Here is a 55,434-nt window from a genome sequence, read left to right on the forward strand (position 1 = left end):
CGGCATTGTGTGCGGCTTACTTTGTGAAGTTGTACTGCGACACGCGCAATATCCCCACGGAAAACATTCGCCTGTCGCAAAACAACATCGTCGACCCGGAAAACCGCTACAACCAGATCTTCAAGATCCAGGTCGAATTGCCCGCGGACATTTCCGACAAGGACCGCCAGGGCATCCTGCGTTCGATCGACCGTTGCACCGTAAAAAAAGTCGTGCAAACCGGCCCGGAATTCATCATCGAAGAAGTAGAGAACCTCGACGCCGATGCTCAGGCCTTGCTGATGCCACATTCGGGGTCTGACGCGGGCACCTACATCGCCGGTAAAGACCTGCCGCTGGAGCAGACCATTGCCAACATGTCGGGCATCCTCGCCGACCTCGGCATGAAGATCGAAATCGCTTCGTGGCGCAACATCGTGCCCAACGTCTGGTCGCTGCACATCCGCGATGCGCATTCGCCGATGTGCTTCACCAACGGCAAGGGCGCGACCAAGGAGGGCGCGCTGGCTTCGGCGCTGGGCGAGTTCATCGAACGGCTGAACTGCAACTTCTTCTACAACGACCAGTTCTGGGGCGAAGAGATCGCCAACGCCGAATTCGTCCATTACCCGGACGAACAATGGTTCAAGCCGGGCGCGAAAGACGAGTTGCCGAGCGAGATCCTCGACGACTACACCTTGAAGATCTACAACCGCGACGGCGAACTGCGCGGCTCGCACCTGTTCGATACCAACTCCGGCAACACCCAGCGCGGCATCTGCTCGCTGCCGTTCGTGCGTCAGTCGGACAACGAAGTGGTGTACTTCCCGTCCAACCTGATCGAAAACCTTTACCTGAGCAACGGCATGAGCGCTGGCAATACCCTGGCCGAAGCGCAGGTGCAGTGCCTGTCGGAGATTTTCGAGCGCGCGGTGAAACGCGAAATCCTAGAGGGCGAAATGGCCCTGCCGGATGTTCCACAGGAAGTGCTGGAAAAGTATCCGAGCATCCTCGCCGGTATCAGAGGCCTGGAAGAACAGGGCTTCCCGGTGTTGGTCAAGGATGCCTCGCTGGGCGGCGAATTCCCGGTCATGTGCGTGACCCTGATGAACCCGCGCACCGGCGGCGTGTTCGCCTCGTTTGGCGCGCACCCGAGCTTTGAGGTGGCGCTGGAACGCAGCCTGACCGAATTGCTCCAGGGCCGCAGTTTCGAAGGCCTCAACGACCTGCCGCAGCCGACGTTCTCCGGCCAGGCCGTGACCGAGCCGAACAACTTTGTCGAACACTTCATCGATTCCAGCGGTGTGGTGTCGTGGCGTTTCTTCAGTGCCAGACCCGACTTCGAGTTTGTCGAGTGGGATTTCTCCGGTCAGGGCGAAAACTCCAACGCCGAAGAAGCCGCGACGCTGTTCGGCATCCTTGAAGACATGGGCAAGGAAGTCTACATGGCGGTGTACGAGCACATCGGTGCCAAGGCCTGCCGCATCCTCGTGCCGGATTACTCGGAGATCTACCCGATCGAAGACCTGATCTGGGACAACACCAACAAAGCCCTGCAATTTCGCGCTGACATCCTCAACTTGCACAACCTGAGCAAAGTCGGCCTGCGCAACCTTGCCCAAGGTCTGGAAAACAGCGAACAGGACGATTACACCGACATCACTACGCTGATCGGCATCGAGTTCGACGACAACACGCCGTGGGGCAAACTGACGATCCTCGAACTGCGCCTGCTGATCTACCTCGCCCTGCAGAAGTACGAACAAGCCAAGGATCTGGTGGAAGCCTTCCTGCAATACAACGACAACACCGTCGAACGCGGCTTGTTCTATCAAGCAGTCAACGTCGTGCTGGAAATGGAACTGGACGAGGATCTGGAGCTGGAAGACTACGAAGCCAACTTCCGCCGCATGTTTGGCAATGAGCGCATGGACGCAGCGATTGGCTCGGTCAACGGCAGCGTACGCTTCTACGGACTGACCCCGACGAGCATGAAGCTGGAAGGGCTGGATCGCCATTTGCGTTTGATAGAGAGCTACAAGAAGTTGCATTCGGCGCGGGCCAGAATGGCAAATCTGTCGCAGTGAGACTGGTAGGCCTGGGTGTAGGCCCAGGCTTTCATCACTCGCGGAAAGAGATCAGGCCTAAAACAGGCTGTTTATAGCTCGATCTTTCGAAAGCGCTTGATGAAAAAGGCGCCGTCGACCAATACCGCTGTTGGCATGCTTTCTTCCTGATAGCAAAACGCCCAAGGGTTTGGCACGTCCTGGATGGTTAGGACGGCGTACTGCCTTGGGCGAGATGGGGGCAGATTAGATCTGGCAGACATTAGCGTCAACCCGATTTTTCCACTGCGATTTGTTGCTTGGCAGCGACATGCAAACGATAGAGCTTGGGCCAACGCCATACAAGCCGGCGCTTTCCGCGATGTTTGCAGGCAACGACGCAGGGCTGCGTAGTTTATGTATTGCCAAATGTCGCATCGGCTGGATTCGAAGTCTGAGTTCGGCTCGGTATTTCAATTCGGCCTATCTCTCGCATCCACCACGGTCAGTTCCCTCTCCCTCTGGGAGAGGGCTAGGGTGAGGGGCTTTTGATTTTAGGCCGATTTCAAACTTCACCCAGTAATCCAGAGTTGAGCGGTGAATACAGGGCGTCCGGCTGGTGAGTTGTGGTGGATTCGCCCCTCACCCCAGCCCTCTCCCAGAGGGAGAGGGAGCCGATTTATGCAGGATTCAGATAAACCACCCAAGCGGCAGCATCGAGTAGTCATGGCTTCAACGCCCATGCGCCGCATCCGCCAACTGCCCGGTATCCACTCTCACAAACACCGAATCGCCCACCGCCGTCAGCACTTCCCCGGCATACACTTCGCAAATCACTCGCGTCTTGCGCCCGACCTCGCCATCAACCCTGGCTCGCAAGATCAGCGGCACGCCCATCGGTGTCGGTTTGATGAACTTGATGCCGAGGTTGCCGGTGACACAGTCGATGCGCGGCAGGCTGCCGGCTTCGCGGTTTTCTGCGCGGTAGTGGTAGGCCATCGCTGTCCAGTTGGAGTGGCAGTCGACCAGCATGGCGATCAGGCCGCCGTAGACCAGATCCGGCCAGCCGCAATATTGGCTGTCCGGCAGGTGCTCGGCGATGACGTGGACGCCGTCGTCGTGCCAGCGGCTTTTGACGTGCAGGCCGTGTGGGTTGCGGCCGCCGCAGCCGTAGCAGACGCCTTCGGGGGCAGCGAGATCTTGCAGTGGCGTGTCGAGGCTGGACATGGTTTTTATTATCCTGGAGTGGTGAGCCCGGTCAGACGCAGGCGATTGCGCCCGCCGCGTTTGGATTCGTAGAGCGCCAGATCGCCTTGTTCAATAAGGGTGGCGAGACTCGCCGGAGCCGTGTCGAACGCGGTGGCGCCGATGCTCAGGGTAACCGCGGCGGGCGTGGCAAAGGTCTGTGAGGCCATGTTCAAAAACTGATCGCGCAGGCTGTCGCCGAGTTCGACGATGCGCTCACTGGAAGCGTTGTTCAACAGGATGACGAACTCGTCACCGCCGAGCCGCGCGGTCAGTGCATTGCGCGGCAGGGCCGCAAGAATCATTTCGCTCAGGGCGATCAGTAAGCGGTCGCCAGCGGTGTGGCCGTAGTGGTCGTTGACCAGTTTGAAGTTGTCGATGTCGATCAGCAGCAGGGCGCCTGGCTGTTGCGGCGACACCTGTTGCAGCAGGCGCGGTGCACGTTTTTCCAGCGCGCGGCGGTTGTACAGGGCGGTCAGCGGGTCGCGCTCGGCGAGGCGGGCGATCTGCTCTTCCCGTCGATAGCGTTCGGTGCCGGTCATCGACAACGCGATCAACATGATCGCCATCGCGCCTTCGACCAGGGAAATCTGAATGATCTCGCCGCGAAACGCCGCCAGATCGATCAACGTGCCGGGTATCACCACGGTCAGCGCTTTGGCCACGTAGAACAGGCCATGACCGAGCAGCACGTAACGCAGTTGCACCGCGCCGACACTCAGCGATTTGCCGTGCGGGCGCAGCAGTGAGCTGGCCTTGAGCGTCGGGATCGCCACCAATAACGAATTGGCCACCAGCATGGCTTTCGACCACAGCGGCCCGTCCGGTAACAGGAGCATCACCAGCCAGATCAGGAACACCAGATACCAGGCCGGCGACAGCCGCGTCTGGGTAAAGCGCGCCACGCCCAGCAGGAAAAAGAAGTGCGCGGTCACCAACAAGCCGTTGGCGAACCAGATGCCAAGCCACAGGAAGCCGCTGCTGCGCAACAGGGCGAGGGTAGAGCCCACGCTGATCGTGGCGAAACCGGCGCTCCAGAACAGCAGCGAAGATTCACGAATACTGCGCCATTCGACCGCCAGGTACAGCGCGGCAGCGGCTGCAAGTGCGATGGTGATGGTGAGCATCGTTGGCGGATCGAGCAGCATTTCCGGGCGGGCCTGTCTGATTGGGCGGTAAGACCGGCGATTGTAAGCGTTCGGGCGGATTTTCGCAGAGGGCGCGGTCGGCGTGCACCGCCGCGCCTTGGCGTTATTGGCTGGCGTCAAGCACCACGCGGTAGCGCGCCTTGCCACTGCGCAGGTGGTCGACCGCCTCGTTGACCTTGCTCATCGGGAACATCTCGACCTGCGGCAGGATCTGGTGCCGGACTCGCAGCCCCACGCCCAATGCGCACGCAAGCGATCGGCGAAGCCGCCGTTGCTGCCGCTGAAAGTTGTGGGTTCGCTGTTGCTCATGACGCACCTCCGGTTCGACTGACAGGACAACGACCGGCAAGTCTAGACGGTCATGACGCGGGCGCGAGCCAGGTGTCCACCACTCGGCGATCCAGCTCTTCCCAATAAGCCATACCCAGCACGCGCGTGGTGTTGAGCCCGCGCAGGTAACCGCGCAACTGGTTGGCAGTGTCTTTGATCAGTTGTGGATCGCGACGGTTTTTGTCCAGCAACACACTTTCGTACTGCACCAGATACTCGGCCACGCGCTCGCGATATTCGGGAAAAACGGCGTCACGGATCAGGTCAAACGTTCTCAAGGCAAACCTCACGGGTCTTTGTCGTTGTATTGGAGTGTCTCGCAGTCTGCGCGAGCGCAACTATTGCTAGAAGTAATAGTGACCATCAAGAAACGCAAGTTCTGCTTTGCCGGCAATCGGCGGAAAATCGCCTCCATCGACCACGCCGCTCAAGGAAATTGCGCGATGAACATCCTGCCCCGACTGGCTTTGCTCGCCCTGCTGACAGCGGGTGCGATGTTTACCGCACCGACCTACGCAGCCGACGCCGGGGCGTGCCACTTCCAGAGCCTGGGTGGCAGCAGCGCGACCTTGCAGCATTCGCAAACCGTCGGCGTGTTGCTCAGTGCGAACACCCTGGACAACCTGCAATACCTCGAGCGTTACCACGACATGGCGGCCAACGGCGCGAAAGATGCGCTGGACTCGCGGATTCGTGAAGCGTTTGTCGGCAGCTCCGATCCGGAACTGGCGATCGACTGGTTGGTGAGTTCGTTGCAACAGCAGTTTTTGTCGGTGACGGTCTACGACAACCTCGATGCGCTGGTGCAGGCGCATCCGGACGTGGTGGTCAAGCTCGACACCTTCAACCGCTTGTTGACCCAGCGTAACAGCCTGGTCGAGGCGCGCTTTACCGCACGTTTCTACGACGCCGACCTGCAATACATCGGCAAGGCTGAAGGGGCGGTGGAAAAACAGCTGCCTTCGGTGTGGGTCCATGACCAGGCCGCGCCGGCGATTGCGGCGCAGATCGACAAACAGCGCGACCTGCAATTCGATGCCTTGAAGCAATTCGATGTGTCGCTCAAGGCCCTGGTGGCGTCGAGCTGATCTCTCAAAACATAAATGGCAACGGCGGCTCCGTGAGGCTGGACCGTTGCCGGTTGAACCGAACCTTTATTTTCAGGATTACCCCTATGCGTCTTTTATTCGTCCCTGCCATGGCTGTCGCTTCCTTGTTGCTCGCCGGTTGTGCTTCGGCACCGAACAATCCGAGCCTGACCTTGCAGACCAGCAAGACTCCTGAGCAGTACGCCGAGTGTGTGGTGCCCAAGTTGCAGGGCAGTTCGTTGCACCCGACGGTTTCGCAGACCCAGCGCAGTTATCGGATCGTGGTGCCGAGCAAGATTTCGGCGGACAACGTGCTTGAGGCTTACAAGGCGGGGAATGGCGGCAAGGTGTTCATTTATGAGCGGCATTTGCTGGCGTCGAATTTGTTGCCGTCGAGTTTTGAGCGGGCGGCGCAGGATTGCATCTGATTTTTTGATTTGGCTGAGCTCCTTTGGTTGGCCGCAACCAACCAATTCCTTTGCCCCACGCCTTTTGGTTGTGGGGTTTTTTTTTTGTGTCTTGGCGGCCTTCGGGCCGACCATGCTCTGGTTGTTTTGGGTGAATATCCGTTTTTTGGGTGTTGCGACTGGCGGTTTCGCCCTTACGGCGAGTCCCTTTTTCAAACGCCAAAAAGGAACCGAAAGGCTTTGCTCCTACGTACGGCCCTCGCAGGCTCGGGTCCCTTCGCTCCGGGATCGATCCGGGCGCAGCGGCTACGGTTTGCTTCGCTGCACCTCCTTCCGCTGTGTCTGGCTGCGCCAGACGGTCGCTGCGCTCCCACGCCCGGATCAATCCCTCCACTCAGCCTTCCGATGTCGCTGGTTAGGCAAGATCAAGATCAAGAGCACTCGAGCTGGCGCTCATTGTTGAGTGGTTAGAAGCGGGGGGTTGGCTTTGGATTTGCGGTGTGGCTGCCCCTCACCCCAGCCCTCTTCCGAGGGAGAGGGAGCCGATCTTTGGGCCGTTCAAAATTTGCATTCGGCTCGGTATCTCCGGTGACGTACCTCGCCCAACCACCGCGGTCAGTCCATTCTCCCTCCGGGAGAGGGTTAGGGTGAGGGGCTTTTGATTTTGCTTTGAAGTCTGCATTCGATTCGGTATTTCACGTCGGTGTATCTCGTCCATACACCGCGGTCAGTTCCCTCTCCCTTTGGGCGGTCCGACGTTTCGGGAGGGCTAGGGTGAGGGATGGAGCCGGGCCGGGAATCTTGCGGTGAAGCAGGTTCCCGCTTCGGCGTCTGACGTCACGTGCAGCGTGCCGTTGTGCGCGGCTGCTATCTGCGCGGCGATGTACAGGCCCAGACCCAGACCTTCGCGGCTCTGCTCGGCTTCGGCGCGGGTGAACGGTTCGAACAGCCGCGGCAACAATTGCGCCGGAATCGGGGTGCCGTGGTTGGTCAGGGTGATGATGATTTCGGCGTTTTCTGCACAGGCCTTGAGCACGATCGGTGTGCTGTTCGAGCCATGGGTGGCGGCGTTGCTCAGCAGGTTGGAGAGCAATTGGCTGATGCGCAGCGCGTCGCAGTAAACCCCCATCGGCAGATCCAGATCATGAACAAACGTTGCCTGCGGATAGGCCGCCTGCGCTTCGGCGACGCTCAGTTGCAGGACCTGCTCCAGATCTTGTACGAACTTGCGCTGCACCGGGATGCCACTGCCCAAGCGACCGCGGGCGAAGTCGAGGATGTTTTCGATCAATACGCCCATGCGCACCGAGCTGTTGCGAATCGCCGCGATCAGGTTCAGCGAGCGCTTGTCCTCGGTTCTGCTGTGCAGCAGATCGGCGCTCATGCGCACGGCGCTCAGCGGGGTGCGCAGGTCGTGGCCCAGCACGGCGATGAATTGCTCGCGCAGGCGTCCGAGTTCGTTGGCGTTGCTCAGCTCGACGGTGGTCGCTTCCAGACGATTCTGGGTGTCGAGGCTCATGGCAATCAGTTGCGCGAACAGCGTGAGTGTCTTGGCGATGGCCGGTTCGTCGAGGTTTGCCGGCACCGAGTCGATCGCGCAAAGAGTGCCGAAGAAGTTGCCGTTGGCCTGGATGATCGGGATGGAAATATAGCTTTCCAGCCCGTAGGCCTTCGGCGTGTGGTGCACGGAGAAGATCGGGTGGGCACTGGCGTGGCCGAAGATCACCGGTTGCTGGTGTTGGCGGATTTCATGGCAAATGGTCGATTCGAGCACCAGTTCGCCGCCCGGCAACAGGCCGAAATCGATCGAGTCATCCACGGCGCAGGCAACCCAGTTGCGCTCGGTAACCCGGGCCACTGCGGCAAAACGCATGCCGGTGAGGTGTTTGACCATGCTCAGGATCACCGGCACCGCGTCAATGCGGTTGATGGCTTCGATGTCGGGGGCAAATGCCGGGTCGGTCATGGTGCGATGCTTCTTGAGGAATTCGCTGGGAGACTATCGCGGATTGCGGTTGATGACTAACAGTGGGTAGCGAAAACAGGGCGCCAAGGACAGTTCCGGGGCGCCCTACGGGTAACGAATTTTTCATATGGGGGGATGTGAGTGCATATCCGTTGCTGCGGTAACGGCGGCTTATGGTTTCGCCTGACGGCGACTCACTTTTTTTACAAACGCCTAAAAAAAGTAAGCAAAAAAACGCTTGCTCCTACGTTCGGCCCTCGCAAGCTCGGGTTCCTTCGCTCCGGGACTGATCCGGGCGCAGCGGCTACGGTTTGCTTCGCTGCACCTCCTTCCGCTGTGTACGACTTCGTCGTACGGTCGCTGCGCTCCCACGCCCGGATCAATCCCTGCGCTCAGCCTTCCGACGTCGCCGGTGGATCAAGATCAAAAGCAGGCGAGCTGACACTCGGCCTATTGAGTGGTGAGAAGCGGCGCACGGCTTTGGATTTGCAGTGGATTTGCCCCTCATCGGAACGCCGCCCGCCCAGCCCTCTCCCCTTGGAGAGGGGGCCGATTTGTGGGTTGTTCAAAATTTGAGTACGACTCGGTATTGCACGTCAGCGTATATCTCACATCCACCACGGTCAGTCCCCTCTCCCTCCGGGAGAGGGATAGGCGGGCGGCGTTCCGATGAGGGGCTTTTGATTTTCAGACTGATTTCAGCCTCAGCCTTCTACATCGCTGGTATCAAGATCAAAGGCAGGCGAGCTGGGCACTCGGCCTGCTGGCTGTACTCGGTCTCTGTGGGAGCTGGCTTGCCAGCGATGACGGTCTGACAGCCAATCAAAATCTGTCAGATTTACCTGGCCCAACTGTGTGAGCCAGCCTGCTGGCGATGGCTTTCTTTTCAGTCATGCGATGTTGAATGTTCAACCCCTATCGCTTGCAGGCAAGCTCCCACAGGTTGACCGCGTTCTTTCAGTCGGAACGCGGTCAGCTTGTGGAAGTTGCCCGGCGATGGCGATTTCAGTTCAGATCATCTGCACTGTGGCGCTCCGGCACTTGGCTGGCTTCATCGCCCCAGGTGCGATTGACCCGCTGGCCGCGCATCACTGCCGGGCGTTGGGCGATGGCTTCGGCCCAGCGCTGCACATGGGTATATTCGTGCGCGGCGAGGAATTCGGCGGCGGAGTAGACGTTGTTGCGCACCAGTTGCCCGTACCACGGCCACACCGCGATGTCGGCGATGCTGTACTCGTTGCCGGCAAGGTAGGCGTTCTCTGCAAGACGCTGATTGAGCACGTCCAGCTGCCGCTTGGCTTCCATGGTGAAGCGGTTGATCGGGTATTCCAGTTTTTCCGGGGCATACGCGTAGAAATGCCCGAAGCCGCCGCCAAGGTAAGGCGCCGAGCCCATCTGCCAGAACAGCCAGTTGAGTGTTTCGGTGCGTCCGGCGGGGTCTTTGGGCAGGAAGGCGCCGAATTTTTCCGCCAGATACAGCAGGATCGAGCCGGACTCGAACACACGGATCGCTGGTTCGACGCTACGGTCCAGCAGCGCCGGAATCTTCGAGTTCGGGTTGATCTCGACGAAACCGCTGGAGAACTGATCGCCCTCGCCGATGCGGATCAGCCACGCGTCGTATTCGGCGCCGGCATGCCCCAGCGCCAGCAGTTCCTCAAGCAGGATGGTCACTTTGACGCCGTTGGGCGTGGCCAGCGAATACAGCTGCAAGGGGTGTTTGCCGACCGGCAGGGTTTTGTCGTGAGTCGGCCCGGCGATCGGGCGGTTGATACTGGCGAAGTGGCCGCCGGACGGGGCTTCGTGTTTCCAGACTTTGGGCGGAACGTAAGGCGCATTGCTCATGAATCGGACCTCATCGTGGGCAGGCTGAAAATAGATGATCACCGTAAGGAAAATTTCCGGCGCATGCCAGAGTTAGTTGCTGGCAGCTGACTCGTGCTTCGGCCAGCGTGCGGCGAGTTGCTGTGTCAGGTACGCAAGGAATGTGCGGACTTTGGGCGTCATCGCGGCGCGTTCCTGTACGCAGGCGTAGATATCCATCGGCTCGGTCACTGCGCTGCGCGGGTTGTCGAGCAATGGCAACAATTGGCCGCTGGCCAGATATGGCGCGGCGACGAACTCGGCCAGGCGGGTGATGCCCGCGCCATGCAGGGCCATTTGCGTCAGCGCGTCGATATCGTCGCTGATCGCGCTGGCCTGGATGGGCGCGTCATAACGCTGCCCGTCGCGGACAAAACCCCAGCGCAGGAAGCGCCCGTCCAGCGGGTAACGAAAGGCCAGGCAGGCATGGTGTTGCAAGTCATCAGGCGATTGCGGCCAACCGGCGCGCGCAAGATAAGTCGGCGCGGCGCAAAGAATGAAGGGCAGCGAGACCAGTTTGCGCGCGACGATGCCGTCTTCGAGTTGCGGGCGGATGCGCAGGCTCAGATCGATGCCATCCTGAATATGGTTGATCTTGCCGTCGGTGGCCGACAGCTCGATCAACAGGCCTGGGTGTTGCGCGGCGAATCCGGCGATCAGGCCCGCGAGCACGTGCCGACCGAACGCGGCGGTGGAGGCGATGACCAGACGTCCTTTGAGTTCTTTCTGATCGCCGCAGATCGAACTCTGCGCGGATTCCAGATCCGCCGCAATCTGCCTGACCTTCTCGTAATACACCGCGCCGTTCTCAGTCAGCGCCATGCTCCGGGTGGTGCGTTGCAGCAGGCGCACGCCCAGATGCGCTTCGAGACGGTTGAGCGTCTGGCTCACGGCCGCCGCGCTGACCCCCAGCGATTTGGCGGCCCCGACAATCGAGCCGGATTCCACCACTTTGATAAAACTGGCAATCGCCGCGAGAAGATTCATTCAGGGGTCGTGCACCGCAGATTCGTAAGTTGTGCTTTATAAAGTACCTGCCGCTGGCCGTCTAGTTGCGTGCCTGCGGCGTTGCTAAGGTGCGGGCTCCCTGTCAACGCCAATGGATGAAAGCCCTATGAGTGAAGCCACCGAAACCGCCATCTCGAGCCGCCGTAAGCTCTCGCCGCGCGCCACGCCGTATGTGTTCGCGTTGTACATGGCGACGATCATGGCCTTTCTCATGTCGCTGGTGATCACCGCGGCGAACGCCGGCATTGATAACAATTACCTGAGCAATGCCTTGCACGCCTACAAACTGGCGATGCCGGTGGCCTTTCTGTGCATTCTGGTGGTTCGGCCAGTAGTGAGCAGACTCGTCGCGCTGACCGTGCACCCGCATCGCTGAGCGCTATCTGGTCCAGTGCTGTAACAGCGCGCCGTGCTCGCCCTGCACCGGGTCTTGCTGCGGATACTCCACGTTGGAGAGATGCTGACGTTGCTCGGCATTCGGCGCTTCAGTGCAGATATCACCTTGCTGCCCCGGTGGATACGCGCCGACCACAAGAAAGTCGGGGCTGGATTCAACGCTGCAATGGCCAGTGCCGACCGGCAGCAGCAACACATCACCGGCACTGACTTGCACCTCGCGCCCACCGGGCCCGCCGAGCATCAGCCGTGCATGACCCTGGGCGACGCCCAGCACCTCGTGGCCCTGGGTGTGGTAGTGATGGAAATCGTAAACGTGGTAGCGAAACTGCGGCGGCCAGCCGTTGGCGCGGAAGGTCTTTTCGAACAGCGCGGCCGGGTCGTCGCCTTCGAGGGCTAATGCGTTGGAATACACCAGCACCGGCAATTGCGGATTGTTCGGTACCCAGTCGTTACGCTCGAGCAAAAAGCTAGTTACGTCAGTCATCGTTCGTCCTCCGGCGGTCATTGTGCTGTCGACCGCAGGGGAGGGCAAACGCCTCAGAAAACTCGTCGAGTGGCTGACAAAAGGCTCACCGATGCGTCATCCAGTCTCGCTGGCGAATCGCTCGCCAGTGCAAATTCATCGAAACTTCGCCGTTCCGTCGATGGTCCAGACCCATACACCTGCCGGCGCGTGCCGCGTCGCAAATGCACCCTGTAAACGGTGAAAGGCGAGGATCAAGATGACGATGACAGTGGGGGATTTTCTGGTCGAACGGCTCAGCGAGTGGGGCGTGACGCGCATTTTTGGCTACCCGGGCGACGGCATCAACGGCGTGTTCGGTGCGCTGAGTCGGGCACAGGGCAAGATCGAATTCGTCCAGGCGCGGCATGAGGAAATGGCCGCGTTCATGGCCTCGGCCCATGCCAAGTTCACCGGTGAGCTGGGCGTGTGCATCGCCACGTCCGGCCCTGGCGCGTCGCACTTGATCACCGGTCTTTACGATGCACGGATGGACCATATGCCGGTGCTGGCCATCGTCGGTCAGCAGGCGCGCACCGCGCTGGGCAGTCACTACCAGCAGGAACTCGATCTGGTGTCGATGTTCAAGGACGTCGCCGGCGCGTTCGTGCAACAGGCCTCGGCACCAGCGCAGGTGCGCCATCTGCTTGATCGCGCGGTGCGTACGGCTGTCGGTGAGCGGCGAGTGACGGCGATTATCCTGCCCAATGATTTGCAGGACCTGCCCTACGAAGCACCGCCCAGAGCCCATGGCACGGCGCACTCAGGCGTCGGCTACAGCAAGCCGAAAGTGCTGCCTTACGAGGCGGATCTGCAGCGCGCCGCCGAGGTGCTGAATGCAGGCGAGAAAGTTGCCATTCTGGTCGGCGCCGGGGCGTTGCAGGCGACCGATGAGGTGATTGCCGTGGCGGAAAAACTCGGCGCCGGGGTGGCCAAGGCGTTGCTCGGCAAAGCCGTACTACCCGACGAGTTACCGTGGGTCACCGGCAGCATCGGCCTGCTCGGCACCGAGCCGAGCTACAAGCTGATGAGCGAGTGCGACACCTTGCTGATGATCGGTTCAGGTTTCCCGTATTCGGAATTCCTGCCCAAAGAGGGCCAGGCCCGTGGCGTGCAGATCGATTTGCAACCCGACATGCTCAGCCTGCGCTACCCGATGGAGGTCAACCTGGTCGGCGACGCGGCGGAAACCCTCGCCGCGCTGTTGCCGCTGCTGGAGAAAAAAGACGCGGGCAAATGGCGCAAGAAAATCGAAGGCTGGCGCGGCACCTGGGAGAAAACCCTGGAAAAACGCGCCATGGCCAAAGCCAATCCGATCAACCCGCAACGCGTGGTCTATGAGCTTTCACCACGTTTGCCCGAGCAGGCGATCATCACCAGCGATTCCGGCTCGTGCGCCAACTGGTACGCACGCGATCTGAAAACCCGCCGCGGCATGAAATGCTCGCTGTCCGGCGGCCTCGCCTCGATGGGCGCGGCGGTGCCCTACGCGATTGCTGCCAAGTTCGCCTATCCCGAGCGGTCGGTGATTGCGCTGGTTGGCGATGGCGCGATGCAGATGAACAACATGGCCGAGCTGATCACGGTCGCCAAATACTGGCGGCAGTGGGCGAGTCCGAAATGGATCTGCGCGGTGTTCAATAACGAAGACCTCAATCAGGTGACCTGGGAGCAGCGGGTGATGGAGGGCGATCCGAAGTTCGAGGCGTCGCAAAGCATTCCCGACGTGCCGTATCACCTGTTTGCCATTTCGATTGGTCTCAAGGGCATTTATGTCGAGCGCGAAGAGGACGTTGCCGGCGCGTGGGAGCAGGCGCTGGCCTCGGATGTGCCGGTGCTGATCGAATTCAAGACCGACCCGAACGTGCCGCCGCTGCCGCCGCACATCAAGCTGGAGCAAGCGAAAAAGTTCGCGACCACGCTGCTCAAAGGCGACCCGGATGAAGCCGGGGTGATTGTGCAAACCGCCAAGCAAGTCCTCGGTGCGGTGTTGCCAGGCAAGAAATGAGCAGCGAAGAGCGTGAAGCAAAGCTGTTGATGGGTTGTGCCGGCTGGAGCCTGGGCCGTGAGTACTGGCCGCAGTTTCCTTCGGTCGGCACGCATTTGCAGCGCTACGCGGCGCGGCTCAGTGCCGTGGAGATCAACAGCTCGTTCTACCGTCCGCATCGACGTCAGACCTATGAACGCTGGGCGGATTCGGTGGCGGACGGTTTTCGCTTTTCAGTGAAAATACCCAAACAGATCACCCATGAGCGGCGTTTGCTTGATTGTGAAGCGCTGCTTGATGAATTCCTTGCGCAGTGCGGTGGATTGGGCGATCGCTTGGGGTGTCTGCTGGTGCAGTTGCCGCCGTCGTTGACGTTTGATGCGGTTGGGGCAGACGGGTTTTTCCGTGCTTTGCGTGAGCGTTTCGATGGCGCTGTGGTGCTGGAGCCGCGTCATGAAACCTGGGTTTCGGCTGAGCCGATGTTGGTCAGCTATCGAATTGCTCAGGCAGCGGTGGATCCTTCGCGCATCAGCACGGACAGCGAACCGCGAGGTTGGGCGGGCGTGCGGTATTGGCGCTTGCATGGATCGCCGCGGATTTATTTCAGCGATTATTCGGCGGATTTCCTTGAGGAGCTGCAGCGCAGATTGTTGGCGGAGGTTGCGTCGGGTGTCGAGACCTGGTGCATTTTTGATAACACGGCGGGTGGGGCTGCCTTGGGGAATGCGTTGAGCCTGCAACAGCCCTCACCCTAGCCCTCTCCCAGAGGGAGAGGGGACTGACCGCGGTGTCTTCTGTCATACATCGACCTGAAGAACCGTGTCGATTATGGATTCACAGCGAATCGTTCAGGCTAGCGTAACGCTTGAATATCCCCCAATCAGTTCCCTCTCCCTCTGGGCGGTCCGACGTTTCGGGAGGGCTAGGGTGAGGGCAGACGGTCTCGAATCCGAAGAACATTCGACGCCGAGCAGACTCTCCCTCATCACCTCGGGGCAGAACGGGCTACAACTGACAAACCACCTCAGTTGCCATCCGCCACCTTGCGCTCGATCTCATCCACCTTGCGCTGCAGCTCTTCGGCATCTTGCTCTTTCACACGGGTCGACGACGGAGTAATGACCTTGTCCACGCCCTCGGTGCTTTCATCGCGATCTTCAAGCGCACGCTCCACCACATTCACCGGTTTACCGGAAGTGTCGGTAGGTGGGCCTTTCGGGGTTTTGTCGTTGTGGTTGCTGTTCATGGTGATGACCTCCATTGGTGTAACCATTGGAGGCATCACAAAGCGGCGGGTTCGATATTTTTCGGCCGGTTGATAGCCAATGGCGCCCGCTCGTTGCCAGCGGGCGCCGTGTCGCCGGTCAGTCCTTGAGAATGTCGCGGTCCTTGGTTTCCGGCAGGAAGAACGTGCCGAGCACCGCTGTCATCACGGCGATGACGATCGGGTACCACAGGCCGTAATAGATATCCCCGGTGGCCGCGACCATGGCGAAGGCCACCGTCGGCAGGAAGCCGCCGAACCAGCCGTTGCCGATGTGGTAGGGCAGCGACATCGAGGTGTAGCGGATGCGCGTCGGGAACAATTCGACCAGCCACGCCGCAATCGGCCCGTAGACCATGGTCACGTAGATCACCAGGATGGTCAGCAACAGCAGCACCATCGGGTAGTTGATCTTCGCCGGATCGGCTTTTTCCGGGTAGCCGGCTTCCTTCAGCGCGGCGGCGAGGCTGGCGGTGAAGGCGTCGTTGCGCGCCTTGAAGTCGGCGGCGGGCAGGGCGCTGCCTTCGAAGCTTTCGATGACTTTGTCGCCGATGCGCACTTGCGCGACGATGCCCGGTTCTGCCTCGACGTTTTCATAGGGAATCGCGCGTTTGGCCAACAAGGTCTTCGCCAGATCGCAGGAACTGGTGAAGCGAGCCTTGCCCACCGGGTCGAACTGGAACGAGCACTGGTCGGGATTGGCGATCACCTTGACCGGGTTTTTCTCCTGTGCAACGAACACATCGGGATTGCCGTACTGGGTCAGCGCGTTAAAGATCGGGAAGTAAGTCAGCGCCGCCAGAATGCAACCGACCATGATGATCGGCTTGCGCCCGATGCGGTCGGAGAGGCTGCCGAAGATGACGAAAAACGGCGTGCCGATGATCAACGAACCGGCGATCAGCAGGTTGGCAGTCTGCGCATCGATTTTCAGTGTCTGCAACAGGAAGAACAATGCGTAGAACTGCCCGGTGTACCAGACCACCGCTTGCCCGGCCGTGCCGCCGAGCAGCGACATGATCACCACTTTGAGGTTGTCCCAGCGGGCGAAGGATTCGGTCAGCGGCGCTTTCGACGCCTTGCCTTCGGCCTTCATTTTCTGGAACACCGGCGACTCGCTCAGTTGCAGGCGGATGTACACCGAGACGATCAGCAGCAGGATCGACAGCAGAAACGGAATCCGCCAGCCCCATGCTTCGAACGCTTCCGTGCCCAGCGCGGTGCGGCAGGCCAGAATCACCAGCAACGACAGAAACAGCCCGAGCGTGGCGGTGGTTTGAATCCACGAGGTGAAAAAGCCGCGCCGATTGCGCGGCGCGTGCTCGGCCACGTAAGTCGCGGCGCCGCCATATTCGCCGCCCAGCGCCAGACCCTGGAGCAAACGCAGGATGATCAGGATGATCGGTGCGGCGACGCCGATGGTCGCGTAACTGGGCAACAAGCCGACAATGGCGGTGGACACGCCCATGATCACGATGGTGATCAGAAAAGTGTGTTTGCGCCCGATCATGTCGCCGAGCCGGCCGAACACGATCGCGCCGAACGGCCGCACCGCAAAGCCCGCCGCAAAGGCGAGCAGGGCAAAGATGAATGCAGTGGTTTCGTTGACGCCGGCAAAGAAGTGCTTGGCGATGATCGCCGCCAGTGAGCCGTAGAGGTAAAAGTCGTACCACTCGAAAACCGTGCCCAGGGATGAGGCGAAGATAACCTTGCGCTCTTCCTTGGTGATGCCGCCGCTGCGCGGTGGACTGCCGGTGGATGCTGTGTCGATTGAGGCCATGGGTGTTCTCCGTTGTGCTTATTGTTGTAGGCCGGAGTCCCCCGTTACTGCTTGTTCACTCTGGCCTTGTGGCAAAAATCGCCCTTGCTGTCGCGTGTCGCGTGCACAGTCTGACCGCCTCGCCGGGCGGCGAGGTTTCCTCAAGCATAATCAGCTTTTGCCAGATATCCACTGAGCTGCCTGTAAACCTTAGGCCTTGACCCAACGCTGGCGGCTCCAGGCACTCAACCAGTCGACCAGAAACACCAGCACCAGCATCGCCAGAATCACCGTACTGGCCTGGGCTTCCTGAAACAGACTGAGGCTGACATAGAGCATCTGCCCCAGCCCGCCGGCGCCGACAAAGCCCAGCACGCTGGCCATGCGGATGTTGTTTTCCCAGCGATACAGCATGTACGCGAGCAGTTGCGGCGCAAGGTTCGGCAGGGTGCCGTAGCAGAACGCGAGCAGCGGATTGCCGCCCTGCAAACGGATCGCTTCGGCCGGTTGCGGCGGGGTGTTTTCCAGCGCTTCGGCGAACAGCCGACCGAGCACGCCGGTGGTGTGCAGGGCGAGGGCGAGGGTGCCGGCGTTGGGCCCAAGACCGGCGGCCAAAACCATCAGCGCCGCCCAGACCAGTTCCGGTATCGCCCGCAGACCGTTGAGCAACAGGCGCGAAAGGCTTTGCAGCGGCCAGCCGAAACGCCCGGCGGCGGGCAGCGCCACGACGATGCCGAACACGGCCGCGAGCAACGTGCCGAGCGCCGACATGGCCAGGGTTTCCAGCGAACCGTGGAGAATCGCTTTGAGGTAGTCCGCGCTCAGGTCCGGGCTGAGAAAGCGCTGCACATAAGCGCCCATCTGCTTGAGGCTGGCCGCGCTGCCCAATTCGCCGAGGTTGAGCCCCAGATAGCTGAACGAAGCAACCACCGCGACGCCGATCGCCGCGATCAGCAGCAGGTTGATCAGACGATTCATGCCAGCCTCCAGCGCAGCAAACGGCTGAACTGATCGGCCAGCAGCACCAGCAGCAGAAACATCAGCAACATGCTCGCCACTTCGCCGCCGGCGAACATGCGGATCGACAAGTCGATCTGCTGACCCAAACCTCCGGCGCCAACAAAGCCCATCACCACCGAAGCGCGGATCGCGCATTCCCAGCGGTAGACGCTGTAAGACAACAGTTCCGCCGCGACATTGGGCAGCGTGCCGTAGGCGAACGCCGCCAGTCGACCGCTGCCGGCCTGCATCAAGGCGTGGGCCGGGCGTTGGTCGGTGGACTCGAAAATCTCCGCGTACACCTTGCCGAGCATGCCGCTGTAAGTGATGGCAATCGCCAGCACACCCGCCGCCGGGCCGAGGCCGACCGCACGCACGAACAGCAGCGCCCAGACGATCTCTGGCACGCTGCGCAGGAAAATCAGCAAGCCGCGCACCGGCCAGCGCAGCAACCGTCCCAGGCGACTCGGGACGCCGCCCCGTGACGCCGCCGACAGTGACAACGCGCGGCTGGCGATCAGGCTGGCCGGCACCGCCAGCAGCAGCGCCAAGGCCATGCCGGCCGTGGCAATGGCCAGGGTTTGCAGGGTCGCGGTCAGCAGAATCTGCATGAACGCGGCGTCATGCGCCGGTGGCCAGAACTGCGCGACAAAGCGGCCCATCTCGTTCTGGCTGTCAGGCAGCAACACGCCCAGATTCAGTTCGCTCAAATGAATGCCCGGCCACAGCAGGGCAATCGCCAACAGCGTCAGAAGCAGTCTCGGCCAGGCGGCCGGGTCGCGTGAATCGGCCTTCAGCATCGTGGGATCTGCACAGTCAGCGGCGGCGCCGCCGCAGTCGGCGATTGCAGTTTTTCGTTGGCGTACAGCGCGTCGAGCATTTTCCGGCTGACTTGCCCGGACGGGCTGTCGAACAGGATCTGCCCGTCACGTAGACCAATGATGCGCGGGAAGTGCGACAGCGCCAGGTCCACCGCGTGCAGGCTCGCCACCAGGGTGACGTTATGCTCGCGGGCATGGCGCGACAGCACCGACAAGGTATGCCCGGCCATCACCGGGTCCATCGCCGACACGGGTTCGTCGGCCAGCAACACCTCCGGCGCCTGATACAGCACGCGGGCGATGCCGACGCGCTGCAACTGGCCGCCAGACAATTGCTGGCAATGCGCGAACAATTTGTCACCGAGATCCAGCCGCGCCAGCGCCGCCCGCGCACCGGCCACATCCAGCGGATGCAACAGATTCAACAGGCTTTTGCCCAGACTCCATTGGCCAAGCTTGCCGGCCAGTACCGCCGTGACTACACGCTGACGCGGCGGTAGCGGCGGCGCCTGATGCACCAGGCCAATCCGCGCACGCAGGCGTTGACGCTGGCGGGCGGGCAAGTGCCAGGCGCGTTCGCCGAGCACTTCGATGTCACCGCTGCTGGGCCGCAATGCGGTAGACAGCAGGTTGAGCAGGCTCGATTTGCCGGCGCCGGACGGGCCGATGATCGCGACCTGCTCGCCCGCGGCAATCTGTAGATCGACAGAACGAAGGGCATCGACGCCATTGGCGTGGCGCAAGCTGCCCTGGTTAAGGCTTAGGGTCATTTCAACAGTTCGGCGGCGCGGGCGGCTTCCTCGATGCCCTTGTAATTCTCGGGTTTGGTGTCGATGAAGCGGCTGGCGGCCTGCAGGTCGAGGATTTTCTTTTGCTCAGGCTTGGCCGGGTCGAGATCAAGGAACGCTTTCTTGATTTTCGCCGCGAGCGCCGGATCAAGGGTGCCGCGCACGGTCCAGTTGTAATCGAAGTAGGTCGGCGTGGTGGCAAAGACCTTGACCTTGTTGGTGTCGACCTTGCCGGCATCCACCAGTTTCTGCCAGACGCTGGCGTTCAGCACACCGGCATCGACCTTGCCGGCCTGCACCCAGGCAACGGTAGCGTCGTGGGCGCCGGAATAGGCGACACGGCTGAAATACGCTTCCGGCTTGATGCCGTCATTTTTCAGCATGAAATAACGCGGCATCAGGCTGCCGGAGGTCGACGACACCGAACCAAAGGCGAAGGTCTTGCCCTTGAGATCAGCGAGGCTTTTGACGTTCGGGTCGGCCGTGATGAATTTGCTGGTGAACTGCGCGTCCTGCTCACGCTGGACCAAGGGAATTACTGGCGTCGTCGCCTCGGTCTTCAAACGTGCCTGAACAAAAGTGAAACCACCGAGCCAGGCCATGTCGAGGCGATCGGTAGCCAGGGCTTCAACCACGGCCGGATAGTCGGCCACCGGCACGAACTGCACCTTCATGCCCAGTTGCTGTTCCAGATACGCGCCCAGCGGTTCGAACTTTCGCAGCAGTTCGGTCGGCGCTTCATCCGGAATCGCGCTGACGCGCAACACATCAGCGGCCTGCGTCATCAGCGCAGACACAGACAGGGCCAGGCCGGCGGTCAGTGCCAGGGTTCGTTTGAGCATGAAATTCTCCGTTTCGTAAGCGTCCAAAGGGCTGAAGTCGCGACGTGTGACGCACACTCAGGGTAGACGAGTCGGCGAGGTTATACGTATTCACACGCACAAAGGCCAGCGCCTTGGGTAGGCGCTGGCCTGGGTTTGAGGATGGCTATGCAACCAGACGCGGCTGGCCTTGGCAACCGCTCGGCTATGTCCGGATATTTTCAGCCGCCGGACCGTGTTGTAAATCGATCAGGCAGCCTCGGGCAACCGGGCGATTACCTTGATCTCGAAATCGAAGCCGTACAGCCAGGTCACGCCAACCGCCGTCACCGTCGGGTGCGGTGCATCGCCCCAGAATTCCGTCAGAACGACATTCCAGATCGTCTCGAATTTCGATTGCGGGTCGACGATGAAAATCGTCACGTCGACCACGTTCTCGAAGCTGGCACCGGCCTCGTCAAGGATCGCATTGAGGTTGTGGAACGCCTGGCGTACCTGATCTTTCAGATCCGGTTCTGGCGTGCCGTCCTCGGTACTGCCGACTTGCCCGGACACAAACAGAAAACCGTTCGAGCGAATCGCCGGAGAATAACGGTGGCGCTCGTAGAGCGTGCGGCGGGTGGGCGGGAAAACAACGTCGCGCTGAGTCATCGGGGTGTCTCCATCAGAGGGTGATGGCGCCACTTTAGGTATTTGCAGCAGGCCGATAAACGCGCAAGCTTGGCGTTCACTGTTTGCAAATTCCAAACAATCGAGGCGCGACCTTGGACCGTTTTGACGCAATGCAGGCCTTCGCCCGAGTGGTCGAGGCGGGGAGCTTCACCAAAGCGGCAGAAACCTTGCACATGAGCAAGACCACCGTGACCCAGTTGGTGCAACAGCTGGAGGCGCGCTTGCGGGTCAAACTGCTCAACCGCACCACGCGCAAGGTCAACGTCACCGCCGATGGCGCGGCTTATTACCAGCGAGTAGTCAAGCTGCTGGCCGAGCTGGACGACGCTGAAACCAGCCTGCCCGGTGTTGCGGCAGTGCCTTCGGGGCGACTGCGCGTCGATGTGCCGAGCCCCTTCGCGCGGCATATTCTGGTGCCGGCACTGCCAGAGTTCCATGCGCGGTATCCGGACATTCAGATCGACATGGGCGTCAGCGACCGCATCGTCGACATCATCGATGAGAACGTTGATTGCGTGGTGCGCGGGGGCGAACTGCTGGATCTGTCGTTGATGGCGCGCAAATTGGCCGATTTACAGCTGGGGATATTTGCCGCGCCGGATTATCTGGCCCGCGAAGGCACGCCTGTGCACCCTCGGGATCTGGAAGACTCGCACCACCGGGTGGTCGGGTTTCTTTGGGCGCGCACCGGTAAACCAGTGCCGTATGCCTTGCACAAAGGTGAACAGCATTTGCAGATCAAAGGCCGCCATGTGCTGGCGGTCGACGACGGCAATGCCTATCTGGCGGCGGGTCTGGCCGGGATGGGGGTGTTGTGGCTGCCGACTTACATGTCCGATGCGCACGTCGCGCGGGGCGAACTCGTGCCGTTGTTCGAAGGCTGGCGGCTGGAAAGCATGCCGCTTTACCTCGCGTATCCGCCGAACCGGCATGTCAGTTTAAAGTTGCGGGTGTTTATCGACTGGATTGTGACGTTGATGGCGTAACGGGTTTGGTGCGCTTATTGCTTCTCGCTTTCCCATATCGTCAAAAAAACAACGAACCCGGCGACCCGAGCGTGAGCAGTGATGAGATGCGCACGTTCGACTCAAGGAGCAATGCGCATAATGAATATGTACATCGATATCGTCGGCGCCTGCAATCTGAGCTGCCCGTCATGCCCGATGGGGAATTCGGAAAATCTGAATTTCAAAAAAGCCATGCAACTGGACATGTTCAGGCAAATTGTCGAGAAGGCCCGGTCCGAGGGAGTGCGGACGATCTTTCTCTATAACTGGACCGAGCCTCTGGTTCATCCGAAAATCGGTGAGTTTATCGAGATCATCAACGCCGCCGGCATGGCGAGCGGGATCAGCACTAACCTGAACCTGGCCAAGAACATGGAAAAGGCCTTGCTGGCCGAGCCGAGCTACTTCCGCATATCGCTGTCGGGTTTCTATCAGGAAACCTACAAAAAGGGCCATGTGGGCGGTGATATCGAAGTGGTCAAACAGAACATGATCGCCCTCCATGAGATCAAGCAACGTCTGGGCTTGAGCACCCGTGTCGATGTCTACTATCACCGTTACCTGGACAACATCGACGAAGAAGCCTTGATGCGCGAGTTCAGTGAGCGTCTCGGGTTTGTGTTTACCACTGGCTATTCGGTGATGATGCCTTTGGAAAAGACGCTGGCAATCGTCGAGCGCGACCCCTCTGTTACGGCTACCGATTACGAAACCCTGAAACGCCTTGCATTGCCGCCGTACGATGACCTGGTGAACGTCATGCAGCAATATCCCAAGCAGGCGTGCCAGCTCAAGGATAACTGGCTGGTGATCGACTGCAATGGCAATACCGTACTGTGCTGCACGATCTTCAATCAGACCGAATACCAGGTGGGAAAGTATCTCGACATGCCGCTCGCCGAACTGACGCAGCGTAAATCGACCCAGCAGAATTGCGTCGACATGTGCAACCGCTGCGCGAGAAAAGGCTTGCACATTTACTCGACGTTTCCCAACCAGGGCGCACTCGAACAACATGCCGTCAATCGCATCATTGATTTCGAACGGCTCGAAAACCTCGGGTTTCCAGTCGACAGCGAGCGGCTGGGCCGTGCCGGCGAAGTCAGTGCGGAAAACTTCGACGAGGCGCAGTACCTTCGTTTGAACGACGATGTGCGGCTGGCGGTTTCCAACGGTGCTTTCACCAGCGGTTATCAGCACTACGTGCTCTGTGGCCGACTCGAAGGTCGAGCAGGCGCGGGAATGTTCTCGTTCGTTTGAGGCGTGGCTCGATCATCCTTGCGTGCGCGCGATTGACTCTTTATCGGTTCCGGCCAACTATCGGCCCACAACAACATGACCGATGGACTGAAACTTGACCGAACGACGCCAATTCAGCGGAGGCATGAAGGGCAAAAACCTCCGCTATCTGAATGAGCACAGCGATAGCGCGCCGTTGACCCGCACCGGTTTTCTGCTGCTTGAACACTTTTCACTGCCGGCCTTTACGCAGACGCTGGATGCGGTCGTGACCACCAATCTGTTGCGCCCCGGACTGTTTTCTTCGCGCACGTTCGGGCTGGGCGAGGGCGAAGTCATCAGCGACCTGGGGCTGGTGATTCGCCCCGATGCGCGCTTCGACGCAGCCGCGCTCGAGGAGCTGGATCTGCTGGTGGTGTGCGGCGGTTATCGCACCGAACTGCGCGCCAGCGATGGGTTTGTGCATTTACTCAAACTGGCGGCGGAGCGGGGCGTGAGTCTGGCCGGGTTGTGGAACGGTTCGTGGTTCCTCGGCCGCGCCGGGCTGCTCGACGGCTATCGCTGCGCCATCCACCCGGAGCATCGTCCGGCGCTGACCGAAATCGCCAAGGCCACGCACGTTAGCAGCGAACCTTATGTGATCGACCGCGACCGGCTCACCGCGTCGAGCCCGTCGGGGGCTTTCCACATGGCGCTGGACTGGATCAAGAGCCTGCACGGCAAGGCGCTGGTCGAGGGTGTCGAGGACATTCTCGCGTTCGAGGAGTCGCGCTACCGGCGGATCAAGCCGGACGAAAACCTCTGCGTCAGCGCGCCGTTGCGTGAGGTGGTCAAGCTGATGGACGCCAATCTGGAAGAACCGCTGGAGCTGGAGCAACTGGCGGTGTACGCCGGACGTTCTCGCCGGCAACTGGAGCGCCTGTTCAAGGAACAACTCGGCACCACACCGCAGCGTTACTACCTGGAACTGCGCATCACCGAAGCACGCCGCCTGCTGCAACACACCGAGTTGTCACAAGTGGAAGTGCTGGTGGCCTGCGGATTTGTCTCGCCGAGCCATTTCAGCAAGTGTTACAGCGCCTATTTTGGCTACCGGCCTTCCAAAGAGAAACGCTTGGTCAAATAGCACCAACCGCTTTTACTTTGCCGAGTTCACCTCGGGACCACACGTCGGCGTGCCTCGCCCAAACAGAAGCAGCGCTCGGCTTGGGTTTTGCGGTGGATTTGCCCCTCTTCGGCACGCCGCCCGCCCAGCCCTCTCCCCCTGGAGAGGGAGCCGATTTGTGTTGGCTTTGAAGTTTGTGTTCGACTCGGTATTTCTTGTCGGCGCAGCAGGCGCTTTCACCACGGTCAGTTCCCTCTCCCTTTGGGAGAGGGCTAGGGTGAGGGTGGCTCTTAAACGTCACCGGGCACCAACGTTTAAAACACACCAACTGTTACGCCATAGCGGCTACAACTCCTTGCGCCGTTGCCTACGCGTACGCCAGAATCCGCCGGCTTGTGCGCTTTAGCCCCGGACTCTATCGTTGACCTGCCACTGCCCATCAGTGGTCGGGTTTAGTAGCCCGTTTGGTATTAGCGGCGCATAAGCCCATCAGTCAGGTACGTCCATACCTGCACTTGATGGCGGTTGTGCGCAGGGCGCTCTCGAGCGCGCCGGTTTTGCTAATTCCACCGGTCTACTAACCTGCGCACAGCTGCCACCCTTCTTTTAGTAGAGATCGGTCGCAGCCCTATTTTAGGAATTAGCTATGTTCAAAGTTACGCCCAACCCGCCAGACACCGATCCAATCCCCTACGACGCCGCACTCGAACCTCAAAACATCAAAGACGCTGCCGATCGCGCCATCAACTTCTACCTCAGTCCCGGGGCGCACAAGATTTCGATTCCCTCGCGCAACACCGGCAAGATCTACCTCATCGACCCTACCGTGGATAACGAAACGCTGCTCGTCGAAGCGACGGAAACCCTGTCCTCGGCCAGTGACATGGCCCGTGAACTCGCCGATTCGATTGACAGTTCCCAGCGCAAAAAAATGCTCATCCTGCGACAGATGATCATGCTCAGCGAGCTGACGGTAAACCGCGTGCTGGATAATCAGCGCTTGCCCAACCCGTCGCAGTGACGATCATCCGTTAACGAGCCTCGAGGGGTTCCTGTCTGGAGTTGCAGCTGATGTCCAAGCCACCCGAAGCACCGCTCACTGACCCGGCCTCGCCGTACGCGTCCCCCAACTCGCGAAAGCTCCACGAAGCGGCGGAGCGCGCGCTTGACCATTACCTGTTGCCCGCCGCGATCATGGCCACGCCCTATACGCCCAGCCCGCTGTTCATGGTCAACCCGCAATCGGACACCGAAACGTTGCTGACCAATGCCAGCGGTTCCCTGGCGTCCGCCACGGTCATGCTTGGCAATTTTGCGGGGGTATTGGAGGGCTCCAATCGCCAGACTTTGTTGGGCATTGCGCAGGTGGTCATGTTGGGTGAACTGGCGGTGAACAAGGCGTTGGATCTGGTTGTGCCAACCGAGTGATCGCGAACGTTAGGCGGGCTTGAGGGTGTCTGAACGGGCGTCATCGCGAGCAGGCTCACTCCTACCTTTGAAATGCGTTCCCCTGTAGGAGTGAGCCTGCTCGCGATAACGTCCGTTCAGGCAAAGAATCTGCAAGCTTTTACACTGAACCTGACCGTCCCTCGAGCCTCAAGCCCACCTTTAACCAATCAAGCAGTCAGCCGTTGCGGCTGACTGCTTTTGTGTTTCTACAGGTGATCAGCGTCGATGACAGCTTGGGCAAACGCCTTCGGATCTTCCTGCGGCAAGTTGTGCCCGATGCCGCCGCTGATCAAGCGGAACTGGTATTTACCGGTAAAGCGCTTGGCGTAATCCTCCGGTGCCGGGTGCGGTGCGCCGTTGGCGTCGCCTTCGAGGGTGATGGTCGGCACGCTGATCGACGGCGCGGTGGCGAGTTTCTGTTCCAGCGCCGCGTATTGCGCTTCACCCTGCACCAGGCCCAGGCGCCAGCGGTAATTGAACACGGTGATCTCGACGTGATCCGGGTTCTGCAAGGCCTTGGCGCTGCGATCGAAGGTCGCGTCGTCGAATTTCCACTGCGGCGAGGCGGTTTGCCAGATCAGTTTGGCGAAGTCATGGGTGTTCTTCGCATAACCGGCGCGACCGCGTTCGGTGGCGAAGTAGAACTGGTACCACCATTGCAATTCGGCTTTTGGCGGCAGCGGGTTCTGCCCGGCGGCCTGATTGCCGATCAGGTAACCGCTGACCGCCACCAGCGCCTTGACGCGCTCGGGCCACAGCGCCGCAACGATGTCCGCTGAACGCGCGCCCCAGTCGTAGCCGCCGAGCACGGCTTGCTTGATCTTCAGTGCGTCCATGAAGTCGATGACGTCACTGGCCAGCGCCGCCGGTTGGCCGTTGCGCAGGGTGTCTTTGGAAAGGAATTGCGTATCACCGTAACCGCGCGCATAGGGCATCAGCACCCGGTAGCCGTTGGCGGCCAGCAGCGGCGCGACTTCGTCGTAGCTGTGAATGTCGTAGGGCCAGCCGTGCAGCAGGATCACCACCGGGCCGCTGGCCGGGCCGGTTTCGGCATAAGCGACGTCGAGCACGCCGGCCTTCACATGTTTCAGCGGGCCGAAGGGCGAGGGCGCGGAATAGCTGATCGCAGCCGGTTCGGCGGTTTGCGCCTGAACGCTGGCGACAGTGCCGAACAGCGACAGCGCCAGGATCGACAAGCCGAGTGCGGTTTTACGGGTGTGCAGTGCCTTTTTCATGGGGACGTCTCCTGTGCATGCCTTGGTCAAGGGGCTGAATGAAACCTTGAAACCGTGAGTGCATTTGAGCGGATGGACGTATCCGGGCTGTGTCGAACAATAGCCGTGTTGCAAGGCGCCGTATCGTCGCTGCGCGGGTACACACTGTGATACACGACGGGCGGAACGGGGCGGGCGCGGGCGGTTTTACGGGGGTAAAAATTAAGTCGCTGTTTTAAAACAAAAAATATTTCACGCCGGGCTTCCCAAAGCCAAACAATGTTGGTAAATTGCGCCCCGTTCTTACAGCGAACCCAACGGGCCGCTGGAAAGAGCAGTAGGGGCGTCGCCAAGCGGTAAGGCAGCAGGTTTTGATCCTGCCATGCGTTGGTTCGAATCCAGCCGCCCCTGCCATATTCGAAAAAACGCCAACTTCGCAAGAAGTTGGCGTTTTTTTATGCCTGCGATTTGGCAAGGCACAGCAAACCAGCCTGCGCGGCGCCGAAGCACCGCGCAGACCAGGCACTCAGTGCGGTGCGCGCGGGATGGTTTTCATCAGGTCTTCGGGGCTGATGTGGCCGACCACGCTGCCCGGTTGCGGCAGGTTGAGAATGTGGCCTTTCATCTTGCCGATGATGTGCATCTCGCACGGCTTGCAATCGAACTTCAGCGTCAGCACTTCATCGCCGTGGATCAACTGCATCGGCGCGACTTTGGTGCGCACGCCGGTCACGCCTTTGGCTTGTTTCGGGCACAGGTTGAAGGAGAAGCGCAGGCAGTGCTTGGTGATCATCACCGGTACTTCGCCCGGCTCTTCGTGGGCTTCGTACGCCGCGTCGATCAGCTTGACGCCGTGACGGTGGTAGAAGTCGCGCGCCTTCTGGTTGTAGACGTTGGCGAGGAAGGTCAGGTGCGAATCCGGGTACACCGGCGGCGGGCTGGTTTCGGCCTTGCGGCTGCCCCGTGGATGCGCGGCAACGCGAGCAGCGGTCAGGGCTTCGATCACTTCACGGCGCAGGGCTTTGAGCTGCGAGTTGGGGATGAAGAATGCCTGCGGCGCATCGAGCTTGATGTCAGTGGCGTGGTACTGGGTGGTGCCGAGCTGGCCGAGCAGATCGCGCAACTGTTCCAGCGCTTGCTCAGGCTTGTTGGCCACGCCGAACGGCCCGTTGAGGGTGACGCTGGCGCTGATGCCTTCTTCGCTGGTGGCAGTGATTTCCAGCTGTTCCTCGCGCAGGCGCGCCAGCCAGCTCAGGGCCACGCGACGTTCCGACGAGGTCTTTTGCAGCGCCTGTTGCCAGTTGTGGTCGAGGTTGCGGTTCAGCGGATGATTCGGGCGCAGCTTGAACAGGCCTTCGGGCATTTCGTTCGGCTCGACGCGGTAGCGGTAGCGCTTCTCGCCATCTTCTTCGAACTCGCCCTTGGCTTCGGCGATGTTGGCGCGGAAACCGACCACTTCGCGTTTGACCAGCACGTTGAGGCCGTCACCGTTGGACAGCGGCTCATGAGTGACCACTTGCATGTCACGCTTGCCGACTTTCTCGACCGTACCGACTGGCAGGCCGGTGAAGGTCGGCGAGTCAAAGGCGCCGATGTCGATCTTGCGATCGGTGACGAAATAATCGGTGCTGCCACGGTGGAAGGTTTTTTCCGGATCGGGCAGGAAGAAATGCGCGGTGCGGCCGCTGGACGCGCGGGCGAGGTCCGGGCGATCTTCCAGCACGTCGTCGAGGCGCTGGCGGTAATAGGCAGTGATGTTTTTCACATAGCCCATGTCCTTGTAGCGGCCTTCGATCTTGAACGAGCGCACACCGGCTTCGACCAGTGCGCGGATGTTGGCGCTCTGGTTGTTGTCTTTCATCGACAGCAGGTGTTTTTCGTAGGCGATCACGCCACCCTTTTCATCTTTCAGGGTGTACGGCAGACGGCAGGCCTGCGAGCAGTCGCCACGGTTGGCGCTGCGCCCGGTCTGCGCGTGGGAAATGTTGCACTGGCCGGAGAAGGCCACGCATAACGCGCCGTGGATGAAGAACTCGACGGCAGCGTCGGTCTCGTCGGCGATGGCGCGGATTTCCTGCAGGTTCAGCTCACGCGCCAGTACCAGTTGCGAGAAACCGGCCTGATCGAGGAACTTCGCCCGCTCCAGGGTGCGGATATCGGTCTGGGTCGAGGCGTGCAGCTCGATCGGCGGAATGTCCAGCTCCATCACGCCCAGGTCCTGAACGATCAGCGCGTCGACACCGGCGTCGTACAACTGGTGGATCAGCTTGCGCGCCGGCTCCAGTTCGTTGTCGTGCAGGATGGTGTTGATGGTGGTGAAAATGCGCGCATGGTAGCGCCGGGCGAATTCCACCAGCTCGGCGATTTCGCTGACTTCGTTGCAGGCGTTGTGGCGCGCGCCGAAGCTCGGGCCGCCGATGTACACGGCGTCAGCGCCGTGCAGGATCGCTTCACGGGCGATGGCCACGTCGCGGGCAGGGCTGAGCAATTCCAGATGATGCTTGGGCAAGGACATAGTTTTTTTAGTCAGGCTGTCACGGTTAGGCGCGCATTCTACCCGCGAAACGCGCGGCCGGCACGCCCGCGCTGCCCGATGGCACAGAACTCAAGAATCACCCAACCCCCTGTAGGAGTGAGCCTGCTCGCGATAGCGCCGGTCCAGCCAGCATCGATGTTGAATGTCAGGCCGCCATCGCCAGCAGGCTGGCTCCCACAGTGGATTTGTGTATTGCCCCGGAGCTCGAATTCACCGCGAAACCTGTGGTAGCGAGCTTGCTCGCGATAGCGGTGGTTCAGCCAACTCGAATGTTGAATGCAAGGCCGCTACCGACAGCAGGCTGGCCCACAGGGTTGTAGGGTGTTGCAGACGTCAGGTCAGGCCTTGGCCGCCATCGCGGTGACTTCCACGCGCATCCCCTCAACCGCCAGCGCCGGTACGCCCACTGCCGCGCGTACCGGCCATGGCTTGGCGAAGAAGCGCTGGTAAACCTCGTTGAATGCGGCGCGATCGGCCATATCGGTGAGGTAAATGGTCAGGTGCATGACCCGATCCATCGAACTGCCGGCACGTTCCAGTGCAACTTTCAGCGCTTGCAGGGTGCATTCGCTCTGAGTGGTGATATCGCCCAGCTCCAGGCTGCCGTCGGCGTGGGTCGGGATCTGGGTGGAAACCATGATTCCGCCGAACGTCGCCACGTCGGAAGAAATCGAGTCGGCGTCCGGATCGGGGGTGAAGGTGATGTCTTGGTTGGCCATGGGAATCCCTTGTTTGAGCGAGTGAAGATCGCGGCAGTTTACAGCTTCCTCGCCCACCAGGCCCGTCTGGTTGATCGCCACTGCGGCAAAGTAGTTTGTATAAACGTGTATCAGATTGAGCGCAGTACACAGCTGAACACCAAACTCAGGTTCCACGACACATCCACCCTACACGCAACCTGCACAGTAGCCCTCACCACACCACTGATTGAGAGGGCTACATATGAGACGTTCACTGTTACTCGCCAGCGCCATTTTCGCTTCGATGATCGGCATCGCCCACGCGGCCGACGCCCCGGCCAAGAGCTGGCAGCAAGGCCTGAGCCGCACCGATCTGGTCAAGCAGGATCTCGGCGCCGCCGACCGCGAAGTGGTTCAGGCACGCGTTGATTTCGAACCGGGCGTGACCTCGCCGCGCCATGCACATCCCGGCGTTGAAGTCGCTTACGTGATTAGCGGCACGTTCGAATATCAACTGGAGGGCAGGGCGCCGGTGACGCTGAAGGCGGGGGAGTCGCTGTTCATTCCGGAAGGCGTGGCGCATGTGGCGAAAAACGTCGGCAAGGACAAGGCCTCGGAGCTGGCGACTTACATCCTCAAGAAGGGCGAACCGGTGCTGATCCTCAAGCCGTAAACCTATGCCTCAATGCAGAGTCGCCGCCCGGCGACTTTCGCCAATGCGGATGCGATCGAGCGCACGGTTCAACGCATCGAGCGCATCAAGCAGAGCCTTGGCCTCGGCGACACGATCTTCGCCCCAGAGGCGCTCGGCCAGCCGGTTGAGGGCCTGGATCGAGCGCTCGATGTCGGCGGCGCTGGCGGGCTCTTTAGGAGTGGGTGGATTTTTCGGCATTCAGGGTTCCTCGGCTGCTAGTAAACCACCATAGCGCTGTGACCGCGCCGCGACCACAAGCAAGTCAGCACTCACACGGTTACGCATAACCTGACCTCATCGTTTGCCTGGCAAAAAATCATTGTATCGATCCACTTTTGCTCTTTAGCCTGTACGGTCGATTCAGTTTTTCGTACCCGGAAAACGCGATGGCTGATTGTTCCAGGTTCTGCGCTGGCGATTTTGGCATCCTGTGGGTCGTCAGCGGTGAGGGGCTGTCATTGCCCGGGATTGTGTCCAATGTTCAATCCAATCCGTTGAGCTACAGCCTGGCGCTGGCGTGTGCGATCACCTTCGCTCTGTATCGCAATGTCACGCGCCGCTATGCGCGCGGGCTAAATCAGGTCGCGCTGTTTTTCCCGCTGACTGCGCTTGTGCTGTGGTTGAAGTGGTCGACAAGCGACGAACAGATCCCGGCGTTTACCTGGGCAAGTTCGCTGGAGCTCCGGGCCGCAGGAGTGGCCATGGCGGGTGGCTACGCTTTGTGGAACATCGGAATTCTGCGGGGAAAGCTGACCTTGCTGGCGACCGCTTCCTGCTCCGCGCAGGTACTGTCAACGGCGTTCGCCGCGTTGTGGCTGGGCGTGAGTTTGCAGGTACAGTTCTGGCAGGGCGCTGTGCTGGTGACCGCGGGCTCGTTACTGTGTTGGCATGCGGCCCGACAACGTGAGGCGTCCGGACCGATGGCGGATGCAATCAGCGGTAAGACAGTGGATTGAACGAGCAGAGAGTAGATTTCGAGTGGTGCGCGCGCAGGTTCCTGATCCGGGGAACCTGCGTCGCGGGCAATTTCAATCAGCCAACAGACTTCAGCGGGATCGGCCCCTTGAGTCGATCCATCATCGTCGCGCAGTACCAGTCGTCGAACTGACAAACGCCGGTCTCGGCGGTTTCCGAATAAGGGCCTGGCTCGTACGAGGGCGAGGTCACGCCACGTTGGGTGCCTTCGACCAGCGTCCGGTCCTGATCGTTGGTCGCAATCCAGACCTTGGTCAAGCGTTCGATATCGTAATCGACGCCTTCCACGGCCGTGTTATGCACCAGCCATTTGGTGGTGACCAGCGTTTCAGTCGCACTGATGGGCAGTACACGGAAACTCAGCGCATGGTCGCCGAGGAAGTGATTCCACGTGGAGGGGTAATGGAAGTACAACAGCGCGCCGATGTCTGCTTCGCCGGTTTTGTCCAGGCGACCGGCAACGGCTGGCTTGCCGTCCATGGTGTAGCTGACGGCACCGGATGACAGCGGAATGCGGGTCATGCGGAACTGGCCATTGATGTCCATGACCAGACGGCTTGGCAACCCGGCGTTTTCGCATTTTGACCAGTAGGCCGACAGTTCCGGGTCGTCTTCGCCGCTGATGCCGCCCACCGACAGGTTATCGACGAAAGAATGCAGCAGTTCCGGGTGGGAGCCATCGCAGTGGTAACACTCGCGATTGTTTTCAAAGACCAGCTTCCAGTTGCCTTTCTCGATGATGTTCGACTCGAACGCCACTTTGCAGTCTTCAAGAAAATGTGGCGCGACGAAAGGGCTGACCGCTTTACGGAAGCCTTCGAAATCGGGCGCTCTGGCGGCAACGCAAACGTAAATATAGGTATCGACGATCTCGCAGTGAACGCTTTTCAGACTGTACTGGGACTTGTCGAAATCCTGGCCCATGTTGCCAGCGAACAACAGGTTGCCGTCCAGCTCATAGGTCCATTTGTGATACGGGCAGACCATTTTTGCCACTTTGCCGTGATCAGCGTCGCAGATTTTCGCGCCACGGTGACGGCAGGCATTATGGAAGGCCCGAACCTCGCCATCCTTGCCGCGTACCACTGCGACGGGATAGTCGCCGATCTGCAGGGTGAAATACTGTCCCGGCTTGGTAATCTCGAACGTGTGGCCAGCAAAGATCCAGTCCTTGTGCCAAATCTGCTCAAGATCCTGACGGTAAACATCTTCACTGCTGTAAAGCGCACCCGGCAGCGAATGCCATGGCTTACGCTGGCTGATCAGGTCGAAAACGCTTTGTTTATTGTGCATTGTTATCCTCCCAGGACATCAATCTTGAGCGGTCACCGTTATTCGTGACTTATGAAAATAGAAGAATGATAGGTCTCAGCCTATAGCGCGCTGGACAAACGTCACAAACGACATTTGCTGCGGGCAATTAATGATTTGACGTTATCAATGGGAGATCAGGCGCCCGCCGGCACTGCTTGAAAGACACTCTCCAGCGCGGTGATCGCGCAGCCCGCCTGGGCAATGTTGTAGATCGCCTTTTTCACAGCGGTGCTGCGCTCATGGCCGAGGCGAACGGCGAACAGATCGAACTTCTGACTCAACTCTTCGGCACTCAAGGGTGTTTGCGGATCGCCGCGCGCGGCGGTGATAGGGCTCGTCAGCGTCTCGCCATTTTTCAGGATTATGGTCAACCGGGAGAGGATTTCGGCGGGAAATCTCGCGGAGATATCGGCGGCTTCAACGATTTCGATGCGGGCACTCAACGCCAGAATGTCCGGCGCAAAGATCGCCGCTCCGGTGACTTCATCGGGCCCGACTTCGCCCCTGATAATCAATGCTGCCAGCGGAAAGGCGAGGGCGTATTGCGCTTGGTCGGCATCATTCGGCGCATGCCCCTGCAAACACATCGACTCATAGAACGTTTCCACCCGAATGGTTTCAATCGAGTCGGCATCCAGCATTGGGTTTTGGCGCCGCAGTTCGAGCATCGCGGTCAGCGCCGGTTGCGCCCAGCGGCAGACCGGCCAGGGTTTGAAGTACTGACTGTCGATCTCCCAGCGTTTGCCGATATCGGTCCAGTATTCGGCAACCGTGGCGTCTTCCACCGTTTCGGCGGGCGCTCCGGTGATGCCTTCGATGGCCATCAACAACGCATTCAAACCAGCGAATGCCCCGGCGCCGTGAGCATCGCGCAGCATTGTCGGCGCTTGCACTACACGCATCATCGGGCAGCGTGCGCTGAAATACTCGGCGATGCCCAAGGCGTGGCGGAATGTCTGCTCGTCCAGGCTCAGCAAACGCGCGCCGGCACACACCACACCGATCGCTGAAAAACCGCCTGATGCGTGATACGTAGGCGAGGTCGCCATCAATGCGGTACCGGCACGCAGCGCCGTTTCGTAACCAATGCACAGCGCGCTCAGCAGTTCCTGGCCGCTGATCGACCTGCCGCGATAATGGAGCGCATCAGCGAGGGCGAGCACGGCAGGAACAACCGTGGCGCCGGCATGGCCCTTGGATCTGAAGTGACCCTCATGGGCGTCGAGGCTGTCTGCGCTGAACCCGCCGGCCCAGGCTACGCCGAGTACGTTGACCCGTTTTCCGCCAAAGATCAGGCGACTGGCGTAGGCTCCCTCGGGGTAATGCTGCTCGGCGAAACGCCGCATCGCGGCGCTCGTGTCGTTATTGGCTGCACCGGCCATGACGCCGACGATATCCAGCAGGCTGTCCTGCACGATCGCACGGGTCTTGAGCGGGGCATTGACGAAATCAAAGTGGCGGCAGAATTCGAAGAGTGACATTCAACAATCCCTTCCTGTGGTTGAGCCGAACCGATCGTGGCCGGCACCGCTCAACAGTGATTCAGGTGAAGGGTGGCGCTCCAGCAACATTTTCGTCGGGCTATTGATAACCAAATCAGCCGACGGCGGTGCCAATCAGTCAGCGGCGCGGAAACTTCGCCAGAATCCATTCGCGAAAGCGCCGCAGCTCGTCTTCGTTGTCCGAGTTTTCGCGGCAGCTCAGGTAGTGCCAGCTATTACGCAATTGCACCTGTTGCTCGATCGGTCGAACCAGCAAGCCCTGTTGCACCAGCGCCGTGACCAGATGATTCCAGCCCAGCGCGATGCCCTGATGGGTCAATACCATGCTGATGAGCAGGTTGTAGTCGTTGGCATTGAAGATTTGCGGGCTGTTTGCCGGGCGGTCGTCGATATCGATGGCCTGAAACGCCAGCCATACGCCCCAGTCGACATGCTCGGCCACTTGCGAGCGGCCGTAAGGGCTGAGGTTGAGTAGCGCCGAATCGCGCACGCCTTCGATGGTTGCAATCTCCGGGTGCTTCTCCAGATATTGCGGTGTGCACACTGGATAAATCACGTCGTGGCATAGCGGGTAGCTTCTATATCCCTCGCGGATGCGGGAAATCTTGGTGATGAAGATATCCGGCTGTACGCCGGGTTCCATGGTCAGGAAGTTCTGCGTGGTGATCAGGTTGAGTTCGATATCCGGGCATTGCGCGAAGAATTCCTGCAGATGATTCGACAGCCACAGCGCGGAAAAGGCTGGGGAGCAGCAGACGGTGAGCACTTTCTTGGTCGACTGGCTGCTGCGGATGCGTTCGGCGGCCTGGGCAATGTTGACGAACGACAATTGCGCGGCATCGAAAAACACCGCACCGGCGGCGGTCAACTCGACGGCTCGGCCCACTCGGGTAAACAGCTGCGCGCCGAGATAGCTTTCCAGCTCCCGAATCTGCCGACTGATCGCTGCCTGAGAGACGCATAGCGCCTCCGCTGCACGGGTGAAGCTTTCGTATTTGGCCGCCGCCACAAATGCCTTTACCGCCCTCAAGGACGGCATTTTCAGCAAGATCGTGTCAGGGTCGACATGCTTGGTCATTCGTACACTCTCCTAACGATACGGCTCCCCAACGAAGCGCGAGGAGGGTAACGGAACCGTGCGTGGGGGGCTACGCCAGCGTCGCTTTGGGAATAGATCCGGTCGTTCATGATTGCGAAGGCAGCAATCACTGAAAACCGTCGCGGCAACCGATAACCCGACGTTATCAAATAGTCCCTGTAAATGTAGTTGGATTAAGCGGGGTGAAGCTAATAAATTTGAAACATCCCTTTTTCCCAGGGCCAAAAATAATAAAAGGAAGCCCGTCGTGAAGACATATATTCATTACCGCTGCCGCTTAATAATAATTTCCCTCGAACGCAGTTCGCTTAATGCGAAAGATGCTCGAGGAGAAGGAGGCAAGGTATGACAAGCTCCGACGAAATCATCTGCGTAAAGAACGTTTTCAAAGTATTCGGCACGCAACCGGCACTTGCCATGAAAATGGTTGAAGAAGGTGCTTCCAAAGCTGAAGTGTTCAAAAAAACCGGTCAGGCGATTGGTGTTTTTGACGCCAACTTTTCCGTTCGTCGCGGTGAGATATTCGTGATCATGGGTTTGTCCGGCTCCGGCAAATCGACCATGGTCAGATTGTTCAACCGATTGATCGAACCGACCTGCGGCAAGATCTTCCTGAACGGCAAGGAAATCACTGGATTAGGCGATAAGGACTTGTTGCAAGTTCGCCGCAAAGACATGGGCATGGTCTTTCAGTCGTTTGCCCTGATGCCCCACATGAGCGTCATTGACAACGTCAGCTTTGGTCTGGAGATCAGCGGCGTCAGCGAAAAAGAACGCTACTGCCGAGCGATGGGTGCACTGGAGCAAGTCGGGCTTTGCGGGCACGAATTCAGCTTTCCCCACCAACTTTCCGGCGGCATGCAGCAGCGCGTCGGGCTGGCTCGCGCGCTGGCCAATGACCCCGCCATTCTGTTGATGGACGAAGCGTTCTCGGCACTTGATCCGATGATTCGCAGCGAAATGCAGGGCGAGCTGATCAAGCTTCAGGCCGAGCAGGATCGCACCATAATTTTCATCTCCCACGATATCGAAGAAGCGGTTCGCATCGGTCATCGCATTGCGATCATGGAAGGCGGGCGGGTGGTGCAGATCGGCACGCCGCGTGAGCTTCTGTGCAATCCGGTGAATAAATATGTTCGCGATTTTTTCAATGGTTTCGATACCAGTCGAATTTTGAAGGCAGGCGATATCGCGCAACAGGATTGCGATATTGCTTATGTGCCTGGCGGGCAAGTATCAATCAAGGCCGACGCATCGTTGCGAGAGATTCTTCATCTTGTCGCTGCCTCACCAACGCCGATGCCGGTTGTAGATGAAGTTGGGCTTTATAAAGGTTCGATTTCGCAAGGCCATCTGCTGAGCTGCCTAAGTAACAGCTGAACTCCGAATAATCAGAATTGATACGCAGTTTCTGAGGGCGAGGTAGCACCATGTCAGACTTCAACTTTTTAAATCCTTTCGAAAGTTTCAATATCCCCTTGGGTTCGTGGGTCGAAACCGCGCTCAAATATCTGGTCAGTAACTTTCGCGAAGTATTTCGTTCGATTCGCTGGCCGGTAGATCAGGTATTGGATGGCGTCCAATGGAGCTTGCTCTCCGTGCCTCCGACAGTTTTCATCATCATTGCCGGGCTGATCAGTTGGCAAATTGGCGGCAAGCGCATCGCTATATTCAGTATCGCGACGCTAACAGGCCTCGGACTGATCGGTGTCTGGAACGATGCCATGGTCACGCTGGCCCTGGTGCTGACATCGCTGTTGTTTTGCGCGGTCATCGGCATCCCTCTGGGCATCCTCTGCGCCCGCAGTGATCGCACGGAAATGATCATCCGCCCAGTCCTGGATGCCATGCAAACGCTACCGGCATTCGTCTATCTGGTGCCCGTCGTCATGCTTTTCGGCATCGGCAACGTCCCTGGCGTAATTGTCACGATCATCTTCTCGGTCGCGCCTTTGGTGCGGCTGACCAACCTCGGCATTCGCCAGGTGCCGGCCGACAAGGTCGAAGCGGCGCGGGCGTTCGGCTGCACCGCCACACAGATGCTCTTGAAAGTGCAGTTGCCGTTGGCGGCACCGACGATGATGGCCGGTCTCAATCAGACATTGATGTTGTCGCTATCGATGGTGGTCGTGGCTTCGATGATTTCGGTGGGGGGGCTGGGCCTGATGGTGTTGAGTGGCATCGGTCGCCTCGACATGGGCCTGGCCAGTGTCGGCGGTGCCGGACTGGTATTGCTCGCGGTATTCCTCGACCGACTGACCCAGGCAATGGGCGAGCGCAGCAGCGATCTGGCGAGCGGTCAGCGCTGGTATGAAAGCGGCCCCGTAGGGCTAGTCATGAAGTTCAAGAAAAAGAAGAACGTTGCACATCCGTTGACCAATTGAGTTTGCCTGCTCACCCATTAAAAAACTTCAAGCGTGGTGATACATGAAACTGACAAATTTCAATAAAGGCGTAGTCGCGAGCCTGGCGGCTTCAGTATTGAGCACCTTACTTTGCTCGGCGGTTTACGCGGCCGATGCCAATAAGCCCGGTGCGGGCGTTTCGATCACGCCGATCTTTCCGACGATCGTCGAAGAGCGTTTTCGCGGTGAGGTTGTCATCGCCGGTCTCAAGGACCTCGGCTATGACGTCAAACAACCGAAAGAAGTCGACTATCCGGCGATGTTCCTCGCGCTTTCTTACGGCGATGCAGATTTCACCGTGCACGAATGGGAACACCTGCACCAGGCGTTTTACGACAAGGCCGGTGGCGATGATGTAATGGTCAAGGTCGGCCAGATCATGAAAGGTGTGCTGCAAGGTTACATGATCGACAAGAAGACGGCCGAGGCCTATCAGATCAAGGATCTGTCGGATCTGAAGAAACCCGAGATCGCCAAGCTGTTCGACAGTAACGGCGATGGCAAAGCCGATCTGACCGGATGCAACCCGGGTTGGGGCTGCGAAATCATGGTTGAGCACCACATGAAAGCCTACGGCCTCGGGCCAACCGTCGTGGACAACCGCGGCTCCTACTTTGCGCTGATGGCAGACACCATCGCCCGCTATCAACAAGGCAAACCTGTGCTGTTCTTCACTTGGGTGCCGCAGTGGATAGCCAGTGTGCTGGTGGAAGGGCGTGACGTGGTCTGGTTGCCGGTACCCTTCACCTCACTGCCGGATGGCCAGGAAAGCAAGGACACCTTCCATGACGGCAAGAACCTGGGCTTCCCGGTAGACACGGTCAACGCCGTGATGAACAAAGAGTTCGCCGAGAAGAACCCGGTGGCGCGCAAGTTCCTCTCCGAAGTCAGCATTCCCACTGCCGCCGAGAGTGCTCAGAACCTGAGGATGCAGAAAGGTGAAAAGTCGCTCGCCGACATCAAGCGTCATGCCGCTGAATGGATCAAGGCCAACCAGCAAGCCTACGATGGTTGGTTGAGTGACGCACGGGCGGCAGCGAAGTAATCGGCGTGACCTCGGTTTAGTGGCGGGCTCTGCCTGTCGCTAACCGCAAGGTTGTCGTTTCAAGTGAAGGTGAGTGGGTGATGCAAGATGGATACATTTCAAAGTCCGTTGAAACAACAGAACATCGGGTTTCGACAATCCACGGTTTCGTCGGGTAGTGAGCATGTCGTGCGGGTGGCATTCATTCTGCTTGATCATTTCTCCTTGACGACACTTTCAACGGCGATGGATGCCCTGGCGACCGGCAACCTGATCAACGGCGAAACGATCTATCACGTATCGACTTACTCACTTCCGGGTGGAATGGTCGAAAGCGATATTGGTGTGCCGCTGTCGTCGCAGCCTTTGAGAGCCGAAGGCTTCAATCACGAGGCGGTGATCGTGGTTGGCGGCCAACGCGTGAGGCTCGCGGCGCAGCCATTGCTGCGTCGGGTGCTGAAAAAGTCGGCGACCAAAGGTGTCGTTGCTGGCTGCTGGAATGCCGCGTTTTATCTGGCAGACGCGGGTTTGCTCGACGCGCACGACTTCGCCTGTCACAGCGACAGCTGCGCGCTGATCGCTGAATATTTTCCGCAGCTGAATGCGTCAGGGCTCGACTTCACTTGCGCCGAGCGCCGGGCCACCTGCGCCAACGCTCACTCGGCGCTCGATATGACCCTGGCGATCATGCGGGAACTCGGGTCGCGCAATGATGCTGCACTGGTCGATGAAATAAAACGGGTTCATCAGCCTCGACAAGGCGTTGCGAGGCTATCAGCAAACGCGGCCGACATTCGTTGCTCCGCAATTCCAAAGCCTCTGAATATCGCGCTCGACTTGATGGAAAAGAATATTGAGGAGCCGATGGAAATTGATGAAATCGCCAGTCAGGTCGGCGTATCGCGCCGGCAACTGGAAAGACGCTTTGCCCGCTATCTGAACGCGGCACCGAACCGTTATTACCTGGAGCTGCGATTGACCCGGGCCCGGCAGCTTATTGTGCAGAGTGATCGCTCATTGACGGACGTGGCACTGGCCACCGGGTTTGTCAGTTATCCGCATTTCTATAAGCGTTTTAAAGACCTGTTCGGCTTACCGCCGATGACATTCAGGGATTACTACTACTCACGTGATTATGCCAGCACCGAACGTTATGCCGTGGCGGCCAACTATTGAGCAAAACGGGCAACCGTTGCTGTTTGCGTGAGTTCAAGTTTCGCAAGTTTTCCGGTTAACGCCATTGCGTGCGTTCGCTTCGTGCCGCGTGCGTTTTGCAACTTCAACGATTAACGGTTCAACACTATGAAAGTCAGTTCGTTACCTGCCGATGATGATAGTTGTGGCTGGTTTCATTTGAGCCCTCCACGCAATCCCGAGCCAGCGCACCGCGGGCACCGTTCAGCCCGCTGGGTCATCATTGGCGCCGGGTTCACCGGGCTCGCGTGCGCGCGGCAACTCGCGTTGAATTTTCCCAACGACGAAGTGGTACTTATCGAAGCGCAGGAAGTAGGGCTGGGGCCGTCGGGGCGCAATGCCGGTTTTGCCATTGACCTTCCTCATGACATTGGCGCCGACGATTACATCGGTGACATCGCCCTTGCGCGGACCAGTTTGAAACTCAATCTGGCGGGTCAATCGATACTTCGCGATCTGGTCGATCAATTCAGCATCGACTGCCAAATGAAAGCCTGCGGTAAATATCAGGCCGCAGTGGAGAACCGTGGCATCGCTGTACTCGATGCCTATCGACGCGGCTTGGAAAAACTCGATCAGCCTTTTCAGATGATCGATGCCGATGAGTTGCCTGAGCATCTGGGGACCCGCTTTTACCGTAAAGCGTTGTTCACCCCGGGCGCGGTGTTGCTGCAACCGTCCGCGCTGGTGAAAGGCCTGGCCGAGCATTTGCCATCGAACGTCACGCTGTATGAGCGCACCCCGATAGTTGAAGTGGAATATGGCCCCAGGACAGTGCTCAAACATGCCCACGGCAGCATCACCGCCGACAAACTGATTCTGGCTAACAACTCGTTTGGCATGCGTTTCGGATTTCTCCAGGGACGCATGTTGCCGATTTACACCTACGCCAGCATCACGCGGCCGCTGACCGAAGAAGAGCAGGCTCGACTGGGCGGCAAGCCTTTCTGGGGGGCCATCCCGGCGGACCCGTTTGGCACCACGGTCCGCCGTACCCCGGACAATCGTTTGCTGATCCGCAACAGCTTCACCTTCAACCCGGACGGGCGCAGCAACAGCAAATTCAACGAGCGTTTCGTTCGCCGCCACAAAGCTTCATTCGATCAGCGTTTTCCAATGCTGCCGGACGTGAGGTTCGACTACACGTGGGGCGGCGCGTTGGCAATGTCGCGAAATCACAACGGTTTCTTTGGTGAATTGGCGCCAAACGTCTATGGCGCGCTGGGATGCAACGGTCTCGGCGTGACCCGCGGAACGGTCACCGGCAAGTTGCTCGCCGACTGGCTGGCGGGGCAACGCGACGTACTGATTGATTTCCTGTTGCAGGCACCGGGTCCCAACAGCAACCCGCCAGAACCCTTCCTTTCGCTTGGGGTGAACATGAACCTCAAGTGGGGGCAGTACCGCGCCGGGAGAGAAAGCTGAATTTCCTGTGCCTGAACTCGCAAAGACAAGGACAAACAATGAACAACGCTGGTGTTTCAATCGAAGACGTGCCGCTCAATGGTTTTCATCGCTTGCTGACGATCCGTTCGGCAGGCGGTTCCTTTGTTGATGGATATGTTCTGAGCATTGTCGGTGTCGCGCTCATTCACATGTCGAAATCGTTGGCACTGGATGATTTTTGGGAAGGCATGATTGCTGCCTCGGCACTGATCGGAATTTTCTTTGGCGGTTTCCTTGGCGGATGGCTGACCGATGTCATGGGTCGCAAGCGTCTACTGTTTGCCGGTCCGACGTTATTCGTATTGGCATCATTGGGTCAGCTGTGGGCCGACTCGGCCATCGTCCTGTTCATGCTGAGATTGCTGTTGGGCATTGCGGTGGGCATCGAATATCCCGTGGCGACTTCTTTACTGGTGGAATTCCTGCCAAAAAAGTACCGCGGACCACGCCTGGCGATGCTGACGATCATGTGGTTCGCCGGCGCGGCCATGGCCTATATCGTCGGTGAATTGATGTTCAATGCGTGGGGCTCGGATGCCTGGCGTTGGGTGCTTGCCAGCGCTGCAATCATCGGTGCGCTGTTGTTCCTGATCCGCATCGGCACGCCTGAATCTCCGCGCTGGTTGTTGAGCAAGGACCGGCCGACGGAAGCCGAGGCCATCATCAAAAAGGTCTATGGCAATGACTTTTCTCTGGCCAATCTGCCGGAGCAGCAAACCGGCGAGAAGCTGACAGTTTTCAATCTGGTTCACTCCGGCTATGGCAAGCGCATGCTGTTTGTCGTGGTTTTCTGGACGTGCTCGGTTGTGCCGTTGTTTGCCGTTTATGCGTTCGCCCCAAAAGTCCTGGCCGCTTTGAACCTGCAAGGCGAATGGGCTTCGCTGGGTTCGGTTGCGATCACCTTGTTTTTCGTCATCGGTTGCGTGATCTCGACGCGCATCATCAATCGGATCGGGCGGCGCAATCTGCTGATCTACAGCTTTCTGTGCTCAGGCCTGGCGTTGTTGGGATTGGCCATCGGACATGCGGGGCCGAGTGTGCTGGTGCTGTTCTTTTTCGCGGTCTATGCGCTGTTCATCGGCGGTGCGCAGGTGCTCACGCTGGTCTATCCCAACGAATTGTTTCCCACGGAAATCCGCGCCTTCGCGGTCGGCGTCGGCACTTCACTGTCACGCATTGGCGCGGCGGCAGGCACTTATCTGGTGCCTATCTCATTAAGCAAGCTAGGCATCGCCGAAACCATGTACGTCGCCGCAGCGGTCACGCTGGTCGGTCTTCTCCTGTCGTGGATTCTTGCGCCGGAGACGCGCTCCCTCAATCTGCAACAAGCCGCCTCACTCAATTAACCAAGGTATGCCCGGCCAGCGGTCGGGCGCACGGATTGAACATTGAACCACTGGAGAAAACGCAATGAATTTTGACGGAATTTTCACCCCTGCCATAACCCCGCTGTCCGCTGATGGCCAGATCGATTTCTCGGCGTTCTCTGAGGTGCTCGAATATCTGATCGAGTCCAAGGTTCACGGCATCGTCATTGGCGGCTCGACGGGCGAGTACTACGCGCATACCGCAGCAGAGCGAGTGGCGGTGGCCGAGCGTGCGAAGGATGTAATCCGGGGCCGCTTGCCACTGGTGATCGGCACTGGTGGCATCCGCACCGAAGACTCGGTGTACTTCGCCGAGAAGGCCAAGGCACTTGAAGCGGATGCCATCCTCGTGGGCTCGCCACCCTACGCTTTGCCTACACAAAAGGAGATCGCCGCCCATGTGCTCGCCGTGGATAAAGCCGCCGGGCTGCCGATCATGCTTTACAACTACCCGTCGCGAATGGGCGTAGCGATGGGTGATGAGTTTTTCGAAGCTATCGCTGGCTGCAAGAACATCGCCGCGATCAAGGAAAGTTCGGGCGAGATGAGCCGCCTGCACCGTTTGGCGCATGCGCATCCGTCAATCCAGTTGTCCTGTGGCTGGGATGATCAGGCGTTGGAGTTTTTCGCTTGGGGCGCGCGCAGTTGGGTGTGCGCCGGTTCCAACTTCATTCCGCGTGAACACATCGCGCTCTACGAAGCTTGTGTGCTTGAGAAAAACTTCGATAAAGGCCGGCGGATCATGTCGGCCATGCTGCCATTGATGGATTTCCTCGAGAGCGGCAAGTTCGTGCAGTCGATCAAACATGGCAGCGAACTCAGCGGCCTGCGTGCCGGCGGTGTCCGAGCGCCGTTGCAACCGCTGGAACCTGGCGAGATGCAAGTGCTGGAAGGCGTGATCAAATCGCTGCAAAGCAATGTCGCACGTATTGTCGAGGAGGCTTGAAATGGCAGACCTGTTGAGTCAACAGCAATATCAGGAACTGGCGTCAAAGCTTAAGTTTCGCAATCAGGCCTTCATCGATGGCAAGTTCTGCGCTTCCAGATCGGGCCAGACCTTCACCACCAGCAACCCGGCAACGGACCAGGTGTTAACCGAGATAACCGCGTGCAATGCCGATGATGTGAATGCCGCCGTTGCGGCGGCCAAGCAAGCGTTCGACGACGCCCGCTGGCATGCACTGGCGCCTTCGGCACGCAAATCGATATTGCTGCGCTTTGCCCAATTGCTGGAGGACAACGCGCATGAATTGGCGGTCCTTGAAAGCCTGGACAGCGGCAAGCCCATACGCGAATGCCAGAACATCGACGTACCGGAGACGATTCACACCTTGCGCTGGCACGCCGAGCTGATCGACAAAATCTATGATTCAACGGCCCCCGTCGGCTCCGGGGCGGTCACTATGGTGGTGCGCGAACCGATTGGTGTGGTCGGTCTGGTGTTGCCGTGGAATTTCCCCCTGCTGATGCTCGCTTGGAAAATCGGCCCGTCGCTGGCCGCAGGCTGTTCGATCGTGGTCAAACCGGCCAAGGAAACTACGCTGAGCACATTGCGCGTAGCCGAACTGGCGTATCAGGCAGGCATTCCGGCGGGGGTGTTCAACGTCGTGCCTGGCGGCGGGAAGGAGGCGGGCGAGCCACTGGGACGGCACCCGGATGTGGCGATGGTCAGCTTCACTGGCTCGACCGACACCGGGCGGCTCTTTCTCAAGTATTCCAGCGAATCCAACCTGAAACGCATCGTACTGGAATGCGGAGGCAAGAACCCGGCGGTGGTCATGAACGATGTCGAGGACATCGATCTTGTCGCCCAGCATGTGGTCAATGGCGCGTTCTGGAACATGGGCGAAAACTGCTCGGCGTCATCGCGATTGATCGTTCACACCGATATCAAGGACGAACTGTTGCAGCGTATGCAGGATCATCTGGCTGACTGGAAAATGGGCGATCCGCTGGACCCCGACAATCGTTTGGGTTCGATGATCAGCAAGGCGCATTTCGAAAAGGTACGTTCGTATCTGGATGTAGCTCGGGAAGAAAATCTGAACGTGCTGGTGGGGGGCGCCACCCATAAAGATATTTTTGTCGAGCCCACCATTGTCGAGGGCGTCAGTCGCGACAGTCGTCTGTTCCAGGAAGAAATCTTCGGCCCGGTGCTAAGCGTCACCACCTTTCGGACGGTTGATGAAGCCATCGCTCTGGCCAATGACACGGCGTACGGTCTGGCAGCGTCGGCGTACACCGGCAATCTGCGTCACGCACTGAAACTGTCACGGGGCATTCGCGCCGGGATCGTCACGGTGAACTGCTTCGGGGAGGGGGATGCTTCGACGCCGTTCGGCGGCTACAAGGAGTCGGGATTCGGTGGGCGCGACAAGTCTATCTGGGCGCATGATCAGTACACCGAGCTGAAAACCATCTGGATTGACGCATCCTGATCAGACACTGCAAAAACACAAGCCCCGCCAACTGATTCAGTTCGCGGGGCTTTTGTTTACCTCGGCAAATGCCTTGAAATTACCGATCAGCCGTTGCGCTTGGGCAGTTTCCAGTTCGGCCGAATGAAGTGGCAGGTGTAGCCATTGGGAATCCGTTCCAGGTAATCCTGATGTTCAGGTTCCGCTTCCCAGAAAGCTCCGGCCGGTTCGATTTCAGTCACCACCCGGCCTGGCCACAAACCTGAGGCGTCGACGTCGGCGACGGTGTCTTTGGCAACGGCGTGTTGCTCGTCGTTGAGGTAATAGATCGCCGAACGATAGCTCAGGCCAAGGTCATTCCCCTGACGGTGGAGCGTGCTCGGATCGTGAATCTGGAAGAAGAATTCGAGAATGTGGCGGTAGCTGATCACCGCAGGATCGAAGGTGATCTCGATCGCTTCGGCGTGGGTGCCGTGGTTGCGATAGGTCGCGTTCGGCACGTCGCCGCCGCTGTATCCGACGCGGGTTTGCAGTACGCCTGGGTAACGTCGCAGCAGGTCCTGCATGCCCCAGAAGCAGCCGCCGGCAAGAATCGCAGTTTCGGTTAGATCGGTCATGGCGCGGGTTCCTCTGACAACGTTGGGGGTTGTCATGGTTATGAGGGCGAGTTGGCCAATTCCAAGGTGCGGCGATGAAGAAAGCGGCGGGGGATTGCGAGGGAAGTTGTCTTGCGTTGGATAAACGGCAGGGGAGCAATGCTCCCCTGCAAATGGCGCATTAGCTGTTGCGCCCACCACCATGACTGTTTTCGCCACCCTTGCGCCCGGCTTCGGAGGCTTTTTCGCGGTCGTTGGCAAAGTTGCCACCGCTGTTCTGGCCGCCTTTGCTGCCGGCCTCGGACGCGCGTTGCGGGTCGTTCTTGAAGTTGCCGCCGCTGTTCTGGCCACCTTTGCTACCGGCCTCGGCTGCACGCTCCGGATCATTCTTGAAGTTGCCTCCACTGTTTTGGCCGCCTTTGCTGCCAATTTCCTGGTAGAACTCTTTATCATGCGAAGCCGATGTTGCTTCCCCACCTTTTTTACCTGCTTCGCTTACGGACATGCTGCCTTGTTTATCTTGAGCCATTTTAAAACACCTCTTGCATATATAAGCATCGATACGAATTCAGGCTGCGCTTAGTTTCGCACTGAAGTTGTTCGGACAAATGCCGTGGATACTGCCTGATGTTGTTTGTTGCAATGCTCGTTACTTGCCGGTTGGCTTGGGTTCGACTGTCAATCAGTTGGAACGCTCATCAGACATGAATAACTGTCTTTCACGCTGATGACCGTTCCAGCTGTTTGATTTCGAAGGGCAGCAAGGCTGCCCTTATGCCGCCGGTCAAGACGACTTACGGCCGCCACCGTGGCTGTTCTGGCCGCCTTTACGGCCTGCTTCGGAAGCTTTTTCGCGATCATTGGCGAAGTTGCCGCCGGAAGCCTGGCCGCCTTTTTTACCCGCCTCGGATGCCTTCTCACGATCGTTGGCGAAGTTGCCCGGGTTTTTATTACCTGTAGTCATGATAGCTCTCCAATATCAATGAAGGATTTCTTTAGTTGCCCATTTATGCAACGGACACTTACTCGGATAACGCGCCGGGGAAAAACGTTTGAAGAAATTTTTCGGTGCCCGATGAACGGTATCGTTTGCGATGAAACTTATACAGAGCGCTGTTTGAAGCGCCGCTTCGTATAAGTTTGATGATATTGAAATGATTGTCGCTGTGCATGTTAGAGCTTCGCTTCGTTGCGTTTAATTGCCTTTCGTCAGTAGGGCGAGTGCATGGGTGGCAAGCGCAAAGTTCGGTTGATAGGGTGCAAGGGCGGCATACGGAACAGACAGTCAGTAACTGATCGCGAGGACATTGCCATGACCAGCAAACATCAAAGCGGACATTCATTCGCCGATGATCCACAGAAAATCAAGGAAGCCGGGAAGAAGGGCGGCACGGCGGTCGACGTCAAACTCGACCGCGCCGAAAAGGCACGCACGGGCGGGCAGAACAGCCATGGCGGCACCCGCACCGGCAAGGGTGATTGAGACGGTGCGTTTGAGGTCGGTCAGCTGCGCGAGGTCTCCTCCAGCAGGTGATCGACCACTTGCCCCAGTGCTGAACTCGAACTGTGTTGTTGCTGCAGGGCTTGATTGAACACTGCCAGTTGCCGGTCGGCGCTGGTGCCCTCGTTGATGACTCTGGTGGCGCGTTCAAACAAGGTCGGCATGCGTAGGTCGTCGGCGATCTCGGCGTAGCGTTCCTTAGCCAGCGCTAGCCATTGGCTGATCGAACAAGGGCTGTCCTGGCCTGCGACAATGAACTGTCCATCAAGTCCCCAGCGCTTGGCGCGCCAGCGGTTTTCCTCAAGTACCCAGCGTGCTGAGGCGTCATAGGTCGAGCCCGGGTGCGGCTGCCTGCACGCATGTGTAACCAGCACGCGAAAGAATGCGGCGAGGGTCAGCGCGTCTTCTACGCGAGGGCAGGCGTCGGTCATGCGCAGTTCCAGGGTCGGGTAGCGCACGGCCGGGCGAATGCCCCACCAGCATTGGCTGGGCTGGCTGATCACGCCGGCGCGGGTCAGAAAACCAACGTGATCGTCATAGGCCTGTTGATCGGCAAACAACGGCGGCACGCCCATGCGCGGCCACTCGTCGCACGCTGCCTGGCGATAACTTTTGTAGCCGCTGTCGGCACCGTCCCACAGCGGCGATGAGCAACTCAGGGCCAGCAGCAACGGCGTCCATGGCAGCACTTCATTCATGATTTTGATGCGGTCGTGTTGTTCAGGCACTTCGACATGCACATGCAGGCCCGACAGTACGCTGCGCCGGGCGACGTGGCCGTAGGTGTCGAACAGTTGGTGAAAGTGCGGTTCGTCGGTGGGGATTTGTTCGCGCCAGTCGGCCAGTGGGTGACTGCCGGCGCTGAGCAGGCCGAGGCCGAAAGGTTTGAGGGTGCTGTTCAGGGCCTGACGTGCGCCGGTCAGATAATCGCTGGCTTCGACGAAGTCGGTGAATACGGGGGACGCGATTTCGAACTGGCCCTGGAACATCTCGCTGGCGAATGATGCGCCGATGGCTTGCTGGCAGGCCTGACGGGCCTCGGGCGCAGGGGCTCCGACCATTTTGCGGGTGTGCAGGTCGGTGACGAAATATTCTTCTTCGATGCCAAAGCGCGGTTCGGTCATGGCTGGGCTCGCTCGGCGTTATTGGGGCCGTGGTAGTCGTGGCCGGCGATGGCGTGCACGTAGGCCTGGTCGGCTTCGCGGCGCAGTTCTTGCCATTCTTGCCAGGTGATGATGCCTAGGCGGTCCATTTCGTCGCATTGGCGCAGGAGTTCTTCGTGGTAGCGATCGGGGCAGTCCATGCGCAGGCTGCGGTCTTGCAGTGTTCGATGCCAGGTATCGAGGGCTTGCAGGCGGGTTTGTTGTTCGGCTGTCAGCAGGTTTTTATAGGCGTTCATGGGGGGCTGGCTCGCGGGTGGTTTTCTTTGTGAGCGCTTGGGGGTCATGGAGGTTCAAGGGAAGTGATGGGGCGGGGGCCTTGGCGGCCTCTGGGCCGACCAGGCTTTGGTTGTTTTGGGTGTATATCCGTTTCTGCGGGTGTGCCGTCTGGCGGTTTCGCTTTTACAGCGAGTCCCTTTGGCAAACGCCCCAAAGGAACCAAAGGTCTGGGCCCCTGCGTTCGGCCCTCGCAGGCTCGGGTTCCTTCGCTCCGGGACCGATCCGGGCGCAGCGGCTACGGTTTGCTTCGCTGCACCTACGTCCGCTGTGTCTGGCTGCGCCAGACGGTCGCTACGCTCCCTCGCCCGGATCGATCCCTCCACTCAGCCTGCCGATGGGGCCGGCATGGCAAGATCAAGGGCACTCGAGCTTGCGCTCATTGTAAGGAGTGGTTAGAAGCGGGGCGTTTGGCTGGGGACTTGCGGTGGGGCTGCCCCTCATCGGAACGCCGCCCGCCCAGCCCTCTCCCGAGGGAGAGGGAGCCGATTTTGGTTGGATCTGAAATCTGTATTCGACTTGGTATTTCAGCTTGGCGCGGCTCTCGCGTCCACCTCGGTCAGTTCCCTCTCCCTCCGGGAGAGGGATAGGCGGGCGGCGTTCCGATGAGGGGCTCTTGATTTTGCTGTGTCTTTTAACCGAATTGCACTGGTAAAACCTCTGCTTTCGCTGAAGCAAATTGCGCAAACAAGCGAACCCGCACCTCCCGTTTCGCTTGTTCCCGCGACATAACCATTTGTCCTGAACCCGAATATTTTTTGAAATTTTCTTCGCAGCCAATGCTTCACAAAGGAGTGGGCAGTGACTTAACCGTTGAGACCGCCACACTCATTCAGACTGAGGAGATTTGTCATGTTTCTACATAACAAGCGACTTCAATACACCGTTCGTGTTGCGCAACCCAATCCCGGGCTTGCGAATTTGCTGCTGGAGCAGTTCGGGGGGGCGCAGGGTGAGTTGGCGGCGGCTACGCGCTATTTCACTCAGGCACTGGCTGAGGATGATCCGGGGCGCAAGGATTTGCTGCTGGACATTGCCACCGAGGAGCTGAGCCATCTGGAGGTGATCGGTTCGATCATTGTCATGCTCAACAAGGGCGCCAAAGGCAAGATGGCCGAGGGCGTTGAGGAAGAGGGTGAGCTGTATCGTTCGTTGAACGGTGCCGGTAACGATTCGCACATCACCAGCCTGTTGTATGGCGCGGGTTCGCCGTTGACCAATTCGGCGGGCGTGCCCTGGACCGCGGCGTACGTGGACACCATTGGTGAGCCGACCGCCGATATGCGTTCCAACATCGCGGCTGAGGCGCGGGCGAAGATTGTTTATGAGCGGTTGATGAACGTGACGGACGATCCCGGCGTGAAGGAAGCGTTGGGCTTCTTGATGACCCGGGAGATCGCGCACCAGTTGTCTTTTGAAAAAGCCCTGCATGCGATTCAGCCAAACTTCCCGCAAGGCAAGAAACCCGGCATGCCGGAGTTCACCAACGTCTACTTCAACATGTCCCATGGCACCGAGAGCATGCGCGGGCCATGGAATCAGGGTGACGATTGGGAGTTTGTCGAAAGCCCAACACCGGCGGTGGATGGCGGCGATGGTCTGGCGACCGTCGAGCTGGACACTGCCGACGAAGCGCTGCTGGAGAAAATGAAAACCCGCACCATGTCCGATCCCAACAGCGAGCCGGTCACCGGTGCGGATCTGGGCGCCGGTACGCAGGTTCCGCCGTCGCTGTGACAGCGCAACACTGCCCGCCGAACTCCGCTCAAATGCGCCACGTCATTTCGTGGCGCGCTTGAGCGGGACCACTGTGAAACCATCTAGAAGAGGATTCAACCATGGCCACTCCACAGGAAAATCTGCTCGACTGGTTGCGTGACGCCCATGCCATGGAGCAACAGGCCGAGCAAATGCTCAAGGCGCAATCCAAGCGTCTTGAACACTACCCGCAACTGAAAGCGCGGATCGACCAGCACGTTGAAGAAACCCTCGGTCAGCAGAAACTCATCGACGAATGCCTGCAACGACTGGGCGGCGACTCGTCGACGATCAAGGACCTGGGCGGCAAGTTGATGGCCTTCGGTCAGGCCGTGGGTGGCTCGTTGATGAGCGATGAGGTGATCAAGGGCGCAATGGCCGGCTACGTGTTCGAGAACATGGAAATCGCCAGCTACACCGTGCTGATTGCTGCCGCCGAAGCGGCTGGTGATACGCAGACGAAAAAGGCCTGTGAGTCGATTCTGCCGCAGGAAGTGGCCATGGCCGATTGGCTGCTCAAGCATCTGCCGCAGCTGACCGAGGCGTTTCTGGCTCGCTCGGCTGACCCTGACAAGGAAGCCAAGAAGTAACCCCACCGTGGAACCGGAACGTCCGTTCGCCAGGCGAGCGGACGTTTTTTATTGTTCATTTATCGTGCGAGCGGGGCACAGGGTTTCGCATCACCGGCTGCAACTGACCCTGCTGATCGAAGTGATAGCGCTGCAGGTCGCGCGCCAGAATCAAGTGCCCGTTGTACAGCGCTGCTGCCTCGCTGCGCACGTCTTCGATCGACGGATGTTGCGCCGGGTTGGCCTGGTAGCGCGCGCTGAAGTGCGTCAGCACCAGATTGCGCACACCCACGGCTTCGGCAAAACCGGCCACCGCCGCCGCGCTGCTGTGGCCATAACTGGCGCGGGTCTTGTCGATGGCCGCTTGAATGAACGTTGCTTCGTGCACCAGTACATCCGCTGAAGCGGCAACCTCCGCCAGCAGCTCCGGTCGGTCGTTATCGCCACAGACGATGATGCGCTGCGGCGGTCGCGCCCGGAGCAGATAGTCCTGCGCGCGCAGCCAGCGCCCGTCGTGCAGCACATCCTGGCCGTGTGCAAGTTCGCCCCACAGCGGACCGCGTTCGATGCCTTCAGCGTCGAGCCGTTGCACATCCAGACGCGGCGCCGGATCGGCTTCGGTGAAGACATAACCGTGGCACGGCACGCGGTGCGACAACTCGACCGGGCCGACTTCAACGTTGCCGTTGCGCCAGTGACCCAGCGTCTCGACGGCGTGCAGATGGATTTCGAACGGCAAGTGGGAATGAGTCACCGCGAGACTCAATGTCAGCCACGGATGCAATGCCGCCGGGAGGATGATATCCAGCGGCCGCGATCGTCCAGACATGCCGGTACTTGCCAGTAAACCGGGCAGGCCCAGGCAATGGTCAGCGTGCACATGGGTGATGAAAATTCCCCGCAATTCGCTCAGCGACAACGGCGTGCGCAGCACTTGGTGCTGCGTGCCTTCACCACAGTCGATCAGATACCAGCCTCTGCCCGACGCCTCGATCAATGCCGTGGCGCTGACATTGCGCTCACGGGTTGGCACGCCGGCAGAGGTGCCCAGAAACAACAAGTCCACGATAGTGTTCTCTCGCAATCATCAGGTGAAACGGAAATGAGCAAATTGCCACGGATCGTCGTCATCGACCGCCGCCTGCCAGCCTGAGTTCCGACCTTGCAACGGCGTCCAGTCGCTGTAAATACCTTGCACCTGGCCGAGGTAGGGCCGGCACAGTTCGAGGATTTCACGGTGCGGCATTTCATCGGGCTCGAGAATGCCCCGGTTGGGATGCCGCATCGTCCAGACCACACCGGCCATGACTGCCGCGGTGACTTGCAGCGACGTCGCGCTGTTGTGCGGGCAGAGTGCGCGGGCCTCATCGATGCTCAATCGCGAACCGTACCAGTAAGCGCTTTTGCCATGGCCCAGCAACAGTACGCCGAGTTCGTCGCGCCCGCTGACGATGTCATCGTCGAGCAAGCGTTGCTGCGGTTGCGCTTGCCACTGCCGTGCGGCGAGTTCGTGCAACGACAGCAGCGCATCGTCGCAAGGTCGGTAGGCGTAATGCACGGTGGGGCGGTAATCCGGGTGCGCGCCATCGCCAAGCGTCAGGTATTCGGCAATGGAAATCGCCTCGCTGTGGGTGACCAGATAGCCAAGGGTCGGGCCGGCGCTCGGCGTCCAGGTGTGCACTTGGGTCGCCGCGCCCGGCCGTTGCAGATAGATCGCCGCCTGACTGCCATAAGGATGACGCCGTGCATCGGCAGGCAGCGCTCGTTCATGACTGCCCCAACCGAGTTCCGCCGGCTGACAGGCTTCGGCAATGAAACCTTCGACTGACCAGGTGTTGACGAACTCGCCCAACTGCTTGTGTTGCGCGCTGTACTGCGAGTCGTATTCGGCGATGTGAATGACCTTGACCTGCAAGCCCTGAGCGAGCCGTGCCCAGTCCTCGCGCGTGGTGCAAGCGGGGCCGTGATAGCCGCTGTCGGCTGCCAGGTTTTCCAGCGCCTGTTTGAGCAGGTGCGATACCAGGCCTGGGTTGGCGCCGTGGGTCAGCACTGCCGTGGTTGTGTCATTGGCACCGCGCAGCGCCAGAATGCCGTGGCGCAACGCGTAATTGGTGCAGGCTTGCGGTTGCTGTTGCTGACTGTCGTAACCGCCGGCCCACGGCTCGGTGCAGGTGTCCAGATAAAGCACTTCGCGGGCCTGGCAAAACGCGAGCAGCGCCTGGCTGGACACCTCTACCGACAGATTCAGCAGGAAATCCCCGGCGCGTAATTTCGTCGCCAGGCACTGGTGAAAATTGGCTTCGGTCAGGGCCAGTTTTTCTACCTGCACGCCATATTCTTCCACCGCTTGGCCGGCGCTGTCGGCAGGGCAGATTACGGTTATTTGCTCTGGGTCGATCTCGATATGGCGCAACAACAGCGGTAACACTCCACGGCCGATGCAGCCATAACCGATCATCAGCAAGCGCCCGGCGAACGGTTGTCGTTGAATTGAAGGCATGGTCGTCTCCCTGAAGGTGCGAGGCGTGGGCTGTTTTAATTGCGACCATGGGCAGGCTTGGCGGTGCGAAAAATTAGTCGGCTGAGAATCAGTCGCTCTAGCGCGAAAATCAAAAGCCCCTCACCCTAGCCCTCTCCCAAGGGGAGAGGGGACTGACCGAGGTGAATTGGCGAGGTTTGCCAAGTTGCGATATCGAGTCGAACTCCAATTCTGAACTGCCTACAAATCGGCTCCCCCTCCTGAGGGAGAGGGCTGGGCGGGCGGCGTTCCGATGAGGGGAAGCCTCACTGCCGCCACCAAAGCCGTACACCTCTACCCGCAACAACGAATCAACAATCAACCCAAAAAAATCGAACGCTCACCCAACCAGAACGTCCATCGCCATAACCCCCCAAAAAACCGGAGATCACCCAATGACCCGCTACCCAATGGACGAAACCGATTCAGACCACCGCAACCGCCAGTTCGGCCAGGCCTTGGGGCTGGACGCCGACGAGGTCGAGCTGTGGGTCAGCGCCATCGAGGAAGACGGCAGCGGCATGGGCTATGTCGTGCATTTTTCCAGCGAAACCCCGGTCGACGTCCTCGCCAAAGTCCAGGGACTGGGCGAAGACATGACCATCAACGTTGGGCCTATCGACTGAGAGCGCCGCCGCTCAAGGCTTGGTCGGGGCAATCAGTTTCCCGGCCGAAGGCTTGAGCTTTTCCTGAAGCGCCTTGGCCGCTTGCGCCTGCTTTTCGATCCCTGGCAGCGCTGATTGAGCGAAGGTCTTGAGCTGCGGGTTTTCCGAAGACATCGCCTCTTTCTTGAACAGCATGACCTTCTGTTCAAGGGTCTCGGCCTGACTGTCGACGTAGGTGCGGTCAAAGGATTCATCGCGTGATTCGAGGCGTAATTGCTTGGCTTTCCCGGCTGCCGACGGTTCGGCGGGAACGTCCATGCGCAGCGTCTGCCCCAGCTGTTGCAGCTTCGGATAAAACCGATCGTGTTCAGTGATCTGGTTCTTGGCGAACTCGCGTACTTCGGGCAGGGCGCTGTTTTCCAGAGCGATGCGTGAGGCGTTGTTCTGGAACAGGCTCTGTTGCGCCGCTTCTTCGACAAAAGCGTTGAGCGTGACGGCGTAACACAAGGCGATGGTCTGCAGGCTCAGGACCAGCGTGGCGAAGGCTTTTACTGCGAGCTTGTTCATGTTCGGCCAACCTCCGGTTCACGTTCTTTATCAGCCGGGCCTGGGGTTACGCGGGCGCCTTGTTGCTGGTCGTTGTTTTCGCGGCGTACGCGTTGATCGTCGGTCAGGCCGTCTGCTTCGGTGCTC

Annotated in this window: 55 protein-coding genes, 1 tRNA gene and 1 pseudogene (2 of these 57 cut by a window edge); 26 read left to right on the forward strand and 31 right to left on the reverse strand. The window is 59.4% G+C overall.

What is annotated here, in order from left to right; all coding sequences use genetic code 11:
- Positions 1–2,066, forward strand: the 3' portion of a protein-coding gene (locus J3P93_RS12215; protein WP_434597701.1) for an OsmC domain/YcaO domain-containing protein. Its footprint begins 139 nt before the window's first position; only the last 2,066 of its 2,205 coding nucleotides appear in the window; the start codon falls outside the window, past its left edge; its stop codon occupies positions 2,064–2,066.
- A gap of 690 nt (positions 2,067–2,756) precedes the next feature.
- Here J3P93_RS12215 and J3P93_RS12220 read toward each other — a convergent pair.
- The 4 genes and pseudogenes from J3P93_RS12220 to J3P93_RS12235 all read right to left on the reverse strand — a co-directional run bounded on the left by J3P93_RS12220 (position 2,757) and on the right by J3P93_RS12235 (position 5,025).
- A complete protein-coding gene (locus tag J3P93_RS12220) occupies positions 2,757–3,251 on the reverse strand; it encodes a PaaI family thioesterase (protein WP_434597703.1) in 495 nt (164 codons plus the stop codon).
- 8 nt (positions 3,252–3,259) lie between these two features.
- Positions 3,260–4,417: a GGDEF domain-containing protein gene (locus J3P93_RS12225; RefSeq protein WP_434597705.1), complete on the reverse strand. Its 1,158-nt coding sequence runs from the start codon at positions 4,415–4,417 to the stop codon at positions 3,260–3,262.
- A 103-nt stretch (positions 4,418–4,520) separates the two neighbouring features.
- Positions 4,521–4,637: pseudogene (locus J3P93_RS12230) on the reverse strand (alcohol dehydrogenase); the annotation flags it as partial.
- A gap of 139 nt (positions 4,638–4,776) precedes the next feature.
- Positions 4,777–5,025, reverse strand: a complete 249-nt coding sequence (locus J3P93_RS12235; RefSeq protein WP_434597707.1) for a hypothetical protein — start codon at positions 5,023–5,025, stop codon at positions 4,777–4,779.
- Between the two features lie 165 nt (positions 5,026–5,190).
- On the opposite strand from J3P93_RS12235, the gene J3P93_RS12240 reads away from it, so the two are divergent.
- Together J3P93_RS12240 and J3P93_RS12245 are read left to right on the forward strand one after the other, a co-directional pair.
- A complete protein-coding gene (locus J3P93_RS12240; protein ID WP_203418297.1) occupies positions 5,191–5,835 on the forward strand; it encodes an ATPase in 645 nt (214 codons plus the stop codon).
- 86 nt (positions 5,836–5,921) lie between these two features.
- Positions 5,922–6,263: a hypothetical protein gene (locus tag J3P93_RS12245; RefSeq protein ID WP_434597709.1), complete on the forward strand. Its 342-nt coding sequence runs from the start codon at positions 5,922–5,924 to the stop codon at positions 6,261–6,263.
- A 748-nt stretch (positions 6,264–7,011) separates the two neighbouring features.
- Here J3P93_RS12245 and J3P93_RS12250 read toward each other — a convergent pair.
- The 3 genes from J3P93_RS12250 to J3P93_RS12260 form a co-directional block, all read right to left on the reverse strand.
- The gene (locus J3P93_RS12250; protein ID WP_434597711.1) at positions 7,012–8,208 is read right to left on the reverse strand and encodes a GAF domain-containing sensor histidine kinase; all 1,197 of its coding nucleotides are present in this window, start codon (positions 8,206–8,208) and stop codon (positions 7,012–7,014) included.
- 1,005 nt (positions 8,209–9,213) lie between these two features.
- A complete protein-coding gene (gene yghU, locus J3P93_RS12255; protein ID WP_434597714.1) occupies positions 9,214–10,053 on the reverse strand; it encodes a glutathione-dependent disulfide-bond oxidoreductase in 840 nt (279 codons plus the stop codon).
- A 72-nt stretch (positions 10,054–10,125) separates the two neighbouring features.
- Positions 10,126–11,058, reverse strand: coding sequence for a LysR family transcriptional regulator (locus tag J3P93_RS12260; protein WP_434597716.1), 933 nt, complete (start codon positions 11,056–11,058; stop codon positions 10,126–10,128).
- 127 nt (positions 11,059–11,185) lie between these two features.
- Here J3P93_RS12260 and J3P93_RS12265 point away from each other — a divergent pair, with 127 nt between their 5' ends.
- Positions 11,186–11,455, forward strand: coding sequence for a DUF2798 domain-containing protein (locus J3P93_RS12265; protein ID WP_434597718.1), 270 nt, complete (start codon positions 11,186–11,188; stop codon positions 11,453–11,455).
- A gap of 3 nt (positions 11,456–11,458) precedes the next feature.
- Here J3P93_RS12265 and J3P93_RS12270 read toward each other — a convergent pair whose 3' ends face one another.
- Positions 11,459–11,962 carry a cupin gene (locus J3P93_RS12270; RefSeq protein ID WP_434597720.1) on the reverse strand — a complete coding sequence of 168 codons (504 nt, stop codon included), beginning with the start codon at positions 11,960–11,962 and terminating at the stop codon, positions 11,459–11,461.
- Between the two features lie 238 nt (positions 11,963–12,200).
- Here J3P93_RS12270 and J3P93_RS12275 point away from each other — a divergent pair, with 238 nt between their 5' ends.
- Complete coding sequence (locus tag J3P93_RS12275; protein WP_434597722.1) at positions 12,201–13,988, forward strand: thiamine pyrophosphate-requiring protein; 1,788 nt, start codon at positions 12,201–12,203, stop codon at positions 13,986–13,988.
- Complete coding sequence (locus J3P93_RS12280) at positions 13,985–14,722, forward strand: DUF72 domain-containing protein (protein ID WP_434597724.1); 738 nt, start codon at positions 13,985–13,987, stop codon at positions 14,720–14,722. The genes J3P93_RS12275 and J3P93_RS12280 overlap by 4 nt, the downstream gene beginning before the upstream one ends.
- Before the next feature lie 269 nt (positions 14,723–14,991).
- On the opposite strand, the gene J3P93_RS12285 is transcribed toward J3P93_RS12280, so the two are convergent.
- The 7 genes from J3P93_RS12285 to J3P93_RS12315 all read right to left on the reverse strand — a co-directional run bounded on the left by J3P93_RS12285 (position 14,992) and on the right by J3P93_RS12315 (position 21,070).
- On the reverse strand, positions 14,992–15,213 hold the full coding sequence (locus tag J3P93_RS12285) for a hypothetical protein (protein WP_434597727.1): 222 nt from the start codon (positions 15,211–15,213) through the stop codon (positions 14,992–14,994).
- A 118-nt stretch (positions 15,214–15,331) separates the two neighbouring features.
- On the reverse strand, positions 15,332–17,011 hold the full coding sequence (locus J3P93_RS12290; RefSeq protein ID WP_434597730.1) for an MFS transporter: 1,680 nt from the start codon (positions 17,009–17,011) through the stop codon (positions 15,332–15,334).
- 189 nt (positions 17,012–17,200) lie between these two features.
- A complete protein-coding gene (phnE, locus tag J3P93_RS12295; protein ID WP_434597732.1) occupies positions 17,201–17,968 on the reverse strand; it encodes a phosphonate ABC transporter, permease protein PhnE in 768 nt (255 codons plus the stop codon).
- Entirely contained in the window at positions 17,965–18,789 is an 825-nt protein-coding gene (locus J3P93_RS12300) for a PhnE/PtxC family ABC transporter permease (RefSeq protein ID WP_434597735.1), read from the reverse strand. Before J3P93_RS12300 ends, phnE begins: the two co-directional genes overlap by 4 nt.
- Positions 18,783–19,580, reverse strand: coding sequence for a phosphonate ABC transporter ATP-binding protein (locus J3P93_RS12305; RefSeq protein WP_434597737.1), 798 nt, complete (start codon positions 19,578–19,580; stop codon positions 18,783–18,785). Before J3P93_RS12305 ends, J3P93_RS12300 begins: the two co-directional genes overlap by 7 nt.
- Entirely contained in the window at positions 19,577–20,440 is an 864-nt protein-coding gene (locus tag J3P93_RS12310) for a putative selenate ABC transporter substrate-binding protein (RefSeq protein ID WP_434597739.1), read from the reverse strand. The genes J3P93_RS12305 and J3P93_RS12310 overlap by 4 nt, the downstream gene beginning before the upstream one ends.
- A gap of 228 nt (positions 20,441–20,668) precedes the next feature.
- Positions 20,669–21,070, reverse strand: coding sequence for a RidA family protein (locus tag J3P93_RS12315; RefSeq protein ID WP_434597741.1), 402 nt, complete (start codon positions 21,068–21,070; stop codon positions 20,669–20,671).
- Positions 21,071–21,183: 113 nt separating this feature from the next.
- On the opposite strand from J3P93_RS12315, the gene J3P93_RS12320 reads away from it, so the two are divergent.
- From J3P93_RS12320 to J3P93_RS12340, 5 genes are all read left to right on the forward strand, one after another.
- The gene (locus J3P93_RS12320) at positions 21,184–22,077 is read left to right on the forward strand and encodes a LysR substrate-binding domain-containing protein (protein ID WP_434597743.1); all 894 of its coding nucleotides are present in this window, start codon (positions 21,184–21,186) and stop codon (positions 22,075–22,077) included.
- Positions 22,078–22,197: 120 nt separating this feature from the next.
- Positions 22,198–23,358, forward strand: a complete 1,161-nt coding sequence (locus J3P93_RS12325; protein ID WP_434597746.1) for a radical SAM/SPASM domain-containing protein — start codon at positions 22,198–22,200, stop codon at positions 23,356–23,358.
- Between the two features lie 94 nt (positions 23,359–23,452).
- A complete protein-coding gene (locus tag J3P93_RS12330) occupies positions 23,453–24,463 on the forward strand; it encodes a GlxA family transcriptional regulator (protein ID WP_434597749.1) in 1,011 nt (336 codons plus the stop codon).
- A 625-nt stretch (positions 24,464–25,088) separates the two neighbouring features.
- Positions 25,089–25,463 carry a DUF6124 family protein gene (locus J3P93_RS12335; RefSeq protein ID WP_434597751.1) on the forward strand — a complete coding sequence of 125 codons (375 nt, stop codon included), beginning with the start codon at positions 25,089–25,091 and terminating at the stop codon, positions 25,461–25,463.
- 50 nt (positions 25,464–25,513) lie between these two features.
- Positions 25,514–25,870, forward strand: a complete 357-nt coding sequence (locus J3P93_RS12340) for a DUF6124 family protein (protein WP_434597753.1) — start codon at positions 25,514–25,516, stop codon at positions 25,868–25,870.
- Positions 25,871–26,097: 227 nt separating this feature from the next.
- On the opposite strand, the gene J3P93_RS12345 is transcribed toward J3P93_RS12340, so the two are convergent.
- Complete coding sequence (locus J3P93_RS12345) at positions 26,098–27,126, reverse strand: alpha/beta fold hydrolase (RefSeq protein ID WP_434597755.1); 1,029 nt, start codon at positions 27,124–27,126, stop codon at positions 26,098–26,100.
- Positions 27,127–27,444: 318 nt separating this feature from the next.
- Between J3P93_RS12345 and J3P93_RS12350 the strand changes: the two genes are divergently transcribed.
- Positions 27,445–27,519 (forward strand) — tRNA-Gln (locus J3P93_RS12350).
- A gap of 112 nt (positions 27,520–27,631) precedes the next feature.
- Here the strand turns inward: J3P93_RS12350 and J3P93_RS12355 are convergent.
- Both J3P93_RS12355 and J3P93_RS12360 read right to left on the reverse strand, forming a co-directional pair.
- Complete coding sequence (locus J3P93_RS12355; RefSeq protein ID WP_434597758.1) at positions 27,632–29,620, reverse strand: peptidase U32 family protein; 1,989 nt, start codon at positions 29,618–29,620, stop codon at positions 27,632–27,634.
- A gap of 359 nt (positions 29,621–29,979) precedes the next feature.
- Positions 29,980–30,360, reverse strand: coding sequence for a RidA family protein (locus J3P93_RS12360; protein WP_434597760.1), 381 nt, complete (start codon positions 30,358–30,360; stop codon positions 29,980–29,982).
- Positions 30,361–30,583: 223 nt separating this feature from the next.
- Between J3P93_RS12360 and J3P93_RS12365 the strand changes: the two genes are divergently transcribed.
- Positions 30,584–30,994: a cupin domain-containing protein gene (locus J3P93_RS12365; protein WP_434597763.1), complete on the forward strand. Its 411-nt coding sequence runs from the start codon at positions 30,584–30,586 to the stop codon at positions 30,992–30,994.
- Positions 30,995–31,003: 9 nt separating this feature from the next.
- Here the strand turns inward: J3P93_RS12365 and J3P93_RS12370 are convergent, their stop codons facing one another.
- Positions 31,004–31,213: a hypothetical protein gene (locus tag J3P93_RS12370; RefSeq protein WP_203421837.1), complete on the reverse strand. Its 210-nt coding sequence runs from the start codon at positions 31,211–31,213 to the stop codon at positions 31,004–31,006.
- Between the two features lie 188 nt (positions 31,214–31,401).
- On the opposite strand from J3P93_RS12370, the gene J3P93_RS12375 reads away from it, so the two are divergent.
- Positions 31,402–31,971 carry a hypothetical protein gene (locus J3P93_RS12375; RefSeq protein ID WP_434597765.1) on the forward strand — a complete coding sequence of 190 codons (570 nt, stop codon included), beginning with the start codon at positions 31,402–31,404 and terminating at the stop codon, positions 31,969–31,971.
- A gap of 76 nt (positions 31,972–32,047) precedes the next feature.
- Here J3P93_RS12375 and J3P93_RS12380 read toward each other — a convergent pair whose 3' ends face one another.
- The 3 genes from J3P93_RS12380 to J3P93_RS12390 form a co-directional block, all read right to left on the reverse strand.
- Positions 32,048–33,283, reverse strand: a complete 1,236-nt coding sequence (locus J3P93_RS12380; protein ID WP_434597768.1) for an aromatic ring-hydroxylating oxygenase subunit alpha — start codon at positions 33,281–33,283, stop codon at positions 32,048–32,050.
- A gap of 155 nt (positions 33,284–33,438) precedes the next feature.
- Positions 33,439–34,785: an MmgE/PrpD family protein gene (locus tag J3P93_RS12385; protein WP_434597770.1), complete on the reverse strand. Its 1,347-nt coding sequence runs from the start codon at positions 34,783–34,785 to the stop codon at positions 33,439–33,441.
- A 139-nt stretch (positions 34,786–34,924) separates the two neighbouring features.
- Entirely contained in the window at positions 34,925–35,884 is a 960-nt protein-coding gene (locus J3P93_RS12390; RefSeq protein ID WP_434597773.1) for a LysR family transcriptional regulator, read from the reverse strand.
- 366 nt (positions 35,885–36,250) lie between these two features.
- Here J3P93_RS12390 and J3P93_RS12395 point away from each other — a divergent pair, with 366 nt between their 5' ends.
- The 8 genes from J3P93_RS12395 (at position 36,251) to J3P93_RS12430 (ending at position 45,779) form a co-directional block, all read left to right on the forward strand.
- Positions 36,251–37,285, forward strand: coding sequence for a quaternary amine ABC transporter ATP-binding protein (locus J3P93_RS12395; RefSeq protein WP_434597775.1), 1,035 nt, complete (start codon positions 36,251–36,253; stop codon positions 37,283–37,285).
- 50 nt (positions 37,286–37,335) lie between these two features.
- Positions 37,336–38,289, forward strand: a complete 954-nt coding sequence (gene proW, locus J3P93_RS12400; RefSeq protein ID WP_434597777.1) for a glycine betaine/L-proline ABC transporter permease ProW — start codon at positions 37,336–37,338, stop codon at positions 38,287–38,289.
- Positions 38,290–38,332: 43 nt separating this feature from the next.
- Positions 38,333–39,355, forward strand: a complete 1,023-nt coding sequence (gene proX / locus J3P93_RS12405; RefSeq protein WP_434597779.1) for a glycine betaine/L-proline ABC transporter substrate-binding protein ProX — start codon at positions 38,333–38,335, stop codon at positions 39,353–39,355.
- Positions 39,356–39,442: 87 nt separating this feature from the next.
- Positions 39,443–40,510 (forward strand): GlxA family transcriptional regulator, encoded by a 1,068-nt coding sequence (locus J3P93_RS12410; RefSeq protein ID WP_434597782.1) that lies wholly within the window; start codon positions 39,443–39,445, stop codon positions 40,508–40,510.
- Between the two features lie 126 nt (positions 40,511–40,636).
- A complete protein-coding gene (locus J3P93_RS12415) occupies positions 40,637–41,953 on the forward strand; it encodes an NAD(P)/FAD-dependent oxidoreductase (protein ID WP_434597784.1) in 1,317 nt (438 codons plus the stop codon).
- A gap of 38 nt (positions 41,954–41,991) precedes the next feature.
- Positions 41,992–43,320, forward strand: coding sequence for an MFS transporter (locus J3P93_RS12420; RefSeq protein ID WP_434597786.1), 1,329 nt, complete (start codon positions 41,992–41,994; stop codon positions 43,318–43,320).
- A gap of 64 nt (positions 43,321–43,384) precedes the next feature.
- Positions 43,385–44,287: a dihydrodipicolinate synthase family protein gene (locus tag J3P93_RS12425; protein ID WP_434597788.1), complete on the forward strand. Its 903-nt coding sequence runs from the start codon at positions 43,385–43,387 to the stop codon at positions 44,285–44,287.
- A 1-nt stretch (position 44,288) separates the two neighbouring features.
- Positions 44,289–45,779 (forward strand): aldehyde dehydrogenase, encoded by a 1,491-nt coding sequence (locus tag J3P93_RS12430; RefSeq protein ID WP_434597790.1) that lies wholly within the window; start codon positions 44,289–44,291, stop codon positions 45,777–45,779.
- 86 nt (positions 45,780–45,865) lie between these two features.
- Here J3P93_RS12430 and msrA read toward each other — a convergent pair whose 3' ends face one another.
- The 3 genes from msrA to J3P93_RS12445 form a co-directional block, all read right to left on the reverse strand.
- Complete coding sequence (msrA, locus tag J3P93_RS12435; RefSeq protein WP_434597792.1) at positions 45,866–46,375, reverse strand: peptide-methionine (S)-S-oxide reductase MsrA; 510 nt, start codon at positions 46,373–46,375, stop codon at positions 45,866–45,868.
- Between the two features lie 160 nt (positions 46,376–46,535).
- Complete coding sequence (locus tag J3P93_RS12440; RefSeq protein ID WP_203421840.1) at positions 46,536–46,883, reverse strand: general stress protein; 348 nt, start codon at positions 46,881–46,883, stop codon at positions 46,536–46,538.
- 255 nt (positions 46,884–47,138) lie between these two features.
- Positions 47,139–47,318 (reverse strand): general stress protein, encoded by a 180-nt coding sequence (locus J3P93_RS12445; RefSeq protein WP_093101985.1) that lies wholly within the window; start codon positions 47,316–47,318, stop codon positions 47,139–47,141.
- A gap of 348 nt (positions 47,319–47,666) precedes the next feature.
- Between J3P93_RS12445 and J3P93_RS12450 the strand changes: the two genes are divergently transcribed.
- Complete coding sequence (locus tag J3P93_RS12450; protein ID WP_206416421.1) at positions 47,667–47,837, forward strand: KGG domain-containing protein; 171 nt, start codon at positions 47,667–47,669, stop codon at positions 47,835–47,837.
- A 20-nt stretch (positions 47,838–47,857) separates the two neighbouring features.
- Here the strand turns inward: J3P93_RS12450 and J3P93_RS12455 are convergent, their stop codons facing one another.
- Entirely contained in the window at positions 47,858–48,979 is a 1,122-nt protein-coding gene (locus J3P93_RS12455) for a carboxylate-amine ligase (protein ID WP_434597796.1), read from the reverse strand.
- Complete coding sequence (locus J3P93_RS12460) at positions 48,976–49,254, reverse strand: hypothetical protein (protein ID WP_434597799.1); 279 nt, start codon at positions 49,252–49,254, stop codon at positions 48,976–48,978. Before J3P93_RS12460 ends, J3P93_RS12455 begins: the two co-directional genes overlap by 4 nt.
- An 889-nt stretch (positions 49,255–50,143) precedes the next feature.
- Between J3P93_RS12460 and J3P93_RS12465 the strand changes: the two genes are divergently transcribed.
- Together J3P93_RS12465 and J3P93_RS12470 are read left to right on the forward strand one after the other, a co-directional pair.
- Complete coding sequence (locus J3P93_RS12465; protein WP_434597801.1) at positions 50,144–51,028, forward strand: manganese catalase family protein; 885 nt, start codon at positions 50,144–50,146, stop codon at positions 51,026–51,028.
- A gap of 101 nt (positions 51,029–51,129) precedes the next feature.
- Complete coding sequence (locus J3P93_RS12470) at positions 51,130–51,639, forward strand: ferritin-like domain-containing protein (RefSeq protein ID WP_434597803.1); 510 nt, start codon at positions 51,130–51,132, stop codon at positions 51,637–51,639.
- A gap of 55 nt (positions 51,640–51,694) precedes the next feature.
- On the opposite strand, the gene J3P93_RS12475 is transcribed toward J3P93_RS12470, so the two are convergent.
- Positions 51,695–52,684, reverse strand: a complete 990-nt coding sequence (locus tag J3P93_RS12475) for an MBL fold metallo-hydrolase (RefSeq protein WP_434597805.1) — start codon at positions 52,682–52,684, stop codon at positions 51,695–51,697.
- A gap of 21 nt (positions 52,685–52,705) precedes the next feature.
- Positions 52,706–54,118, reverse strand: coding sequence for a homospermidine synthase (locus J3P93_RS12480; protein ID WP_434597807.1), 1,413 nt, complete (start codon positions 54,116–54,118; stop codon positions 52,706–52,708).
- A gap of 413 nt (positions 54,119–54,531) precedes the next feature.
- Here J3P93_RS12480 and J3P93_RS12485 point away from each other — a divergent pair, with 413 nt between their 5' ends.
- Positions 54,532–54,762 (forward strand): hypothetical protein, encoded by a 231-nt coding sequence (locus tag J3P93_RS12485; protein WP_434597810.1) that lies wholly within the window; start codon positions 54,532–54,534, stop codon positions 54,760–54,762.
- Positions 54,763–54,774: 12 nt separating this feature from the next.
- Here J3P93_RS12485 and J3P93_RS12490 read toward each other — a convergent pair whose 3' ends face one another.
- Complete coding sequence (locus J3P93_RS12490; protein WP_434597812.1) at positions 54,775–55,308, reverse strand: DUF4142 domain-containing protein; 534 nt, start codon at positions 55,306–55,308, stop codon at positions 54,775–54,777.
- Positions 55,305–55,434, reverse strand: the 3' portion of a protein-coding gene (locus J3P93_RS12495; protein WP_434597814.1) for a hypothetical protein. It continues 38 nt past the right edge of the window; the window shows 130 of its 168 coding nt (coding positions 39–168); the start codon falls outside the window, past its right edge; the stop codon is at positions 55,305–55,307. The genes J3P93_RS12490 and J3P93_RS12495 overlap by 4 nt, the downstream gene beginning before the upstream one ends.

The organism is Pseudomonas sp. R3-57 (genome assembly GCF_051132065.1).
GTDB lineage: Bacteria > Pseudomonadota > Gammaproteobacteria > Pseudomonadales > Pseudomonadaceae > Aquipseudomonas.

Bases quoted from the DNA above. Each gene is read 5' to 3' on its own strand.
- J3P93_RS12220 (WP_434597703.1), bottom strand. From the start codon at position 3,251: ATGTCCAGCCTCGACACGCCACTGCAAGATCTCGCTGCCCCCGAAGGC.
- J3P93_RS12225 (WP_434597705.1), bottom strand. From the start codon at position 4,417: ATGCTGCTCGATCCGCCAACGATGCTCACCATCACCATCGCACTTGCA.
- J3P93_RS12240 (WP_203418297.1), top strand. From the start codon at position 5,191: ATGAACATCCTGCCCCGACTGGCTTTGCTCGCCCTGCTGACAGCGGGT.
- J3P93_RS12245 (WP_434597709.1), top strand. From the start codon at position 5,922: ATGCGTCTTTTATTCGTCCCTGCCATGGCTGTCGCTTCCTTGTTGCTC.
- J3P93_RS12250 (WP_434597711.1), bottom strand. From the start codon at position 8,208: ATGACCGACCCGGCATTTGCCCCCGACATCGAAGCCATCAACCGCATT.
- yghU (WP_434597714.1), bottom strand. From the start codon at position 10,053: ATGAGCAATGCGCCTTACGTTCCGCCCAAAGTCTGGAAACACGAAGCC.
- J3P93_RS12260 (WP_434597716.1), bottom strand. From the start codon at position 11,058: ATGAATCTTCTCGCGGCGATTGCCAGTTTTATCAAAGTGGTGGAATCC.
- J3P93_RS12265 (WP_434597718.1), top strand. From the start codon at position 11,186: ATGAGTGAAGCCACCGAAACCGCCATCTCGAGCCGCCGTAAGCTCTCG.
- J3P93_RS12270 (WP_434597720.1), bottom strand. From the start codon at position 11,962: ATGACTGACGTAACTAGCTTTTTGCTCGAGCGTAACGACTGGGTACCG.
- J3P93_RS12275 (WP_434597722.1), top strand. From the start codon at position 12,201: ATGACGATGACAGTGGGGGATTTTCTGGTCGAACGGCTCAGCGAGTGG.
- J3P93_RS12280 (WP_434597724.1), top strand. From the start codon at position 13,985: ATGAGCAGCGAAGAGCGTGAAGCAAAGCTGTTGATGGGTTGTGCCGGC.
- J3P93_RS12285 (WP_434597727.1), bottom strand. From the start codon at position 15,213: ATGAACAGCAACCACAACGACAAAACCCCGAAAGGCCCACCTACCGAC.
- J3P93_RS12290 (WP_434597730.1), bottom strand. From the start codon at position 17,011: ATGGCCTCAATCGACACAGCATCCACCGGCAGTCCACCGCGCAGCGGC.
- phnE (WP_434597732.1), bottom strand. From the start codon at position 17,968: ATGAATCGTCTGATCAACCTGCTGCTGATCGCGGCGATCGGCGTCGCG.
- J3P93_RS12300 (WP_434597735.1), bottom strand. From the start codon at position 18,789: ATGCTGAAGGCCGATTCACGCGACCCGGCCGCCTGGCCGAGACTGCTT.
- J3P93_RS12305 (WP_434597737.1), bottom strand. From the start codon at position 19,580: ATGACCCTAAGCCTTAACCAGGGCAGCTTGCGCCACGCCAATGGCGTC.
- J3P93_RS12310 (WP_434597739.1), bottom strand. From the start codon at position 20,440: ATGCTCAAACGAACCCTGGCACTGACCGCCGGCCTGGCCCTGTCTGTG.
- J3P93_RS12315 (WP_434597741.1), bottom strand. From the start codon at position 21,070: ATGACTCAGCGCGACGTTGTTTTCCCGCCCACCCGCCGCACGCTCTAC.
- J3P93_RS12325 (WP_434597746.1), top strand. From the start codon at position 22,198: ATGAATATGTACATCGATATCGTCGGCGCCTGCAATCTGAGCTGCCCG.
- J3P93_RS12335 (WP_434597751.1), top strand. From the start codon at position 25,089: ATGTTCAAAGTTACGCCCAACCCGCCAGACACCGATCCAATCCCCTAC.
- J3P93_RS12340 (WP_434597753.1), top strand. From the start codon at position 25,514: ATGTCCAAGCCACCCGAAGCACCGCTCACTGACCCGGCCTCGCCGTAC.
- J3P93_RS12345 (WP_434597755.1), bottom strand. From the start codon at position 27,126: ATGAAAAAGGCACTGCACACCCGTAAAACCGCACTCGGCTTGTCGATC.
- J3P93_RS12355 (WP_434597758.1), bottom strand. From the start codon at position 29,620: ATGTCCTTGCCCAAGCATCATCTGGAATTGCTCAGCCCTGCCCGCGAC.
- J3P93_RS12360 (WP_434597760.1), bottom strand. From the start codon at position 30,360: ATGGCCAACCAAGACATCACCTTCACCCCCGATCCGGACGCCGACTCG.
- J3P93_RS12365 (WP_434597763.1), top strand. From the start codon at position 30,584: ATGAGACGTTCACTGTTACTCGCCAGCGCCATTTTCGCTTCGATGATC.
- J3P93_RS12370 (WP_203421837.1), bottom strand. From the start codon at position 31,213: ATGCCGAAAAATCCACCCACTCCTAAAGAGCCCGCCAGCGCCGCCGAC.
- J3P93_RS12375 (WP_434597765.1), top strand. From the start codon at position 31,402: ATGGCTGATTGTTCCAGGTTCTGCGCTGGCGATTTTGGCATCCTGTGG.
- J3P93_RS12380 (WP_434597768.1), bottom strand. From the start codon at position 33,283: ATGCACAATAAACAAAGCGTTTTCGACCTGATCAGCCAGCGTAAGCCA.
- J3P93_RS12385 (WP_434597770.1), bottom strand. From the start codon at position 34,785: ATGTCACTCTTCGAATTCTGCCGCCACTTTGATTTCGTCAATGCCCCG.
- J3P93_RS12390 (WP_434597773.1), bottom strand. From the start codon at position 35,884: ATGACCAAGCATGTCGACCCTGACACGATCTTGCTGAAAATGCCGTCC.
- J3P93_RS12395 (WP_434597775.1), top strand. From the start codon at position 36,251: ATGACAAGCTCCGACGAAATCATCTGCGTAAAGAACGTTTTCAAAGTA.
- proW (WP_434597777.1), top strand. From the start codon at position 37,336: ATGTCAGACTTCAACTTTTTAAATCCTTTCGAAAGTTTCAATATCCCC.
- proX (WP_434597779.1), top strand. From the start codon at position 38,333: ATGAAACTGACAAATTTCAATAAAGGCGTAGTCGCGAGCCTGGCGGCT.
- J3P93_RS12410 (WP_434597782.1), top strand. From the start codon at position 39,443: ATGGATACATTTCAAAGTCCGTTGAAACAACAGAACATCGGGTTTCGA.
- J3P93_RS12415 (WP_434597784.1), top strand. From the start codon at position 40,637: ATGAAAGTCAGTTCGTTACCTGCCGATGATGATAGTTGTGGCTGGTTT.
- J3P93_RS12420 (WP_434597786.1), top strand. From the start codon at position 41,992: ATGAACAACGCTGGTGTTTCAATCGAAGACGTGCCGCTCAATGGTTTT.
- J3P93_RS12425 (WP_434597788.1), top strand. From the start codon at position 43,385: ATGAATTTTGACGGAATTTTCACCCCTGCCATAACCCCGCTGTCCGCT.
- J3P93_RS12430 (WP_434597790.1), top strand. From the start codon at position 44,289: ATGGCAGACCTGTTGAGTCAACAGCAATATCAGGAACTGGCGTCAAAG.
- msrA (WP_434597792.1), bottom strand. From the start codon at position 46,375: ATGACCGATCTAACCGAAACTGCGATTCTTGCCGGCGGCTGCTTCTGG.
- J3P93_RS12440 (WP_203421840.1), bottom strand. From the start codon at position 46,883: ATGGCTCAAGATAAACAAGGCAGCATGTCCGTAAGCGAAGCAGGTAAA.
- J3P93_RS12445 (WP_093101985.1), bottom strand. From the start codon at position 47,318: ATGACTACAGGTAATAAAAACCCGGGCAACTTCGCCAACGATCGTGAG.
- J3P93_RS12450 (WP_206416421.1), top strand. From the start codon at position 47,667: ATGACCAGCAAACATCAAAGCGGACATTCATTCGCCGATGATCCACAG.
- J3P93_RS12455 (WP_434597796.1), bottom strand. From the start codon at position 48,979: ATGACCGAACCGCGCTTTGGCATCGAAGAAGAATATTTCGTCACCGAC.
- J3P93_RS12460 (WP_434597799.1), bottom strand. From the start codon at position 49,254: ATGAACGCCTATAAAAACCTGCTGACAGCCGAACAACAAACCCGCCTG.
- J3P93_RS12465 (WP_434597801.1), top strand. From the start codon at position 50,144: ATGTTTCTACATAACAAGCGACTTCAATACACCGTTCGTGTTGCGCAA.
- J3P93_RS12470 (WP_434597803.1), top strand. From the start codon at position 51,130: ATGGCCACTCCACAGGAAAATCTGCTCGACTGGTTGCGTGACGCCCAT.
- J3P93_RS12480 (WP_434597807.1), bottom strand. From the start codon at position 54,118: ATGCCTTCAATTCAACGACAACCGTTCGCCGGGCGCTTGCTGATGATC.
- J3P93_RS12485 (WP_434597810.1), top strand. From the start codon at position 54,532: ATGACCCGCTACCCAATGGACGAAACCGATTCAGACCACCGCAACCGC.
- J3P93_RS12490 (WP_434597812.1), bottom strand. From the start codon at position 55,308: ATGAACAAGCTCGCAGTAAAAGCCTTCGCCACGCTGGTCCTGAGCCTG.